This window comes from Acinetobacter psychrotolerans (assembly GCF_048552595.1).
GTDB lineage: Bacteria > Pseudomonadota > Gammaproteobacteria > Pseudomonadales > Moraxellaceae > Acinetobacter.
Map to the genome: position 1 here is coordinate 57,672 of NZ_JBIMDK010000003.1, position 57,671 is coordinate 115,342.

The window sequence follows — 57,671 nt, forward strand, 5'->3', positions numbered from 1 at the left end:
TTTCACGGCGTACATTGGGCAGTTTTGCAGTTAATGCCTGACCGTGATAAAGCGCTTGAGCACAGACTTCGCCGCTATGGTTCACACGCATTAAACCTGCAACATGGCGTGCTTCACTGACAGCTAATTTAGTTTCTGTATCTGTAGACGGATTCTCTCTTTGAGCGGTAGTCACGCCGGGAACTAAGCTTCTTAACGCTTGATCGAATGAGTTGATTAATTTATCGATGCCCGTATATTGACGCATATTAGTCCTCCAAAGACGCTTGTGTAGTGGCGATAAGTGGTTTTAAACGAAGCAATAACCATGTACTAAAAATCGCACTGAGAATAGCTGTAATACAAAATAGGATTTTAATATCTATTTTTAAAATACTGAGAATAATTATAGAGAATATTGCAGAGGAAACCATGAATATCGCATTAAAGATATTATTTGCAGCAACCACACGTGCACGATGTGACTTAGGTGCATAAGCTTGCATCATGGCATATAAAGGAACGATATAAAAACCACCACTAATTCCCAATAACGTGACTGCAATCATGACATGATAATAAGCTAAACCTGAGCTAAACATATCAGAGATGGTCATTAAGTCACCTATTCGATCTGGAACAAAAGCCAAACTTCCTGCTAGATATAATGCAAATACCGTTAGACCAATCGCACCGATTGGTACCATTTTTATATTGACTTCTGTACCACCAATTTTACGACATAGCAGTGAACCAACACCAATTCCAACGGAGAAAAAAGTTAAAAGTAGACTGACAACATTTTCATTGGCATGCAGATTTTGTTGGGTTAATTGTGGAATTTGAGTGAGGTAAGTTGCGCCGTAAAACCAGTACCAAGAATTGCCTAAAAGTATGGTAAAGACTAAGGGTAAACTTTTCGCATATCGGATCGTTTGGAAACTGGTACGGAAAAAATTCCAATCAATTTCTAAATCCGTATTGGTTGTCGGTTGTTTAAGTACGAAGCGACTGCATAAATAGCCTACGACTGCAATAGAGACAACCGTGAGGCAAATCCAAATCATATGACCTTGGGATAATGAAATTACCGTACCGCCTAAAATCATCCCGATTAAAATTGCAATAGATGTTCCAGATTGAAATAAGGCATTCCCAGACATTAGTTCATTCGGTTTTAAAATATCAGGCAAAATGGCATATTTAATGGGCCCAAAGAAAGTGCTGTGCGTTCCCATTAAAAATAGTGCGAACAGCAAAATCCATAAATTCCCCAATAAAAAGCCTGCTGAAGCAATGAGCATGATCACAATTTCTAATATTTTAATACTTCGGACTAAAAATGAGCGTTCATACTTATCTGCAATTTGTCCTGCTGTCGCAGAAAAAATAAAATAGGGCAGAATAAACAGCAAGGCAGCAAGGTTATTCAATGTACTTACACTAGCGGATTGTTGTTGAATCCATCCATAAGTGATCACAAGTAACAGTGATTGTTTAAAAACATTATCGTTCAAGGCGCCAAAAAACTGGGTAAGGAACATCGGCAGAAAGCGTCGTGTGCCTAAAATATGCTCATTTTTTTCCATTGATTATGACTTCATTGAGTTATATATAAGAAATGTGGTGAAATGGTAACAATCTCACAAAATCATGTATCATGATTTAATCTGAAATCTTGTGTAAAACCAATTGTTTTAGGTGTAGGGGATATTCATTTTTAAGTGTAAATTCCATTTAGTCAATTTAGGTCTTTCGAGCTACGTATGCCAGCAAAAATTGAATTTAAAAAATCTATGCTCGCACATTGTGTGCATCTTCATTTTGATCGTTATAGTATCAATAAACTAATATGTACAAGTGTTTTTTTAAGTGTTTTTGCTACACCTGTAAGTCATGCTGAAAAAATTTCGACAGGCACATTTAAAAATAATCCATTAACTGAAATTCGAAATACCGATATTAATAAGACGAATATCAAGCAGGTTGAGTCAAAAAAATCAGAACCTCAGTATATTGATCTTAAAAATACAGCTGTTCAAAATGCTGAATTTACGAATCAAGAGCTTATAAATCAAGAAATCAAAAATCAGAAATTTATAAATAAAGGGTTTGCAGGCGCTGAAATTAACAATCAAAATCAGCCGATTATTCCTCCTTCTGAAGCGCAATTGGAAAATGCAGCAAGACAGCAAGGTGTTGCCAACGAAAAGATTGATGAACTTGGTCAGAAACTAGAGTTATCAAAAAATATACAGCAATTTGATAGTTTACAAATGCTTGAACAGCAAGAAAAGAACATCGGTATTCAAAATGATTTTAAACCGATTGAGTTTGAAGATCTTGAAGAATTACCTGTAGCTACAGTGGATCAGTCATTAACAAATGAAATTTATCAGGTTGCGGATGCTGCCAAAACAGAAGCACATAATTTTAGAAATGGGGTTACTAAAAGCACTGAAGTTTTAGTCGCAGATGCAACTCAAAAAGAAGTTTCTGAAATTACTCAAGCACCTGTCAATGTTGACCAGTTGATGCAAAGTATTCGTGCAGATAATCAGATTGCTGTAGAAGAAAATCAAACAGCAAAAACGCTTCAAGATCAAAATTTAAGTGAAGAAAAGCCTGTAGAAGAGGACGTTGGTTTTTTCAAGGGTTTAGTTAATAGAGTGATTAAACCGCAAAATACTGTTGCTAGTATTCCAAAAATTATCGTATCTGTGGATGGCGCAACGGTTGCTTTGAGCAATAATATTAAAGCCAAATTATCGGCATTTACTCAAGAATCCTTTGCAGATTTTAATAGTTCAGTCCCCCAACTTCGAACACTTGCAGTCCAAGCTGCACAAGCAGTTGGCTATTATAATGCTGAATTTAAATTCACAAAAGTAGATGATAAACATCTCAAAGTCAGTGTTGTTCGAAATGAACCTGTCAAAGTTGAAGAGCAAAATATAGAGTTTAGTGGCGTAGGTTCAAAATTAGCTCAATTTCAAGTGATTAGTGTTTTACCTGATCTGGAAATAGGCGATATTCTTAATCATGGTTTATATGAAACGACAAAAACACGTATTTCTGATGCAGCTTTAAATAATGGATTCTTTGATAGTTTTTGGCGTTTGCATGATGTGAAGGTAGAACAGCCTCAGAATATCGCAAAAATTAATTTAAAATATGAAACAGGTGAGCGCTATAAATTAGATGAAGTTGAATTTAGAATGAGTGATCCTTCTAAGCCGTTACCCATCGATTTAAAAATACTTAAAACCATGGCACCATGGCAAGATGGCGCAGATTATACGGCGTGGCGTGTGAATGGTTTAGCCAATAATCTAACCAACTCGCGCTATTTTAATTACACATTAGTCGATGCGGTTAAACCCGATCCATTGGTGAAACCACTAGATTTACCACCAGATTTACAAGTACTTGTCGATCAAGAAAAAATTGCTGCTTCATCATTGTCAGCACAAACAGAAATCCAAAAAACAAAACTATCTGATAAAGAAGTGACACAAAATGTCGTGGATGAGAATCAATTCGCAGGTACAAAAGCGAGTGAGGAAAATCCAAATAACAGACAGTTCGCAGCACAACAACAAGAGAAAGAATCTGACGAGGATTTGTTAAAAGATAAGGCACGTGAAGAAAAGAAAATTCCTGTCATTGTGACTTTAAATGCTGACAATTTAAACAGTTTGGAGACGGGTATTGGTTATGGAACGGATTCAGGTGTGCGTTTACGTAACCAGTATCGCCGTGCCATTGTCAATCATTTAGGGCATTCATTTGATGCCAATATGGAGCTTTCTAGCATTCGTCAGGCTATCGATGCTCGTTATAATATCCCGTATAAACATCCCCTAAATGATTATATTGGTTTAGTCGGTGGTTATGAGCGTGAAGATCGTGGTGGTATTGGTAATGATCTTAGCCTAGTGATTGAGTCCGCAGTTATCGGTGCGGATCGAATTATTAAAGGTGCACGTAAGGACTGGCAGCATGTTTTTGGGGTGCGCTATCGTTTAGACCGTATTACACAATCAGGTTCTATGGAGGATGCAGATGTTCCCGATGCCTTTCTTATTCCGGGTTCAAATCCAGAGCAACAATCATTATTGTTAGGCTATGAAGTAACAAAAACTTTGAGTGATAACCGTATTAACCCTACACGTGGTTTTAAACAAAGCTATAAAGTGCAGTTGGGTAGTGAGTCGTTATTGTCAGATACAGATATGGCAATTTTCAATATCAATTGGAAGGGGCTGTATTCACTGGGTACAAATGATAATCATCAGCTTGTTGGGGCGGTTGATCTTGGCTATATTTATGCGAAAGATTTCCAACAAGTGCCTTATAATTTGAGATTCTTCGCTGGTGGTGATCAAAGCCTACGTGGTTTTGATTATAAAAGTCTTTCACCTGTTGAGTATGGTTATAAAGTCGGTGGACAAGCTTTAGCCGTCGGCACAGCAGAATATAATTACCAGTTTAAAGAAGGCTGGCGTGCTGCAATATTTAGTGACTTTGGTAATGCTTATGATAAATCGTTTAGTAATGGCACTGAATATAGTTTAGGTTTAGGTATTCGTTGGAAATCGCCGATTGGCCCTATCCGATTGGATGTTGCAACTGGTGTTTCAGATCCTGCCCATCCAATTCGATTACACTTCTTTATTGGCTCACAGCTTTAAGTGTTTAGATTTAAGTGTATAGAAATAAACAATTGATTAGAAATAAGCGAGAATTTTGGAAATAATATGACTGATGCAGAACATCAAGATGTTCAAAATGAACAGGAAAATAATCAACTAGAGCCTGAAGCAACACCAAAAAAACGTAGATTATTACGGAATATTTTTTGGTCTGTGCTTTTGGTGGTTATTTTATTGATTGCTGCATTGGCAGTGATGTTCAGTACAGACAAAGGTAGTAAGTTTTTACTGGATCGTGTTGTGGCAAGCCAGCAGATTATTTACTATGAATATGAAGGTGGAAATCTGCTGAAAGGGATTATTCTCAAAAATATTTTGGTCACCTTAAAACCAGTCGATATCAAAATTGATCGTGCAGATATTTCTTTAGGCTGGCGCGCCATTTTAAATAAAGAAATTCATTTGAGTCATGCCAATGTTAATAATTTAAGAGTGATTAGTAAATCACCGCCAAGTGATGAACCTTTTAAGTTTAATGAAATTAAACTGCCCTTTATTTTGCGTTTAGATAAAGCTGATGTAGATCATTTACAGATCCAAACAGTTTCTGCAAAAGTAGATTTTAATGATGTTCATCTAGAGAATGCACTTTGGTCTGGGACAGCACTGAGATTTGAAAATTCACGCATGGATATGGGGTATTTATCTGTAGAAAATGCGACAGGTAATATGGACTTCAAGCAGGGAGATTATCCGCTCAATGCACGTGTAATTGTTAAGCTTCCTTCCTTAAAAAGTATCAATGTTGAAGATATTTACGTGCAAGCTCGTGGTTCACTGGCTACGATTCAGGCAGGTATTGCGACTAAAACTCCAGATATGCTGACTGGCTGGGCAGTGATTCATCCAATGCGACAGAATGTTCCAGTGAGTGGGGCATTAAATTTTAAAGATTATCATTGGCCATTATTATTAGATCAACAGTTACTGTCTAAGTCTGGTGTTGCTAAATTTGAAGGTGATATTAAGGGTTTAACGATTGATGTTAATACCGATATTAGTGGAAAAAATATTCCGCAAGGTCAATACATCGCTTCCGCACATACAGATTTATTACACCAATTAAAAATTCATAATATCAATGGTCAACTCATGGGGGGAGCTGTTAATGCAGCAGGTCTTGTGAGTTGGCAAGATCATGTGCATTGGGATATTCAGGGGCGTTTAGATCGCATTAACCCAAAAGATAAAATCATTCCCCAAGTAATCCAAGACTTTTTACCACCTTCATTGGATGCCAAAATAGGCTCAGTGGGGGCATTAAAAGCGGGGATGCATTTAACTGCAAATGTCGATTTTGATCAATATGAAGCGTGGAATGTAAAGCTTGATCAAGCTGAGCAAAAGGGTAAAAAACCTGAACCAATGATGTTGAATGTCGATTGGAAAAATATCGATCGAGCAGTGCCTTATGTGGGTTGGCTCAGTAGTGAGCAAGGTCAAGTGAGTCTTGCATTGGACGAAGCTCGACAAAATATTCAAGTGGCGACAGTATTACGTCAACATGAAAAAGGTTCATTACCTGCGGGCAAATACAATGCACAATTGAATTTGAAAAATAATGATTTGCATGTGCCTTCATTTAATTATCAAGCAGATAAAGGTAATTTGTCTGGAAGTGCTGTGGTTGAATTGCCAACGGATAAGCGCCAATTAAAATGGAATGCTTTACTCAATGCAAAAGATTTTAATCCACAAAGTATTGTTACAACTGCCCCAGTTAATTTACTCAACGGGCAAATTAAAGCCAATGGTTTTGCTAAACCCAATCAGCAAATTATTCAGTTTGACGCGATTAATTTAACAGGACGTATTGCGAATCAAGCCAAGCCTGAAACGATTCAATTAACAGGTAAAAGCACTGCAGCCATTATTTTCCATGAGCCTAAAGCCGGTGGTGGATTTAAAGCTTTTGCTGTGAATTATGATGGTGCATTAAATGCAGTTCAGCTGAAACAAGGCAGTGGTTTACTTAAATTACGTGTTGCAGGAACGCCTGAACTCATCAAAATTGAACAGTTGCAACATGATGGTGTTGCAGGCAAGGTTTTGGCAAACGGTTTAGTGCATACGAGTAATGGAATCGGTTGGGATATCAATGCCTCATTGGTTCGTTTCAAACCACATTATTTTGTTTCTTCTATTCAAGGTGAAGTTTCAGGCAATGTTAAAACGCAAGGGAATTGGTCTGATAAACTGAAGAAAATTAATATTCAACAGTTGAATATTGCAGGAATTATTAATAATAAACCGATACGAGGTAAAGGTAATCTTGCTGTTGTATTAGATTCAAATTTAAAAGGATTTATGCCACAGCAATTTGAGGCTAATAATTTATTTTTATCCTATGCAAATAATCAAGTTCAAGCTACGGGCAATGCACAAAATCTTAAATTAAATGTAAATGCACCAGCATTATATGAAATTTATCCAGGTTTACGTGGTAAAGCATATGGTTATTTAAATTTAAAAGCGCAACCTCGTTTTAGTGCAACTGCAAATTTAGCTGTCGATGGATTTGCTTTTAATGACAGTATTACCATTAAAAAACTCAGCTTAAAAGGTGAGTTACCAACATCGGAAACAATATCTTCAAAAATGATTGCGCAAATGGATACTTTGCGTAGTGGTAATCGTGAAATTCAACATGCTGCGATCACATTGTCTGGTACACGTAAAGCGCATTTATTGCAATTACAAGGTTGGAATTATTATTCTAAATTCTATGTGCAATTGGCAGGTGGTTTTAGTACACAAAATGATTGGTTGGGGCAAATTCAAAAAGGTGAATTCGACTCTGTTCGTGCGCATTTAGTACAACAACAAAATGCCCCTGTTATTTTTTCTTCAGCAAAAACAGAGTTATATGTTGGACAACATTGTTGGATGAGCCAACAAAGCAAACTCTGTTTTGATCAGCCTATTCGTGTAAGTAAACAACAAGGTAATGTTTCTTTCGTCACACAAAATTTAGATTTAAATGATTTTGCATCGTTCATGCCTGAAGGTTTAGCGCTGACAGGAAAATTGAATGGCTATGCAAAAGCCTCTTGGGTGCAAGGTGGGCAACCAAAAATTGATGCAAAATTAGTGACTCGAAATGGTTTAATTGGTATAGCAGCAGAAGACCCAGATGATATATCCACATCTTTAAACTATGACGAAGCAAGTGTCATTGTCAAAAGTATGAAAGATGGATTGTTATTACGTACTGATGTAAAAGCACCCAATATTGGTACGGGTTATGCAAGTGTGATGATTAATCCATATATAGCTTCAAAACCTATGCAGGGTGAAGTTGCATTTAATGAAGTGCAGCTTAAAATTCTAAAACCATTTATTGCAGATATTCGTAAATTAGAAGGGACTTTATCATTTGCAGGTAAGATCAGTGGTACGTTGACACAACCATTATTTAATGGTGATTTACGTTTACGGAACGGTCAAGTCAGTATGATTTCACTGCCTGTCAATTTGAGCAATATTCAGCTTTACACTTCTATTCGCCAAGATGTTGCGATGATTAATGGTGCATTTAATAGTGGGCAAGGTGTTGGGAAAATTACTGGCAGTATTGACTGGAAAAATGATCCACGGATTCAATTGAAACTGAATGGTGACAAACTGTTAATTCGTCAAGCACCATTGGTGACGGCTGTAGTAGATACTGATGTTGATGTGGATATATTACCATTAAGTAAACGTGTAACCGTAAAAGGTAAGGTGGATGTCCCTCGTGCTTTGATTTCGATGCCTGAAGCGAGTCCTTCGGTGGTCAATGTCTCTCCAGATGTTCGCATTGTAAAAGAGGGTGTAAACCAACTGGCAATTCTTAAGGCAGCAAAACCTTGGGATATCCGTGCCGATGTTTCGGTGAATCTCGGAGATAAAGTTATTTTCCAAGGTTTTAACAGTCGTATTCCTTTGGTTGGGCGTTTATATCTTTCGCAGCGTGGTTTAGAAACAGCAATGCGTGCCAATGGCGCAATTGGTGTTAGCCAAAAAGTGACCATAGAAGCGTATGGTCAAAGCTTAGATTTGAATCGTGCAATTGCACGTTTTAATGGACCTTTATCAAACCCAACATTAGATGTTGATGCCAATAAAAATATTTCAGGAAGTACTGTCGGCGTTCGAGTTACAGGCACAGCTTCGAGTCCAAATATTCAAGTTTACAATGATGCAGGCTTGTCTGACCAAGAAGCGATGAATGCTTTACTCACAGGTCGTATTAATGAAGGTTCGAGTGGCTTAAGTAATGCAGAAGGCTTTAAAACGGATGTAAACAACACCATTGCAGCGGCGGGTATTAGTTTGGGCTTAGGTGGAACTCGTGCATTTACCAATCAGATTGGTCGTACCTTTGGTTTAAGTGGTTTATCACTAGATGCTCAAGGTACAGGTGATGACACGCAAGTGAGTTTGACGGGTTATATTACACCTGACCTTTATATTCGCTATGGTGTGGGCGTATTTACTCCAGTGAATAAATTAACGCTACGTTATCAAATAAATAAACGCTTATATTTAGAAGCAAGCCAGTCTTTAGAAAAAGCGATTGATGTGTTCTACCATTGGCGATTCTAAGAAGTAGTGGCTAGATCATAAGTAGAACTAGCCATATAAAAAAAGCCTTTTAATTCATCATTAAAAGGCTTTTTTTATATTTGAAAATATTTTATGGATTACTCAGTTAATAAATGATATTACGCACTGAAAAATATTAATATATTTTTTAAGTTTTTTTGACGGGTCTTAGGTCAATAGCTTTGATTTAGGGATTAGCCTTCGGCTCGAGGTACTTTTGTTTCGACAAAAGTACCCAAAACCATTGTCATCCGCAGAACTCGTCCACGTCCTTCAAATTATTTAATGTGTCGCAGAAACATCCCCTAATAGAATGACTCTTGCCTTAAACAATTGCGGATGACTTTATCGCGTATCCACATTCTTCGAGATACAAAGTGTGATTTAGATATTACTGCGTAACATCAGTTAATAACACATTTCCATATTGCTCGCGTAAATCACGCTTCAACATTTTACCAGTCCCTGTTAAAGGAATAGATTCTACAAAAATAACTTTATCTGGAATCTGCCATTTGGCAATTTTATCTGCATAAAAATCAAGAACATCTTGTTCAGTGACGTCTGAACCTTGTTGCTTAATCGCAATGACAATAGGGCGCTCATCCCATTTTGGATGAGTTGCTGCAATGACGGCTGCCATCGCGATTTGCGGATGACACATGGCAATATTTTCAAGCTCAACGGAAGAAATCCATTCGCCACCAGATTTAATTAAATCTTTGGCACGATCACTGAGTAATAAATAACCATCTTCATTAATGGTTGCAATATCACCTGTATCAAACCAACCGTCGGCACTCAATGCATTTTCAGATTTGCCATAATATGACTCAATGATCCAATGACCTTTCACTTGCAGATTACCCGTAGTATGACCATCACGAGCAACTTCATGTGTGCCATTTTCTTCATCAGTAATACGTAAATCTACACCAAACGGTGGACGACCTTGTGAAAGGCGTACATTGAAACGTTCTTCTTCAGATAAAAGTTGATGTTTGGCTTTCAGCTGATTTCCTGTGCCCAAAGGACTCATTTCAGTCATCCCCCAAGCATGGATTGTTTCGCATTGATAGGTATCTCTAAAAGCACGCATCATTGCAGGAGGGCAAGCAGAACCACCCACTACATTACGTTTTAAGCTATTTAAAGTGCTACCTGTTTGTTTTGCTGCACCTAGAAGACCTTGCCAAATGGTAGGAACGCCAAGTGCAATAGTGACTTTATTTTCATCAATCATTTGTACCAAACTTGCGCCATCTAAACCAGGTCCAGGTAATACAAAAGTACAGCCGACCATTGCGGCAGCATAAGGCGTTCCCCATGCATTAACATGGAACATTGGAACGACGGGTAGCATGATGTCATTGGCAGATAAGTTTAGAGAGTCTGGCAGTGCAATTGCGTAGGTGTGTAAAATCGTTGAACGATGGCTATATAAAGCACCTTTAGGATTGCCTGTGGTACCAGAGGTATAACAGAGCGAACTTGCCGTATTTTCATCAAGAGATGGCCATTCAAACTGTGCTGAATACTCAGCAATCAATACATCATAGAATTTTGCATCTGGAAGTGCATCCGCAACATCTTGGTCAAAAGCACCCATATAGATGAAATGTTCAACATTTGGCGTATGCGCTTTAACTGCCTTAATTAGTGGTAAAAAGGTTTTATCAAATAACACAACACGATCGTGCGCATCATTGATAATAAAAATCAATTGTTCAGGAAATAGTCTTGGATTAATCGTATGGCAAACCAAGCCACTACCAGAAATAGCATACCAAGATTCTAAATGTCGATGGTTATTCCATGCAATTGTTGCGACACGGTCACCTAAATTAAGCCCTAAACTTGCAAGTGCATTTGAAAAACGTTTTGAATTCTCAGCAATATGCGTCCAATCTGTTTTGGTGATTGTACCGTCTGTATTTTTAGAAATAATTGCTGTATCACCATGATAACGTGCCGCATGCTCAATCAGGCTACTGATTAATAGCGGTTGTTGCATCATACGTCCTTGCATAGCCAATTCCTTGTCTTGTTTATTTATCAATTTAGTTTTGTTAATTCCAAAGCTTTCTATTTGCAAATATGGGGTAAATAGAAAAGTTGTTTCTTCATCCTATCGAATTGATGAATTAAATCAAGAACTGAATGAGAAAATTTTGGAAAAATATTAAATATTAGGTATTAAAAAACAATAACTTGTCAATTATCATGATATGAAAATGTGGGGTGGTTTAAAGTAGCATACTAGACTAACGTCGATAAAGTAAATGATTGCTTATTTACTTAAACATGATAAAAGGAGATGTATATCATGAGAATGGTATAAGTATTTCAGGATGAAATATAAAGAAGCGCTTTTTAAATGAGGAGAGAGATATATGCTTCAAAAAATTAAAAAATTATTTTGTATTCATGCTTTTGAATATGAAATGGGAGCCAATCTAGTCATGGTGAAAGAGTGCCGTAAATGTGGTATTCATCATTAGTTAGATTTTCATAATTCAAATATTTACGAGAAATATCATCATATTTGAAGTGGCGTAAAGTGACTGGATGTGATGATATTGAGATTTTCCTTATTATTTAAACTATTTTAAATTTCAATATTCTTTGCAATTTTCCGTTAAAATTAAATCTATTCTCCTTTTCTTGTTGTACTTATGGCTAAAGATTTTTTCGCAGAAAACTATGTTGTAGATGATTGTTTTTCAGATACATTCGTATGGTTGTATCATCATCAAGATTGTTTTGAATCTTTTGAATTTGATGTATTAAAACAAGAGCTGAAAGTTTATCACGCCAATGGAATTGATGTGATCCGGAGTGGCATGTTTCTCACAGCTAAATATGGCATTTTAGTCACATCTCTATAAATGAATGAGTGGTATTTTCGGTTTATTTAACGCTATTTAACTTCAGCAAATAAGTTAAAAAATCGTTAGAATAGACCTTGAATTGAAATGATCTAAAATTGTAATGAATGTGAATTTGCAAGAGCATCAGCGTAGTATTTTAGCTGTAATGGGGATTGATCTGTGGATCTCTCGGACTGAGGTTGAAACACGGCCATTTGAAAATGGCTTGTATCGTGATGTCGTTGTTGCAACAGATATTTTAATTCCCCAAATTGAGTTTTCTCAAACTGCTAAAGTTTTAAACAAGACGCCAAATCAACCACATCAACCTGTTGAGCGTTCTCATTCATCTATTGATTATTCAAATAAAGCAGTTCACGCAGAAGTTGCGCTTCTAAAAATTAATCCAGAAACACAGCAAACTGAAGAAGTGACAAATTCAGCGCAAATTCAGCAACAGACTGAACTCAGTGCTCAGCCAGTTCTACAAATTGAAGCATTTGAATTACAAGCTTATTGTATTAAAAACTGTGTGATTCTAGTCGATAGTACACACATTGACGCAGAGCAATTAACGTTGTGGAGTAATATTCAGCGAGCAGTTTCGGGTCAGTATTATGAGTTGAAATGGCCATTTCCATTGCTACAATTGCAAGATGGAAAAGGTGCGAATATTTATATTCAAGGTTTTGTTGATGCGTTGAAGCAAGATCGGAAAGTGATTAGTTTAGGTGAGTTAACGTATTTAAAGAGCACTGATATCATTCAGTTAGCTAGTTTGCAAAAAATGCTTGATCAACCTGTATTAAAGCGCCGTTTATGGCAATTTATGCAAAATGTTGATTTCACACAGCACTGATTCGGTAGCATACAGATTTTAATTCAACATTAAGCGAGTTATTCAAGGACATGAATAAAAAAGTCGTGGTTTTTAGCCAAATTGATTCAGAAATTCAAGCACGTTTAGAAAAGCAATATCAAGTTGTCGTTTTGAATCCGAAAAATGGTGATATTAATCAACAGATTCGCCATGAGGTTGTAGATGCAGATGCAATGATTGGAGCGGGGCGTTTATTAAATGAAAGTAATTTAGCACCTGCAACAAAACTAAAAATCATTTCGACAGTTAGTGTTGGTTATGATAACTATGATGTAAGCTATTTAAATAATAGCAAAATTTGGTTAGCAAATACACCACATGTGCTCACAGAAACCACCGCAGATTTAGCCTTTACTTTACTCATGAGTGCCGCTCGTAAAGTTCCTTCATTGGATCAATGGACAAAAAATGGTGAGTGGAAAAGAACCGTTGCAGTTGAGCAATTTGGTCAAGAGGTTTTTGGAAAAACATTAGGAATTATTGGTTTAGGACATATTGGTGCTGCAATCGCTAGACGTGGATTTCATGGTTTTAATATGAATATTCTTTACCATAATCGCCGTGAAAAAATTGAAGTTGCTCAACAGTTTAATGCTCAATATCGAAGTCTAGAAAATTTATTAAAACAGTCAGACTTTGTTGTTGTCGCTGTCGATTTAAATAGCGAATCAAAAGCTTTGATTGGAGTAAACGAATTTGCCTTGATGCAAAAGCATGCTGTTTTTGTGAATATTGCGCGTGGCTCTGTGGTTGATGAGAATGCTTTAATTGAGGTATTGCAAAATAAACAAATTTTTGCAGCGGGTTTAGATGTTTATCAAGGTGAACCTTTGCAAGATTCTCCCTTATTTCAGTTGAATAATGTGGTGACATTACCGCATATTGGTTCTGCCACAATCGAAACACGTAAAAAAATGGCGGAACTGGCTTATCAGAATTTAGTCGATGCTTTAGAAGATAGGACTCCACGATATTTGGTCAATGAAAACTTCTAAACTACGGTTGGTTTAAGTAATAACAACACAACATTTCATTGCGAATTTGTTCTAAATTCAATGTTATATTCATAATGTTAAATTTGTAGGAACGTAATTTTGAAACATTTTGTAGTAACCGTTGGACTATGTTGCAATCTAACTCTAGCTGTTGCAGATAGTGACCAACCTTATGTTTCAAATTCAGCAATTTTTAATATTGAAAACTCAAGTTTATACAATAAAAATAATCAATTAGAAATTCCTAGTTTGGGAACAGGAAGCAGTCAAGTTGATCGAATAAGAGATCGATTAATTGGAGAGAAAGTATACCGACAGCTTCATCAGCATTTTCCACTTATTAGTGATCCATGGTTGGATAATGAGTTAATGTCGACATTTACAAATATTTTAAATCAAACTGACCTAGGTCAAACTATTGCGCTTGTAGTTGTTAATGATCCACAAATTAATGCATTTGCTGTACCTGGTGGTTTATTTGCAATTAACAGTGGATTAGTCTTTTCATCACATAATATGGATGAAGTGGCAAGTGTGATGGCTCATGAAGTAGCACATGTTTCTCAAAGACATTTTATTCGTTCTGATGAGCAATTCAAAGGTCAAGCTTTACTTGCTATGGCTGGTATTCTCATAGGGACAGCATTAGTTACAATGATGCAGAGCACTGAATTAGGAAGCATGGTGCTTTTTGGTTCGCAAGCTGCTGCGGCAAATAGCCAATTAAGTTATAGTCGAAATCAGGAGCGTGAAGCAGATAGGATAGGCATGCAGTATTTAGTTGCAGCAAAATATAATCCAGAAGCCATGCCCGATTTTTTTGAAACAATGAATAAAACAAGTGTAAAAGTTAGTTTTTTCCCTGACTTTTGGTTGACTCATCCAAAAACATCGCAACGTATGAGTGAGGCGCGATTACGGGCTAATCAATTTCCAAAAATTCCGTATCTTCAAAATAAGCAAAATAATTTCGAAATTATAAAATGGTACCTTGCTGTTCTATCTAATCAAGCTAATGATGAACAAGTATTTGCAATTGCAGGACAAAATAAAATTGAAGGTTTAATCGCATTAGCTAAATTACAACTATTAAGAGGTGATTATAGCCATGCACAAACTCAATTGAATTTAGCAAAAAAAATAAATTCAGAACATGCTTTAGTTACGTTGATTCAAACAGATATTTATTTAGGGCAAAATAAAGTTGAAGACGCTTATCAAACCATTAGCGCAAAACAACGGATTACACCTGAAAATCGTGCTTTAAGTTATAAATTAGCAGAAGTTTATATTCGTCAAAATAATGCAAAACAAGCTGAACAATTGGTGAATCGTTTTATCAAAATTAATGACCGCGATATTAGTGGTTGGCAACTATTACAACAAGCTGCAAATCTAGATAAAGAAAATCCAATGCGGACCGTAAATGTGTTACGCAATCGTGCAGAAGTTCAGTATTGGTCGGGTGATGAGGAAAATGCCATTAAATCATTATTGCATGCACAACGACTCGCTAAAGATAATAATGCGATGACTGCACGCATTGATAAGCGTTTAAAAGTTATGCAGGAAGAGTATGGATTGAAAATATAATGATGATATTTTGATGCACTGATTTTGAATATTGACCGAATATAAAATTTTACTATGTATTTTCTGATTAAATGTTAAAATTTCTTTCAGGCATTTGTTTAAAAGTAATCGATTGAAAATGAAAAAGATTTTAACGGCATTGGTATTAATTTTATCTGCAAACCAACTTATGGCAGAAGTTCCAGAGCGTTATGTACGTGATGTTGAAAAAATTTCAAATCAATACAATACAGATTTACGGACTTTTTTAAGAAGTTTAAGTCCGCAAACTGTTCAATTTGATGTACAGCAGCAAATCCAGTTTTGTAGCATTATCAAAAAATATGTAGATGATATTTATAAGACGACGGATGAACATCGCCAATATTTACCTCCATCGTCTATGTCTGTGACCAAACAAACGATTATTGATAAAGTGATGGTTTCACCTGAAATGCAAATTCTTAAAAAGTATAATATTCAGTGTGATTTGAAATAACTTTTATCTTTATCATATTGTAAGAGGGAAGCGCACTTGTGGATTTTACTCACTTCCAAATTGAAAATGATCAACTTGTTCTCAATATAATTCAAGAATCTGATGCTGAGGATTTATTCCTAGCAATAAAAAATACCTTAGCCGATCTAAGAAAGTTTCCTGCCAGTTTAGCATGGGCATTGGGAGAGCCAAATTTGCAAGCTTCAATAGTTTTTTGTCAAACACGCCTCTTGGCATTGTTAAATAAAGACAACTTTGTATTTATCATTCGTTTAAAAGAAACTAATGATTTTTTAGGGGTTGTCGATATTCATAAAATTGATTGGCTAGAAAATACGGCATCCATTGGTTTTTGGGGAAACTCAATATTTAAGCAAAAAGGCTATATGACGCAAGCATTAAGCTTGTTTGTGAATACCTTATTTTCAAAATGGAATTTTCTTGGTTTAAATGCTTATGTTGATGTCGAGAATCTATTAGCACGAAAATTATGCGAAAAAGCAGGATTTTTACTAAAAAATATTGAAGATCAATCTGTACAGAACCCAGTGGATGGTAGCTTTAGAGATATTTGCCACTATCAGATTGAAAATAAAATTTAAAGGGAATTGAATTGATGATTTTGGGCTATTTAACAATTTATTATTTCATTGCAAAATAATTGTATTCACACAATTAAATAGACCAAACCAAACAGAATGCAGATTTTATGATGTGGGGATTAGCCAAGTTTTGCTTTAATTTTTGCAGAAACTTGTGCAGGATCGGCACGTCCGGCTATGATCGGACGTAGAGAATTCATCACCTTACCCATATCTTTCATGCTAGTAGCTCCTTGCGCTTCAATTGTTTGCGCAATGAGAGAATCAAGTTCTTCCTCTGACATAGCTTCAGGTAGAAACGGAGATAAGATCTCAATTTCAGCTTGTTCTTTACTAGCTAAATCTTCACGATTAGCACCTAAAAAGGCTTTAATCGATTCTTTACGTTGTTTGATTTGCTTTTCAATGACCGCAAGAACTTGAGAATCATCAAGCTCTATGCGCTCATCGACTTCGATTTGCTTGATTGCTGCCTGTAGACCACGTATTACCGTTAACTTACTCATTTCTTTAGCACGCATTGTTGCTTTTAAAACTTCAGTTATTTGGTTTTTTAAAGTAGTCATTTATATTTTCCAGGTTAGTCAATCAATCAATCACAAATTAATCTTAGTAAAGGCGAGTAGTACGTACTGATTCACGCGCCAATTTCTTTTGGTAGCGTTTAACAGCAGCAGCTTTTTTACGTTTACGTTCTTGAGTTGGTTTTTCGTAGAATTCGCGTTTACGAACATCTGCTAATACACCAGCTTTTTCGCATGAACGTTTGAAACGACGAATAGCTACGTCTACTGGCTCGCCTTCTTTCAATTTAACTTGTGGCATGAAGAATCCTCATTAAGTTATGGATAAGATCAGGGTCGAATTACCCTAGATCACAAGTGAAGTGCAGTATTTTACTCATTTACATCTCATACCACAAGTCTATAATAGCTTTCGCAATAATTTGAAACGGATAAAAGGCAGTTTAATGATCGTTCTTGGCTTAGAAACTTCATGTGATGAAACAGGATTGGCACTCTATGACAGTGAAGTCGGCTTGAGAGGTCAAGTCTTATATAGTCAAATTAAACTTCATGCAGAGTATGGCGGAGTGGTTCCTGAGCTGGCGTCTCGCGATCATGTGCGTAAGATGATTCCACTTATAAATCAATTACTCGAAGATAGTCAGATTAAAAAATCCGAGATTGATGCTGTTGCTTACACGCGTGGTCCAGGCTTAATGGGCGCATTAATGACAGGTGCTTTATTTGGTCGTACGCTGGCATTTGCGCTGAATAAACCTGCGATTGGTGTGCATCATATGGAAGGGCACATGCTTGCACCACTTTTATCTGAAACATCACCAGAATTTCCTTTTGTTGCGCTACTTGTATCAGGAGGACACACTCAATTAATGGCAGCTCATAGTATTGGTGAGTACGAAATTTTGGGTGAGTCTATAGATGATGCCGCAGGCGAAGCTTTTGATAAAGTTGCCAAAATGCTGAAATTACCTTATCCAGGTGGTCCAAATATTTCTCGTTTGGCTGAAAAAGGTGATAAAGAAGCTTTTGCTTTTCCACGTCCAATGTTGCACCAAGGGTTAACATTTTCTTTTAGTGGGTTAAAAACGGCGGTTTCTGTTCAGCTTAAAAAGCTTGGTGAAGAACAGCGTGATGCAGATATTGCAGCATCTTTCCAAGAAGCATTGGTCGATACATTGGTTAAAAAGTCTATAAAAGCATTAAAGCAAACAGGTTTAAGACGTTTGGTGATCGCTGGTGGTGTAAGTGCCAATAAGCGTTTACGTGAACGTCTTGAAGTAGATTTAGCTAAAATTAAAGGCACTGTATATTATGCAGAACCTGCTTTATGCACAGATAATGGTGCAATGATCGCTTTTGCAGGCTACCAACGATTAAAAGCAGGGCAACATGATGGATTGTCTGTAACGACGACACCACGTTGGCCAATGACTGAATTGACTAAACCTGAATAGTTTGTAAAAAATAATTGGATCAAAGAGGCGAAAGCCTCTTTTTTTATAAAAATTAAAGCAAAGTAGGGTGATGATTTTTGAGCCCGATGAAACACTTGGCGCAGCACAATAATTCATGCTATTTATGAAGTATTATTTCGTCATATAAAAATGAAAAAGGATACACGATGTATCAAAAATTCAGCCAAGGTGTGCAGCTACCATTTGATATTTTAGATATTCACAATATTCCAGATGGAGCAAAGCAGGGTCATTTTATTGAAATCCGTTGTGGTGGCTTTGGCTCTGAAATATCTGCTCATCCAACTGAAAAGAAACAGTTTTATGCGCTAACGGATCGTGGTCCAAATACAACTTATAATGTGAATGGTGATCTTGGGAAAATATTTTTAGATCCGAGCTATACACCCAAAATTGGTTTATTTGAGCTGCAAGAAAATGGCACGATCAAAAAAATCAAAGAAATCTTACTCAAAGATCCAACAGGGCGAAATATTACAGGTTTACCGAATAAACACTTTGGTGCGACGAAAGAAATTGCCTATGATCAGTATGGAAAAGTTTTAGAACATGGTACAGATGAATATGGCTTAGATTCTGAAGGATTGGTTGCTCTAAAAGATGGTACTTTTTGGGTTAGTGATGAATATGGTCCGCATATTGTGCATTTTAATGCCGAAGGTATTGAAATAGATCGTATCAATGCTTATGAGGGCGATGAGCGCAGAAAGTCAGGCTATTTATTACCTTTAGAATTTGCAAATCGTCGCCAGAACAGAGGTATGGAAGGTTTAACCATTACACCAGATCAAAAAGTGCTAATCGGGATTATGCAATCGACCATGAGTAACCCTGATTCATCAGTGACACAATCAGATCTTGTTCGTATTGTAATGATTAACCTTGAAAATAAAGCCATTTCGCAATATTTATACAAACAAGAAGGTAAAGCTTATTCAAATACAGCAATTATTGCTTTAAGTGCTTATGAATTTTTAGTAGCTGAACGTGATGATGATTTTTATAAAGATAATCCTCAAGCATTTAAACGTGTTTATAAAATTGATATTCGTAATGCAACAGATTTAGAAAAAGTACCAGAAAATGCTCAATTCAAACAAGATCAACATTTGGGATTATTAATAGAAGGGCGAACACTGGAACAATATGTATTATCAAAGAATTGGGATGGTTTAGTTCAACATGATATTTACCCAGTTCAAAAGACTTTAGTGGTTGATTTGGTTGAACGCTTAAAGTATCCACATGATAAAGTTGAAGGTTTATGGATTATTGATGAACAGCATTTAGCCGTGTTAAATGATGATGATTATAGTTTTTCTGAAACTGACGGTATTTTAGAGCAAAAATATTTAGACAAAGATAAAAATATCATTGATGCCAACACTTTGTATATTCTCGATCAATTGGATTTAAAAGCTGATTAGGATTTTAAAAATAATAAAAAACCCGTCAAATTAATTTGACGGGTTTTTTATTAACATAGAATTTTAGTATTAATATTCCCAAAACATGCGTTGGATTTCTTTTGCATCTTTGGTTTTAGTCAGTGCTAAAGCGGCTAAAAGCTTGGCTTTCTGTGGATTTAAATCATGTGCTACAACCCAGCCATATTTATCATCAGGTTGTTCTGCATTACGCAAGACAAAGCCTTGTGGAACACGTGATGAGCGAATGATTTGTACGCCTTGTTGCTGTAATTGATTTAATGTTGGCACGATATAATTGGGTACAGAACCATTGCCTGTACCTGCATTAATAATTGCTTTAGTACCTGCTTTTGCATAAGCCAAATAAGCATCTGGAAGCATGTTGCCTGAACCATAGACAATTTGCACTAATGGTAGGGAATCTCCTTGAATTTTCTCAATATCAAATTCAGAATTATTATTGAATCGTTTAGCAACATTTCTAAACCAATATGGTTTTCCTTCCACTAAAGTTCCTAAAGCTCCCCATTGGCTTGTAAAAGCATCCGTATGAATATTAATAGTTTTAGTGACATCACGCGCTGCGAAAATATCATCATTCATAAGAACGAAAACACCTTTGCCTTTTGCATTGTCTGCTGCAGCTAGGGCAACTGCGCTATAAAGGTTCAAAGGACCATCTGCAGAGAGTGCAGAAGGTGGACGCATAGAACCGACAACAACAATCGGTTTATCTGTATGAACAGTCAAACTTAGAAAATAAGCGGTTTCTTCTAAAGTATCTGTACCATGTGTAATGACAACACCATTCACATCAGGTTTTTTCACCAATTCATTGACTTTACGAGCAATAGTGAGAAGTTCTTTATCTGTAATACTTTCAGAAGCCACTTGTAAAGCTTGAACACCTGTAACATTGGCTAAATTTTGAATTTGAGGAACTGCATTTAAAAGGTCATCTACAGGTACTTTTGCTGCAGTATACGTTGCGCTATTGGTTGAACTTGCGCCAGCACCTGCAATTGTTCCTCCTGTTGCAACGACGACAACATTATTTTTAGCAAAAGTTGTGAATGGTAATAATAAACCGATGCTCAACGTGAGTGCTGTAAGTGCTTTTTTCATGATTCTTCCTTATAAAAGTTCCGTACATTCCAAGCATTTTTTGTACCACTTTTAACTTAATATAAAGAATCGCACTTTAGCTATACCGATTTGAAAATATCTTTTTTTTATTGATCATTCAAATTTATAGTGAGTTTTATGATGAGGTTTAATGATTGAATTAGAGGCATGAAAGGATAGAAAATAATGAGAAAACTAACATTCAGGATATACGGAAATAAAAATGAATGTACGTGCTGATGAGCCTGCATGAAAATCTAAAATTAATTACTAATAATTTTACAGCTTATTTTTTAATTTCTAGAGTAATAAAATTTCTTATTCATTGTTAAAACTAAAAAAAAGGCATTCAATTTGAATGCCTTTCGATATTTTAAGGTGAATTAGCGCATTTTCGCCAAGAAACGGCTTAAACGTGTCATTGCTTCACGTAACTCATTTTCGGCAGGTAAGAACACCACACGGAAATGATCTGGTGTAGGCCAGTTAAAGCCTGTTCCTTGAACCAATAAAACTTTTTCAGCTTTTAACAAATCGAGCATGAGTTTTTCATCATCTTCAATAGGATAGATTTCAGGATCAAGTTTAGGGAAGCAATACATTGCACCTTCTGGTTTCACACAAGAAACACCGGGAATATCATTGAGCATTTCCCAAGCAATATTGCGCTGTTCGTATAAACGACCACCCGGACGAATCAAATCATTAATCGACTGATAACCGCCAAGTGCAGTTTGAATTGCATACTGTGCTTGATGGTTGGCACATAGGCGCATAGACGCGAGCATGTCTAAACCTTCAATATAATCTGCTGCGCGTGCTTTATCACCTGTGATTGCCATCCAACCTGAACGAAAACCTGCAATACGGTAGGCTTTAGACAAACCATTGAAAGAAACACACAATTGGTCGCCTGCTAAAGCGGCAACAGAAACATGCTCAATACCGTCATAAATGATTTTGTCATAAATTTCATCGGCAAATAAAATAAGGTCATGTTTCTTCGCTAGAGCAACGATTTGTTCTAATACATGGCGTGGATAGACTGAACCTGTTGGATTATTAGGGTTAATCACCACAATACCACGGGTATTTGGCGTGATTTTACTTTCCATATCCGCAATATCTGGATACCAGTAGTTTTGGTCATCACACTTATAGTGAATAGCTGTACCACCTGAAAGATTGACTGCAGCAGTCCACAATGGATAATCTGGCATTGGAACAAGCATTTCATCGCCATCATCCAATAAGCCCTGCATTGCCATCACGATCAATTCAGACACGCCATTGCCGATATACACGTCTTTAACGTTTAAATCTAAAATGCCTTTTTGTTGATAATATTGGCAAATAGCTTTGCGTGCAGGAAAAATCCCTTTGGAATCTGTATAACCAACTGCATTAGGTAAATTCAAAGCCACATCATTAATAATTTCTTGAGGCGCTTCGAAGCCAAATGGGGCGGGGTTCCCGATATTGAGCTTAATAATTTTGTGACCGGCTTCTTCCATCTCATTGGCCGCTCGTAACACTGGTCCACGAATGTCGTAGCAAACATGCTCAAGCTTTGACGATTTCTTGATTTCACGTGGGGTGGTGTTACCTAAAACGGACATAATCTTATCCAATTATTTTGAGTTAAAAATATAGATTACTGAAATATCACAATCTATGTTGAAATTTAGCTAGAAATTTTGCAAGCTCTAGCGTAAATATGGAAGTACTGAAGCATGACATTGAATGTCAAAGATTTAAAGGAGTTAATGATGGGAAAACTCAATAAAACAGACCGAGAATGGCAAAGAGAGTTATCACCAGAGGAATTTAAGATAACACGGCAAAAGGGGACGGAAGCTGCTTTTACTGGAAAATACTGGAATACCAAACAAAATGGTCGTTATGTATGTCGATGCTGTGGGGAAGAATTGTTCTCTTCAGAGGCAAAATTTGATAGTGGTTGTGGTTGGCCAAGCTTTTTTAAGCCGATCAATAATGCTGCGATTGAAGAACATGATGATCATTCGCATGGTATGCAACGCGTAGAAATCGTATGTCATCACTGTGATGCGCATTTGGGGCACGTTTTTGAAGATGGTCCACAACCCACAGGTTTACGCTATTGCGTAAATTCGGCTTCTTTAGAATTAAAAACACAAGAAAAAAGTGACGAGGAAACTTATCCATGACCAATATTTACCAGTTCGAGGCTGAACTATTAGAGGGCGAAAATAAATCTTTTTCTGATTATGAGGGAAAAGTTTTATTGATCGTAAATACTGCCAGCAAGTGTGGATTTACCCCACAATTTGCAGGATTAGAAAAGCTTTATGAGAAATATCATGACCAAGGTCTTGAAGTTTTAGGTTTTCCTTGTAACCAATTTGGTGGGCAAGATCCGGGAAGTAATGAGCAAATTGGAACGTATTGTCAGCGAAATTATGGTGTCAAATTTCCAATGTTTGCAAAAGTGGATGTGAAAGGTCCAGAAGCTCATGCTATTTTCCGCTATTTAACCAACAATAGTAAGGGAATCTTAGGCAATGGTATTAAGTGGAATTTTACTAAATTTCTCATTAATAAAAAGGGTGAAGTGATTAATCGTTATGCGCCTACCACTAAGCCTGAAGATATCGAACAAGATATTGAAAAGGCACTGGCTGAATAGTTAATGAGCTTAAATTCAACTGTTGAATTTTGGAGTCATCCGCACATGCCCTATGTTGAAACACGTAGGGCATGTCAGAGCCGTGTTTGTTATAAATCACATAGTCATCCTACTTTCTCTATAGGCGCAGTCGATGTAGGAGAAAGTCATTTTTCTAGTTTTTTTGCGTCAGAGCAGATCATACAAGCGGGTTCTTTAGTCGTTATTCCTGCACATATTGAGCATTCATGTAATCCATTAGCCAATCAGGCGTGGAGTTATCAAATGCTGCATCTCGATGCGGCATGGTTAACCGAGCTTATTGGTGAGTTGTCTCAAGATTTTGTAATAGAGCCGCATTTGATTAGCACCTCAATACCGCAAATAAAACCGCATATCGTTGATGATCCTATACAGTATCAAGCCTTTACACAGTTGAACGCTATTTTATTTGATTCCACCATTTCTATTTTAGAAAAAGAACAAACTTTAATTGAAGTTTTAACGAATGTTTTATTGCCCAAGTTTAATTGGGATATGATTGATATCTCAAAATATTATCAACAGTTTTCAACTCAATTACTCGAGTGCTTTGCTGGTGATATCGAAAATTTATCTTTAAAAGAATTGTCTGAAAACATGCAAATGAGTCGTTATGCCTTAATTCGTTTATTCAAACATTATTTTGGCTTAACGCCACATGCATATCAGCTGAATCGTAAAGTTAATCAAGCACGTAAATTGCTTAAAAATGATGGTGATATCGCCCAATTGGCACATGAATTAGAATTTTGCGATCAAAGCCATTTTCATCGTGTCTTTAAACAGCACACAGGTGTAACGCCCAAACAATATTATAAAAATCTATAACTCGCGCAATTTTATACAAGAATCAATTCATAATATTTTCTAAGCTTGTCTCTGTTTTATAGGGAATGAGTATGGAATTATTTTTGACAATCACAATTACACATTTTTTAGCATTGCTTGCGCCAGGCCCTGATTTTTTCTTGATTTTAAAAACATTAATGCAAGGGAAAAAAAGTGCAGCAAAATCTGTCTGCATCGGCATTGCACTGGGTAATGCAATCATTTTAGTCGTGATTTATTCCAGTCTGTTTTTAATGGGAAAAGTGGATGCGACCATTTTCTTGTATTTGAAATGGATAGGTGGACTTTATTTATCTTATCTTGCTTATCAGTGTTTTGCTGTAGCACGATTAAGCATGCCTAAAATCTCAACTTTAGATCAGGTAGATATTATTCAGCATAAAACTTCTTTGTGGAAAAACTTTATACAAGGTTTGTGCTCAAGTTTATTGAATCCTAAAAACCTGATGTTTTACAGTACACTAATATTGCTGATTTATTCAGAATACAATGTTTTCCAAAATGTATTGGTCAGTGTATGGATGGTTGCTTTGGTGCTTTTATGGAATTTAAGCATTGTTCAATTATTAAGTTTGAAATTTTATTTGCAGTGGTTAAATCAGCATATTCGTCATTTATATTATCTGGCTGGAATATGTTTTTTAATGTTTTCAATTTTATTGCTCGTGACCCAATAAGGGAAAGCAACTTGAATAAGGCCATTCATTATGAATGACCTTATTGATAAATTTTAGAATTAAAATCTATTAGAATTTATACGTTGCACCAACAAATACTTTTTGACGCTCGACTAAATAAGCATCCGCACCATTTGATAGTTTTTTATCTAATAAATTAATAAAGCCACCACGAACGGTCAGTTTGTCATTCACTTTATAATTACTTGCTAAATTTACAATCGTATGCGGTTTTTGCATCGTTGAAGTTGTAGTCTTTTCTGTCAAATATTGCTTACCTAAATATTGTGCAGATAAATCAATATTGAGTGGATCGATAGGTTGCCAATTTAGTGAAGAGTTGACCGTTAATTTTGAAGTTGTTAGTAGTGTGGTTCCAGTATCTTCATTCTTCGCTTTCAAGAAATAAGTAGCGTTATTGCTCCATTTTAGATTATCTAAAACTGGGAAATTCGCAACCATTTCTAGACCACGTGTTACCGCATTTTGAATATTTTCATTGCGTGTAAACCAAGTACCACCAGAGACACCTAAAGGTGAATATGCGATTTTATTTTTAAAATCTGTATGGAAGAATGTCAAACCGATGTCTGTACCAAAACCACTATAATTGACACCAATTTCGTAGTTTGTGCTTTCTTCAGGTTTAAGATTTGGATTACCTGTCATATAGCAACCACCACTGACATAAGTAAGAGGTTGTCCTGTTTGCATGTCATACCAGACTTGACCTTTTAAACCATTACAGCCATTTCCGCCAGATTGAGTTGCTGCACCTGGAGATGATTCTTTCACCGTTGGTGCACGAAAACCTTTTGCTACTCCACCTTTAATGACAAGATCATCAGTCGGGCTAAAAACTAAATAACCACGTGGGCTATGATGGGTTCCATATTTATCATCACGATCTAAACGGTCACCCACAGTAAATTTCAAATTATCTAACAGCGTAATGTTATTTTCGAGGAATAAAGCCCAATTTTTATTGTCAACTTTAGGGTCTGTGTAACTTTGACCATCCCAACTTCCACCTGGTAGCGTTCCGATAGTATCTGAATTTGTTAGTTCTTGTTTCTTCCATTGACCGCCGACAGTTAAGACCTGATCAAAAACAGCGTGAAATGGCATCGTTAAATTGCCTTCAACAATTAATTCGTTAGATTTTGTTGTAGAGCCAGCTACACTTGAATCATAATCATTGTAATAAGCAGTTAATTTAGATTTGCCAATTTCCCATTCACCGTCATGAGAAATACTATACGCATTGTGTTTTAATTCATTTGCGCCCCAACTTGTTGTTTGTTCTATACCGGTCGTTGGATTAATCCTAGAGCCTTCTTCATTTTTTTGAATACTATGACCGACTTCAAAGCTCACTGATTGTTTATCTGTCGGTTGATAATGCAACATTGCATTGTAATTTTGGTCTTGAGATCCAGTTGTACCACTCCCTGCAAGATATTTTTTGTCAGCCTCACGCTCTGTTACACCTGCGGTAAGTCGTAAACCTAATGTATCTGTTAATGGGCCAGCAGCCAGTACGCCCGTTTGTAAAGAAGTTCCTAAATCTGAAGAGGTTGTAGGTTGGGTGTAATTCAGGGTTACATTGCCACCCCATTCATTTGGAATCTTCTTCGTAATAATATTAATAACACCGCCCATTGCATCTGAGCCATATAGCGATGACATTGGTCCACGTACAACTTCAATTCTTTCAATCATATCTGGTGTGATCCAGTTTAAATCTTGACGACCTAAATCTGGACGATAGTTGGTATCTCGTGAAGATCCAATACGTTTACCATCGACTAAAATAAGGGTGTAATTGTCTGGTAAACCACGTAATTTAATTTTAGATCCTTCACCTGATGGGCTAATACCACCTGTGACCCCAGGAACTTTACTTAATAGTTCTGCAAGACTTCCTACAGGTTGTTTTTCTATATCTTCACGTGTAATAACACTGATGCTGGCAGGAGCCTCTTTAATATCTACAGCTTGACTACTTGCTGTTACGACAATCGTTTTTAATTGTGCGGTTTCATTTTGGGCTTCAACTGCATAGATTGAAAAGGGCATTGCAGTGAGAACTGAGAGAGAAAGTGTTTTCAGTATTAATTGTTTATTCATGTTAATACGCAACTTAATTTGTGAGAAATTGTGGAGAGATTGTTGTGTATTGTAGAAATGAGTGAATACAAATGCAATCACTAATGATAATTATTATCATTAGTGATTGCATTTTTGATTTTAGAAATTCATATTTTAATTATATAAATCATTTATTTATGTTTTATATTTGGTAAATTATATTTTTGATACTGATTTATTTGAGTGTTTAAAATTTATACAAATTTTCAAAATTGTCATTCAAATTATGTATTTTTACTGTTTTATTTGGTCAAAATATTAAACAACACCAAGCCATTTTATCGGATTGGTGCTATTCGTTATTTGTGTTGTAAATTTAAAATAGTTTATTCAATCAATAAATATATTTTATCATTACGTCGATTTAGAACTGAACACACTGTGGATTTTTTGATTAATATCATCAATAAAAGTATAAACCACAGGAATCACCAATAAAGATAAGAATGTACTGGTAATTAAGCCACCAATCACAGAAATCGCCATGGGTGCTCTAAAACTCGGATCGGTACCAATTCCCAAAGCAATCGGTAACATACCTGCACCCATCGCTAAAGTGGTCATAATGATCGGACGTGCTCGTTTATGACAAGCATCCAATAGGGCATTCATACGTGAATAGGACTTCTCATTCCTTGCAATAACGGCGTAATCGACCAGTAGAATTGAGTTTTTACTGGCGATGCCCATGAGCATGATTAAACCGATCAAACTTGGCATCGAAAAGCTACTTTTGGCTAACAGTAACATGACAAACGCACCGCCTAATGCCAAAGGTAGAGCGACCAGAATCGTCACAGGTTGTAAGAAGTCTTTAAATAGTAAAACCAATACTACATAAATACACAGTACACCAGTCATCATTGCCAAGCCAAAACTGGCAAAGAGTTCATGCATCACTTCCGCATCGCCAATATTGGTTGGTTTTACAGTGGGTGGTAGATTTTTCATTGTTGGAAGTTGGTCGACTGCTGCGGTAATATCACCCAATGGCTGATTGTTTAATTCAATATTAAAATTGATATTCCGTAAACGGTTAAATCGGTCAATTTGTGAAGGACCACTTTCTATTTCAACCTGTGCAATAGTGCCAAGCATCACAGGACCTTGACTGCCTTTGACCATTAAACGTTTGATTAAGTCTTGGTCTTGGCGTGCCGAAAGCGGTAGTTTGATCACCACAGGAATCTGACGTTGTGATAGATTGAGTTTTGCTAGGTTTTGATCAAAATCGCCCGCAGTCGCAATACGTAAAGTTTCTGCAATGTCGTTTGTAGTAATGCCTAAGTCCGCTGCTTTGGCAAAGTCTGGACGAATCACCAATTCAGGGCGAATTAAAGCGGCACTTGATGTAATACTACCAATATTTGGAATGGTGCGAATTTCACGTTCAAGCTGGCGTGCAGTTGCAATTAATGTATCTGGGTCATCACCAGAAAGGGCAATTTGATATTGGCTATTGTTTCCTGCGATTCCGACTTGGATTCTTGCACCTGGTAATGGCGCTAAGCGTTCCCGCAAATCATTTTCGATGTCTTGTATACTTGCAGAACGGTCTGAACGTTCAGTGGTTTGAATGGTTAATGTCGCCTTTCTCGGTTCACTCGATGCACCGCCTGCAAATGGATCACTGCCTGCAGCTCCACCACCAATAGTGGTGTAGATACTTTTAATTTCAGGATGATCTTTGATAAGACTACGCGCATATTCTGCTGTTTTTAAAGTGTCAGCAAATTGCGAGCCTGGTGTTAATTCTAAACGAACTTGAGTTTGTCCCGTATCAGGTGGTGGGACAAAACCTGTTGGTAATAACGGAATTAACATGAGTGAACCAATAAAAAATACAATAGCACTTAAAACTGTGATCCAACGATGGTTTAAACACCAAGTGACCATACGCATATAGGCTTGCATGACTCGACCATCATTAGCACGATCTTTTGCTAGGTTTACTGCACCATTTTCTTTATTTAAAGCAAGATGTGAGTCATGGTCAAGATTTTCATCAGTAGATGTTTCAACTTTACCAACCCATGGCTTGAGAATATAAGCTGACATCATTGGTGTCAGTAAGCGTGCGACTAAAAGTGACGCAAAGATTGCTAATGCGGCTGTCCAACCGAATTGCACAAAGAATTTACCTGCAATACCACTCATAAATGCAGTCGGTAGGAATACGGCAATTAAGGTGAAAGTCGTCGCAATAACGGCTAAACCAATTTCATCGGCAGCTTCCATTGCAGCTTCATAGGGCGTTTTACCCATTCGCAAATGCCGAATAATATTTTCAATTTCGACAATTGCATCATCCACCAAAATTCCGACAACTAATGACAACGCAAGTAAGGTCACCATGTTGAGGGTAAAGCCTAAATAATACATTCCAATCAAAGCGGGTAATATCGATAACGGCAATGCGGTAGCTGCAATAAATGTGGCACGCCAATCACGTAAAAATAACCAAACGACAAGAATAGCGAGAATAGCACCTTCATAAAGTAGTGACATTGAACCGTTATAATTATTTTCTACAGGTTTAACGAAGTTGAATGCTTCGGTAATTTTAATATCAGGATGATTGGCTTTTAACTTATCTAAAGCTTCGATGACACCTTTTTGTACATCAACCTCACTGGCGCCTTTACTGCGAGTAATTTCGAAACCTATAACAGATTGACCATTGAGCAAAGCAGCAGAACGACGTTCAGCTGTACCATCATAAACCGTTGCAACTTGGTCTAAACGAATATGACGACCATCACTAAGCGCAATGTCCATTGCACCAATTTCCGCAGCAGTTTTGACTGTTGCAATGGTACGAATAGATTGTTCACTACCGCCAATTTTAGTTTGACCACCAGAAGCATCTTGTTGCACTAAGCGTAACTGTCGTGTGATGTCAGTTGCGGTTGTATTTAATGCCAAAAGCTTTTCAGGATCTAACTCGACATCTATTTGGCGAGTTACGCCTCCTACACGTGAAACTGCTCCAACGCCTTTAACCTGAAGGATTGCACGAGTAATATCGTAATCAACAAACCATGAAAGTGCTTCTTCATCCATGCGAGGCGATTGAATGGTATAAGTAAGAATAGGTGAACCAGACAGATTGATTTTACTGACAATAGGATCCCGTAAATCGGCAGGAAGATCTGAACGAACTTGGGATACTGCATTTCTGACATCATCAACAGCTTCTTGTAATGGTTTTTCCAGTTGGAATTCTGCAGTGACAGTAACAACACCATCTTGAATATTGGTGTATTGATTTCTTAACCCTTGCAGTGTCGCAATTGAATTTTCAATTTTACGTGCGACTTCTGTTTCGAGCTGGGGTGGGGCCGCACCCGGCAATGCTGCGGTTACAGTTACCATCGGCAATTCAATGTCAGGGAATTGTTGCACTTTCATCCAATGGAAACACAGTAAACCTGCAAGTCCTAACATGATGAACAGTAAAATTCCAGGGATCGGGTTGCGGATTGACCAAGCGGAGAAATTCATATTATTCCCCCTGTGTATTCACAAGTTGTTTGGTCAATGGTGTATCTGGAATTGCTGGTGCAATCTTGATCAGATCACCATCGGCTAAGAAACCCGTACCAGATGCAACAAGTTTGACATTATTATTGGGTAAATCAATCACTTCAATACGATCTTTTAGTCTTCTTCCAATGGTTACTTTTTGTTGAGTGACACGATTGTCTTTATTGACAATAAATACATAAGTGAAACCATCACGTAATAGCAACGCCGTTTGCGGAATGGTGAGTGCTGCTTTTTCGCCTAAATCAAATTCACCTTTGACAAACATTCCCATGCGTACTGCATCTGTCGTTGGTAAGTCTACATAGACCAAACCATAACGTGTCTTTGGGTCGATCACAGGCGCGATCATCCGTACAATTCCTTTAATTGTCGGTTGCGCAGGATCAGGTGAAGTGATTTGTGCAGTCATGCCTTGTTTAAGCTTATATAAGTCCGTTGACGTGACTTCGGCACGCCATTCCAAACGATCATCTCGAATTAGACGAAATAATTCTTGTCCTGTTTGTGCCAAAGAACCAACGGTCGCAGTACGTGCTGAAATTACGCCGTGATCAGGTGCAATCACTTGAGATTGTGTTAAACGCAGTTGATTACTGTCAATCTGTGCTTTCGCAGCATCTAAACGTGCTTGAGCAGTACTTTGTGACGTTTGGTATTGGGTGGCTTCTCGTGCAGAAATCGCTCCTGTATTTTTAAGTTGTTGGAAGCGTTTATTGGTTGCGCTTGCATCTGTAAGTACTGCTTGCGCTTCTGCATAATTGGCTTTGGCTGTTGCTAAATCTGCACGTATGCTTTCATTGTTAATTTCTGCTAATACTTGTCCACGACTGACTTTGTCGCCAATATTGACATTCACCTTGGTAATACGTTGTCCTGAAAGTTCACTGCCAATCACAACTTCTTGCCATGCAGCTATATTGCCATTTGCCGTAAAATATTGTTGCCAGTTTTGCTGCTCAGGTTGTGTTATTGCAATGGTTAATGCTGCTTTTGGAGAGGAGCTAGAAGTCTCTTTTTGAGTAGATATAGCTTCTTTTTTATTTGAGGAATTGAACCAAAAGAGCAGGGCAATCAAGCAAGTGACAATGATTGCAATAATAATCCATGTTTTTAAATTAAAGCGCTTTCTAGGCTGTGCATCATGGGAATTCATTATTTATTTTTTGAATTAATTGAGATTGCTTAGTATAGACTAACTTATGAATATCTGGTCAAGAGAGGATAATTACTTAAGGAAAAAATAAGGCAGAAATGCTGCTTAAAAAAATTCAAACAAGCATGTTTTAGCCATTTTTTATAGCTGGATGAGTGTTTTTTGATGTCGTGATTTAAGTATTTGAAATCTTAAATATGATCAAAATGATTGAATATTCATTGGAAAATTTATTTAAAAGTACAGCTATGAACGGATGTTATTCAAAATAAAAAATAAGTAATTAAAAATAAATAAGATTTACAATAAGTATCATAAATTACAAAATTTGACATTTACACGAATGATAAGGAGAATGATTTTCATTTAATTAAAGTGTTTTTATGCCATTCCATCAGTTATCAAAAAAAATTCCTAAGCTTACAGTTCTAGCATTCTCCATTTTCATAAGTCAGTTGGCTATTGCTGAAACAGCGACGGCGACGACAGAAAAACAAGTGGTGAAAGATGATTCATCACTTCAAGCTTTGGCTACGATTGTCGTAGTTGGTTCGTCCGACAAAGCAGGTGGTGACTTCGTAAAACAACCATTATCGGCAAGCGTTATTACAGCACAACAAATTGCAGATAGTGGCGTACATAAGTTAGATGCCGCTTTAGCGTATGAGGCCGGTGTTTTAGCACAACCTTTTGGTTCTGATAATAAATCGCAATGGTTTAAAATACGTGGTTTTGATGCCAGTCAAACATTGGATGGTACCGCTTTAGCGCCAAATGGTTTTTTTGTTTGGGAACCTGAAATTTATGGTTTAGAACGATTAGAGATTGTAAAAGGTGCAAACTCATTTAACTATGGTGCATCACAGTCTGGCGGTAATGTTAATTTAGTTTCAAAACGCCCAAAATTAGAACCTCAAGGTGAAATCAACTATTCAGTAGGTAACTTAGATAAGCGTGAAATTGGTGCAGATTATAGTGGTGTGTTGACAGATGATGCTCGTTATCGTTTAGTCGGTTTATTCCGTCAAGGAGATGGTCAGCAAAATGGTACAAACATGGATCATTATTATGTTGCACCAAGTTTTGCATGGGATCTAACAGATCGTACTCATTTCACATTATTAACCAGTTTTCTAAAAAAAGATGGGGTTCCAACTACAGGCTTTCTTCCATTGTATGGAACAGTTTTAGATACACCTTACGGTAAAATTAACCCTAAAACCAATTTAGGTGAACCCAGTCGAGACTATTCCAAGCTTGAGCAAACTTCGGTTGGCTATGAGTTTTCTCATGAATTTGAAAATGGTTTGATTGCCAGTCAAAACTTTCGCTGGGGTCGTTTAGATTTAGACCAGCTGACTACATTTGCATGGGGTTCTGATAATGACCGTTTAGCAAATCGTGGTTATTCATATAGTAACGGAACTTCTGACACATATTCAGTCGATAATCGTTTGGTTAAGAATTTTATTTTTAAAGATATTTCAAACAAAGTCATGATTGGTCTCGACTATCGCAACAATAAAACTGACGCTGTTAATAATGGTTTCGGTTTTGTTCCTCAAATTGATATGTTTAATCCTGTATATACTCCAGATTTTGCAGTAACAGCATCACCTTATAATCTTAAAAGCAAACAACTCGGTATATATCTAGCAAATCAATCTAACTTTAATGATCTTATTGATTTGAATCTTGGTATACGCAGAGATACGGCAGAATCAACAGTCGAAAATATTAAGGCTTATGATGTTGATCATACTAGTTACAATGCAGGCCTGATGTACCACGCACCTTTTGGTATTTCACCTTATGTAAATTATTCGACCTCATTTTTGCCTTCTACAGGTAAAGATGGAAATAATAATTTTTATAAACCTTATGAGGGTAAGCAATACGAAGTTGGTGTAAAATATTTGCCTGAATGGATTAAAGGTGAAATTACACTCGCATATTTTGATTTGAATGAAAAAAATGCTTTAGTCACAGATGCTTCGAATGTGCAATCACAGGCAGGAAAAAGAACCAATAAAGGTGTAGAATTTCAGGCAGATTTAAAACTGTCCGATAATTTATCAACCCTACTTGCCTATACGCACAATGATTCTAAGCAAGATCTGAATGGTGGAAAAAACATTCGTACACCAATGATTCCAAATGATCAGATTGCTGCTAAGTTTAGTTATTTATTGACAAATTCTTCATTACTCAATGGACTCCGATTTGGGGCAGGGGTCCGTTATGTCGGAAGCACCAATGACGAACAATATTATCCGGGATATAAAGTCGGTTCTTATACACTTGTAGATGCAATGTTAAGTTATCCATTAAATAAACAATTAGATGTTCAATTGAATGCAATTAATTTAACGGATAAAAAATATGTCAGTGCTTGTTCATTCTATTGCTATTATGGCGCAGGACGATCAGTAGATATGCGTGTAAATTATAAGTGGTAATTTATTGATTTAATATAAAAATGGGCTTTATGAAGCCCATTTTTATTGAATTTATAAGATCGATTTTAAACGTTGAATTGCCTGTTCACATTGTACAATATCTGCAACCAATGCCATACGCACATGACCTTCACCCGGATTACCTTGTTCGGTGTCACGAGATAAATAACGCCCTGGAAGCACTTTAATATGTGCTTTTTCCATGAGCATTTTTGCAAATTTTTCATCATTATCGACTTTAAGCCAGTAGTAAAAACCTGCATCGGGTTTTCGCAACGGTAATAAATGACCTAATTCATTTTGAAATAAATCAAATTTTGCACGATAAAGTTTACGATTTTCTTCAACATGCACTTCATCATTCCAAGCCACAATAGAGGCTAACTGATGCTGAACAGGCATTGCTGCGCCGTGATACGTACGGAATTTTAAATACGGTTTAAGTAACGAAGCATCGCCTGCAACAAAACCTGAGCGCATGCCTGGTAAATTTGAACGCTTAGAAAGCGAATGGAATACGATGCAATTTTTATAATCGTCACGACCAATTTCAGCACACACTTCGAGTAATCCGGTCGGTGCTTGGTCAAACCATAATTCTGAATAGCATTCATCAGATGCAATGACGAAATTATATTGGTCAGAAAGCGCAATCAGTTTTTTAAATTGTTCATTGGATAATACCGCACCCGTTGGATTACCCGGCGTACATACAAAAAGTAACGCAGTTTTTTCCCAGACTTCAACAGGAACTGCATCAAAATCACCTAGATAATGATTTTCTTCGGTGCAATTAATGAAATACGGTTTTGCACCGGCTAGAAGTGTTGCACCTTCATAGATTTGATAAAACGGATTCGGCATCACCACATAAGGCGCATCGTCACGGTTAATCAACGCTTGAACAAAAGAAAAAATTCCTTCACGCGTACCTGTTACAGGAATGACGTGGTCTTCAGCACTGATCGAATTTAATTTGAAGCGATTGTTTAACCAATTGGCAATACTTTGGCGCAACTCAGGCAAACCTTTACTGTTTGGATAAGTCGAAAGATGCTGAAAATTATCAATAATCGCTTGTTTCACAAACTCAGGTGCAGGATGCTTTGGCTCACCAATGGATAATGGAATGAGAGGTAAATCTGCTGGCTGCACATCCTTAAAAAGTTGCGTTAGCTTTTCAAATGGGTAAGGATGTAATAAAGACAAACTAGAGTTCATGAAACAATTACCATGATATTTAAATAAAAAATATGAGAATGTTTAATTTTGGTTAGAAACCAAATTAGAGGCTTCATCTAAAGCCGCTTTGAGTTGTGCGACGAAAACTTCTGATTCTTCATCACTCAATGGTTGCCCATCTTTTTTGGTGACAAAGAAAATATCTTCAGCTTTTTCACCCAATGTGGCAATTCTAGCAGAGTGAATGTCTAAACCCTGCATCATAAATAAACCGCCGACACGTGCTAATAAACCAGGTTGGTCAAGTGTTGAAATTTCGACCATATTTTGCTGTAAAGCCTCATTCAAGGTGATATCGACAGTATTTTCAATATCAAAATGACGCAATTGACGAGGAATACGACGTTGCATTAAGCCCGGATATTTATCAGATTCACTCAACGCTTTAACCAGTGCCTCTTTGACGGTTGCTTCACGATCTGGATCGGTCAATAAAGTACCAAAACGGTCTAAGACAACATACGTATCTAAACTGAAAGCTTTAGTTGCTGTAATAATTCGAGCATCTTGAACATCAAGATTCATACGATCTAAAATTGCCACCGTGGTTGCAAACAAGTTTGGCTGATCTTGTGTATAAATAAAGATCTGCACTGCATCTTGCGCTGCCTTTCGGTGCGCTCGCATGAGCACTAATGGTGCGGGATTGTCGCCATGCTGCAAAATGGCGCGGGTATGCCATGCAATTTCATCGGCAGATTCTTTTAAGAAATATTCATCGCCCAATTCTTGCCAAACTTTTTCAACTCGATCTAATGGAAATTCATCCACCAAGACTTCACTGGCTGCAAATTTGGTGTCTTCAATTAACATTTGATAATCAACAGGACGTCCAAAACCAGAACGAATCGTATCACGTGCATGCGTATATAATTGGCGCATAAGCGATGCACGCCAAGTGTTCCAAAGCTTAGGGTTGGTTGCATTGATATCTGCTACAGTCAATGTATAGAGATAATCTAAATGCTCCATGTCACCTAATTTTTCGGCAAATTCACGCACAACATCAGGGTCAGAAATATCTTTTTTCTGCGCTGTAATCGACATCAATAAATGATTCTGAATCATCCATGCGACAAGGTTACATTCACGTTCAGTAAAACCGTGTGAACGACAAAATGCTATCGCATCCTCTGCTCCCAATTCACTGTGGTCGCCACCACGACCTTTGGCAATGTCATGAAATAATGCTGCAAGGAACACGATATCACGACGAACAAGACGTTGGAATACAGAACTGACTACAGGATAATCTTTAGCAAATTCAGGTTCTTTAAAGCGATTTAAATTGCGAATGAGCAATAATGTATGTGCATCAACGGTGTAAATATGGAACAAGTCATATTGCATGAGTCCCATGATTTGTCCGAAAGCAGGGATGTAATTGCCCAAAACGCCATAACGCTTCATCGCCACCATCGTTTCATACAAACGATGTGGTGAACGAATAATTGCCATAAATAATGCTTGATGGTTTGGATTATTACGGTAATTTTGATCGATTCGTTTTGCAGCTAAAGTTAAAAGACGTAGGGTGCGTGCGCGAATCCCTTCAATCTCTGGACGATTTGCCAATAAATAGAAAATTTCTAAAATTGCACTCGGATTTTCAGAAAAAATCTTATGGTGTTGTACGGCAAGTTTGCCATCCACTAATTTAAAGTGTTCATTAATGTTTTCAATCTGACGTTCATATTCAGGCAAACGTGGCGTGATCACTGATTCATTAAAATACGATAGGAGCATCTCATTCAATGTACTGACTTGTTGCGCCGTACGATAATAACGCTTCATAAACTGTTCAATTGGAAAATTGATATGTTTATTTTCTTCTTTTACATAACCAAATTTTGTAGCAATATCACGTTGATAATCAAATAATAAACGGTTTTCATCGCGTTTGGTTAAACGGTGTAAATGATGGCGAATTTCCCAAAGAAAATTTTCTGCTTCCTCTAAAACGCCCAATTCAAATTCAGAAATAAAACCTAAATGTACAAGATCATAGATACGATTGACACGGAAGTGACGTTTTGCAATCCAACCAATTTGGTTAATATCTCGAATACCGCCAGGGGCATTTTTAATATCAGGTTCTAAGTTACTTTCAGTATGATTATGTTGTGCATAACGACGAGCTTGTTCATCCATTTTTGCATCGAAAAATGTTTTATCTGTCCATGTTTGTGACACGACACGACGTGGCCACTTCGCAAGGTGCGGATTTCCTGTCATTAAACGCGCTTCTATGAGCGCTGTTGCAACAGTTAAATCATTGGTGGCCTGTTCAAAACAACAGCGAATAGTGCGAACACTAATCCCAGGTTTAAAATTTCCCACATCCCATAAAGATGAAATAAAATCCGTTACGCCTTTTTCTTGGGCTTCAGTCAAATCATGTTCAGAAAGAATCATGATATCGACATCTGAATACGGTAGCATTTCACGTCGACCATAGCCGCCAACAGCAAATAAGCCTAAATTTTCAGTTGCAAGCCCCGCATGATTCCATAAGAAAATCAGTGCTTCATCGACAAGATTTGAGCGAGTTCGAACAATCTCACGGATAGATGATCCATGATCAAATGCCTCATTTAGCTGCTGCTCGACAACGGTACGCCATTGGTTAATACCTTGAATGTCGTGATTATCGCTTACATATTCCAACAGAGGAGAGGTGTTGATCATGAATGTTTGTCCGCAAATTTATGGGTTAATTATTTAAATTAACTGTAACTTTTGATGCTGTGTCAAAGGCAAGTTCACGTGCTTTTTCTGTGCTTTCAGCACGTGCTATTGCTACGCCCATACGTCGACGTTCAAAACCTTCAGGTTTTCCAAATAGACGTAAATCCGTAGCAGGGTTTTGTAAAGCAAGATTTAAGCCAGAATAAGAAAGATTACTGGCATCTACACCTGCATAAACCACGGCACTCGCTGCAATACTATGCCGCTGGGTATTTACAGGTAAACCTAAAATAGCACGTGCATGTAATTCAAATTCACTTTGGAATTGTGAAGCAAGCGTGACCAAACCTGTATCGTGTGGGCGTGGTGACACCTCACTAAACCATACTTTGTCACCTTTGACAAACAGTTCTACACCGAAAATACCGCAACCACCTAAGGCAACAGTGACCTTATGTGCAATGCGTTTAGATTCTGTTAACGCAGCTTCTGTCATCTGTTGAGGCTGCCAACTTTCTACATAATCCCCAGAATCTTGACGATGCCCAATAGGATCGCAATATGAAGTTTCAATTGCACCTGTTTCAGGGTTTTTTGAGCGCACTGTTAATAAAGTAATTTCAAAATCGAAATCAATTTGGGATTCAACAATTACAGTGCCTTGATTAACACGACCGCCTGTTTGTGCATATTCCCAAGCGGCGTCAACCTCTGCATATTCTTTAACACGTGATTGTCCTTTACCAGAAGAAGACATCACAGGCTTAACAAAGTTTGGATAACCAATATCGTCACAAGCAGCGCGGAAACTTTCTAATGAATTTGCAAAACGGTACGCAGATGTTGGTAAACCCAGTTCTTCCGCAGCAAGACGGCGAATACCTTCACGGTTCATGGTCAGGTTAACGGCTCTTGCAGATGGAATGACGGTTGCAATATTTTGTTGTTCAATTTCGACAAGAACTTGTGTTGCAATGGCTTCAATTTCAGGAACGATTAAATTAGGTTTTATTTTTTCAATTAAAGTTTTTAATTCGGTCGCATCTGCCATATTTAAAGTATAAGAAAAATGGGCAACTTGCATAGCAGGTGCATTTTCATAGCGATCTGCTGCATGAACTTCTACACCAAGTCGTTGTAATGAAATCACCACTTCTTTACCTAGTTCTCCTGAACCTAACAGTAAAACTTTAAATGCTGAAGATTGAAGTGGGGTGCCAATTGTAACGCTCATGCTATTCATCCATGCCGAGTTTAATGGACTTTAAGCATAGCAGAACTCAGACGTGTGTTAAGGGCTGATTGACATAAAATAATGATATTGTCTAACAGATTTTTTTATAAATTTTTTAGCTTATAGGTGGTTTGCCACTACAAATGAAGTGGCTTTGAATTTGCGCAAGAAAACTGATCAAGAATTTTTAATTAATTCTTTTTACGAACTAACAGAATCAACGCAATTAGGCAGATCAGTAATTCTACAAAAAACGACCAATGCAGAATAAAGTTTAACCACCACGGCTGATAACGTGAGCTGACTTCAAAAAACACATAGGGTTGATCAATAAACGGTGCAAAAAGCCAAACATCACCTACAAAAGTATCCAAGCCGATATGTAGCAGGGCAGCACCCGAAAAAAGACTAATCATCAGGGCAGGTTTAGCCGTATATTTTGAATGGATGAAATAACATAAAGCGATTAGAAAAATTGGAATCCAAAATGAAAACCAATGTAAAAAATATTTATGGTGATGTACCGACCTATGATCGAATAAATAGAAATAGAATAGATCAATATCAGGAAAAACTGCACCAAGCATAATCAGCGTAAAAAAAGCTTTGTTGGTGATTTTTGTCTGTTTAAATTTCTTGAGTAAAAGTTTAGCCAAGATATAGCCAGAAGGTAAGTGTGCGATAAACATATCGAGTTGCGTATTTTAAATATTATATTGGAAAGAAATCATACACAACTAATTAATTCACATGGTTTTTTATTGTAAATTGATTAAATGAAAGCATTTTAAATCCTAGATACTTTAAATTTAAACGCTGATCTGCTGATGCATTAAAAAATGCTTCAATCAACAAAACTACAGATAGGTATAGACCAAGCCATAGGCCAATGCTGCTGTGAGTGTCGCCAAAACAATTCTTTTAAATTTAAAATACAATCCTGTGAGTACAATAAAGCCCACCAACATCGCAAAACTTTTATTTGGGGTTTCGATCAATGGCGGGAGTGTGGCAACAATTAACATTGAACTGATTGCAGAAATTCCAATGCTGCCTAAAGCAATTTTGAGCCAAGTCGCTCCACGGTTTTGACCACTTTTTTGATTTTTCTGAATAAAATAAAAAGGTCCGAAGCGTGATACAAAATTAGCAATACCAACAAGAATACCGACCAATATAATTTCTAGGTTCATATTATATACTCACATCATCTTGTTGCTTTAGAATGTAATATTTAAATAATCCTGCTAAAATTCCAGATGTAATACCAATAAAAATAGCTGCGGACATGCTGATAAAATAGCATGATAAAACAGAGACAATTAAAGACACAGCCACCACTAATGTATGTTTTTTCTCAAATGCTGCCAGTAAAAAACTAAGAAAAAGAGCAGGGAGTAAGAAGTCTAAAGCGGCTTGTAAAAATTGCGGCAAGTCGCTGACTTGATCTGCAAATAATCCACCCAAAAAAGATCCTAACGCCCAAGACAGCCAACTACACAGGCTTAGACCCAACATCCAAGACTCTGACCATTCCTGACGACGTTGGGAAAGTTTAATCATGCCCGCTGCAAAAACTTCGTCAGTTAAACCCCAAGACCAAATGGCTGTTTTTTTTAGATTTAAACGATCTTGGATTAAATTTTGTAAAGCAGGGCCATATAAAACATGACGTATATCCAGTGCGATAACAGTCAGCGCAGTCATCCAAATAGAAGTACCACTCCCGAGTAAGGCTACAACTAAAAATTGACTTGCCCCCGCATACATGGAGCACGATAAAAATAAAGCCTCCCAAGCGCTAAAACCGAACTGGGTAGCTGAAACGCCAAAAGCAAACGAGACAGGAAGATACGTAAAAATAATGGCTTGACTATCTTTAGCGCCTTGCCAAAAGCCAGCAGTTTGGACTGGATGATTTTTGTGCGCAGACACGATACACCTTGCAAGAATGGAGTAAACAATAAATTGAAGTTGTGTATTGTACTCGAATTCACTAGCATGGTAGCGAAATGTTTGTTTAGGTCTGTTGAATGCTTACTTTTAAACCTCGATCGGTTTTGATCTTTTCCGTACTTGCAAGTGTGTGCGTATTGCAAGCTTGTGGTAATTCATCCTCTGAATCGAAAGAAAAAGTTGAAATTCAAGCAGCACCTAAATTAACCAATGATGCAACAACTTATGCACATGCTGCATGGGATTTAATGAACGAAGTTGAATCCTTTGTCTATAATAAACAGCGTAATTTACTTGAAGATAAAGTGCGTAAACCGATTCGTAAACTTAGCACAGATTGGCGTATTAATGTCAAAATGACAGATTCTGTGACTGAAGGAAAATATGCACTTTGCCGCAAAGCATTAACCTCATTAGATGTTTGGGCAAGGGCAACACTGGACCAAGATCCCCAACTATTACAAAAGCAATTGGATTATCAGCGTGATAAAGCACAGTGCAAAGATGCAATTGATAACCCAAATTTAGGCAATACCAAATCCTATAGTAATCTTTTTTAAAATTTTCTATTAAAAAAATGGCGAGTATTGAACTCGCCATTTTTTTAATCACCTATATTTAATATTAAGGTTTTAAAGGGTTGGTCGATGTAGTTTTAACAGCTTTATCTTTTACAGCCTGCGTTTTTGTTGCAACATCTGCTTTTGTTTTGGTCGTCATATCCATTTTTGCTTTTGCTGCGGTGTCAACTTTAGCTTTAGCTGTGGTATCGGCTTTAGATTTTGCTAAAGTTGCATCCGTTTTTGCTTTATCTGCAACTGCCTGAGTTGAAGCTTGAGCTTTTGTCGTACTAACCTTGGTTTTAGCTGCATCAGCTTTGGCTTTTTGTGCAGCTTGAGCGGCAGGATTGACTGCTACACATGAACCCCCTTTGTGATTTGGTCCAGTTCCACCCACCAATGTCGTGCCTTTAGGGCATGCAATCGCAGAAGCGCTGATCACTGTGAGAAGTCCAGCAGTAAGTAACGTTGTAATTTTTTTCATATTTTTCGTCTTTTATGAGATGGCAGTAGTACCTAAATTGCAATATAAATCTATTTTATGCAAAGTAGAATATACATTTTGTATGTTTTATTTATAAAAATGATTCTATATTCCAGTCATTTAAGCTTATTTTAAGATTAGAAAAATAATGCCTTACTCATTAAGTAAAAAACTATAAAAATGTGATGGGATGTTTTACAACAGAATTACTTTGTAGAATGAGCCATTTGGTGAAGCTGATCTGCATCAATGATTTCAATTTTCCGAAAAGCAACTTTTAATATGCCCATCTGTTCAAGTTGGTGTAATTCTTGGTTAATGGTTTGTCTTGAACACATTAACATTTGCGCCAATTGTTCTTGGGATAATTGTATGGTGTTATTTTCTACTTTTAAATGATTGCCATAACGATTCAAAATAAATAGCAGTCGCTGAGCAAGTCGTTGGCTAATATTCAAAGTGTGAATCGAAATAAGCTCGATAAATGCTAATCGTAATTTTTGACTGGTCAATTGAGCAATATGAAACCAAAATTGTGGGTGAGTGTGTAATAAGTCTTCAATAGACGTATTTGAAATTTTTAAAAGCGTACTTTTTTCAGTTGCAATGGCGTGATGGGAGCGTGGTTGTTGATCCACCAATGAAATTTCACCAAACCACATGATTGGTTCTGCAATTGCAGCAATAGACTCATTTCCTTCAATATCTATATAACCTAAGCGGATTTTGCCTTGAACCACGGCATAAATTCCATCAAAAGTATCACCACTCCGAAATACGGCTTGGTCACGTTCTACATGCAAGTGCGTTGTATGACGTAGGATAAAGGCTTTAAATAAATCGGGGAGTTGGGAGTACCACACATTATTTTTTAAGATAGAAAGTTCATTTTCTTTCAGCACATCTATTCCTTTTGATGAAACTTAAAAATTAATTGAGTTATTCATGATTTACTTTCAATTGTCACTTAGCCGACAATTGAGCAATCACTTTTTTTATATAGTGAATAAAAGTATTTTACAAGGATGAATGATATGACAAAACTTGAACAACTTCTCAGTCAATACGCTGCTTATCATCTAGATCACAAAAATGTAGTGACTCATTTCATTGGTATTCCAATGATTGTTTTTTCAATCATTTGTTTAACTGCACGTGCAGGTGTACAGGTTTCGGGTTTTGAACTGACTTTAGCATTACTCTTGATTGTTGCAAGTGTGATTTATTATTTGAGCTTAGATCGTATTTTTGGTTTGATGATGCTCGTTATTTTTGCAATTGCTTATCCATTTGCTTATAAAATTGCACAATGGGATATGACTGCATGGCTTGCAACCAGTATTGGGGTTTTTGTCGTTGGTTGGGTATTTCAATTCATTGGACATTTTTATGAAAAGAAAAAACCTGCTTTTGTCGATGATCTGGTTGGTTTGGCAATAGGCCCATTGTTTGTACTGGCAGAATTTGTATTTTTGCTTGGTTTTCGTAAAGACCTACAAGCCAAGATGTTGGAGATAGCAAGAAAGCAACGTGCAGAAATGGATGTGAAAGCAGCGCATGTTTAATGCAGATATTTTGCTAAAAAATGATGGATATATTAAAAATGCCCTGAAAAATCAAGGCATTTTTGAATAAGAATTTAATGGTTTAAATATTAAATTACTTAAACATTAAAACGGAAATGTAGTACATCGCCATCTTGAACGATATAAGTTTTGCCTTCTAGACGCCATTTACCTGCTTCTTTCGCACCGTTTTCACCGTTGAACTGAACGAAGTCTTCATATGCAATACATTCTGCACGGATAAAGCCTTTTTCAAAGTCGGTATGAATAACACCAGCAGCTTGTGGAGCAGTTGCGCCAACTTTTACAGTCCAAGCACGAACTTCTTGTACGCCTGCGGTAAAGTAAGTTTGAAGACCTAGAAGTGAATAACCTGCACGAATAACCACATTTAGGCCTGGTTCTGTCATGCCCATTGCTTCTAAGAATTCAGCACGGTCTTCATCTTCAAGCAAAGAAATTTCAGCTTCAATTTGGTTGCAAAGTGGTACAACAATTGCGTTTTCTTCAGCAGCTAACTTTTTTACAGCTTCAAGATGTGGGTTGTTCTCAAAACCATCTTCAGCAACGTTTGCAATATACATCGTTGGTTTTAAAGTCATTAAACCAAAACCACGAATAAGTTTGCGTTCGTCATCATCTAGCTCAGCAGCGCGAGCAGGTTTACCTTCATCCAATAACGGTTGGATTTTTTCTAGAACTGCTTTGGTCGCAACAGCTTCTTTATCGCCACTTTTTGCAGATTTTGTTAAACGAAGTAGTGCTTTAGCTACAGTGTCTAAATCAGCTAAAGCCAATTCTGTGTTAATGGTTGCAATATCATCTAACGGGTCAATTTTACCATTAACGTGAATTACATTTTCATCCTCAAAACAACGTACTACGTGTGCAATAGCGTCAGTTTCACGGATGTTGGCAAGGAATTGGTTACCCAAACCTTCACCTTTAGACGCGCCTGCAACTAAGCCTGCAATATCCACAAATTCCATCGTTGTTGGAATTACGCGTTGCGGTTTTACAATAGCAGTTAATTTGTCTAAACGTGGATCTGGCACAGGTACGATACCTGTGTTTGGTTCGATAGTACAAAATGGGAAGTTTTCCGCAGCAATAGCAGCTTTTGTCAATGCATTGAAAAGTGTAGATTTACCAACGTTCGGCAAGCCGACAATACCGCAATTAAAACCCATGAATGAACTCACAACGTGTTATTTAAAAATTGCCGCTGATTTTACATGAAAGCCATGGCAAAGTCAGGTTTGCGATCTATTAAGTTTTAAAATCAGATTTTAGTGTATGTGATAAGTACTAACGATTTGTCTTTGATTGGTACTTTTATTAAATAAAATAAGTATTCTAGAGCTGACTATAGATATATTCATATTTTAGATTCAAATATTTTTTCAGAAAACGTATGAGAGTCCTTTCTCCCTTTGAGAGAAGGTTCGGATGAAGGGACTTTTAATAGAAAACCTCTCCCGAACCCTCTCCTAGTAGGAGAGGGAACACTCAAGACAGATCAGAATCAAGTTCGAAATTACTTTCGCAAAAGGTCTATTTAGCTCAGTCAGTAGCTTTGCTAAGATTATTCAGAATGATTAAGTATGATTTTTATTACTGCACTAAATTAAGCAAATTACAGTACCTCTATCCAATGACGATACCCATGTCACCATACAGATAGAGGATTTTATATAATTAAATATGGCAAACCGAAATCTATTTCAATTATATTGATGTTAGATATGTTGATTGAAAAACTTAAATTTTCCTCTTATCCAATTGACTTGCCAAACTGTCACCAAATGCTTGAATGATCATCACCAAAGCGACTAAAACAATAATGACAGCAAACATCATTTGCATATCAAAACGTTGATAACCATAACGGTAGGCAATATCACCCAAACCACCCGCACCAATTGCACCTGCAATTGCAGAGGAGTTAATCATGGTGACAATTGTGACTGTAAAACCTGCCACAATGCCGGGTAACGCTTCAGGTAAAAGTACATGCCAAACGATTTGCTTACGGTTACAGCCCATCGCTTGTGCAGCTTCAATTAGACCTTGATCAACTTCACGCAAGCTAACTTCTGCAATACGGGCAAAGAAAGGTGTCGCGGCTAACGTTAATGGAACAACAGCTGCCCAGACTCCGTAACTGGTTCCGACAATCCAACGAGTTAAAGGAATCAGTGCCACCATTAAAATCAAAAAGGGAACAGATCGGGTAATGTTGATCACAGTGCCTAATGCATGATTAATCTTTTTAGATGGATAAATCCCTTGTTCAGATGTATTGACCAAAATTACCGCCAAAGGTAAGCCTATCAAAAAGGCAACAATGGCAGATACGCCAACCATCAGTAAGGTATCTATGGTTCCTGTCAGCAATAAATCAATGAGTTGGTCTTGCATAGCCAAGTACCTCTATTTGCGCAATTTGATGTTTTAACCTTTCTTGTAAATTATGCAGGTCTAAATGGGTTTGTTCAGTACCGACAATCAGCGTTCCAATCAAATGGTTTTGGATATTGTCGATATGACTTTGATATAAATGTACCGATTTATCAAAAACCTGAAAAAGTTCAACTAAATCAGGTGAGTTTTTCGGATCGGTTTCATAACGTAGTTTTAAAATGCTATGGGTTGAATCTTGTTGCAACGCTGTATGCACTGGAAAGGGCAAATCGAGTTGTTCTAGGTTTAACAATTCTTGTGTGATTTTCTGCTGAGGCTGTGAAAACACGGACCAGACTTGTCCTGACTCAACGATTTCACCATGTTCAATCACCACCACTTGATCGCAAATTTCACGAATCACTTGCATTTCATGAGTAATTAAAACAATGGTAATTCCCAATTCTCGATTGATTTTTTTCAGCAAGGATAAAACTACTGAAGTACTTTCAGGATCAAGTGCAGACGTTGCTTCATCACACAATAAAATTTCAGGATGATGCACTAGTGCACGAGCAATGCCAACACGTTGCTTTTGACCACCAGACAGTTGTGAAGGATAGTTATGTGCTTTATTTCCCAATCCGACTAGGTCTAAAACATCGTTGACACGTGTTTCAATTTCAGCTTTATCGACATGGGCAATTTTTAAAGGCAATGCCACATTATCCCAAACTGTTTTGGCAGACATTAAATTAAAATGCTGAAAAATCATCCCGATTCTTTGACGTGTTTGAATCAACTCAGCATGACTGAGTTCAGCCAAATTCTGTTGATGAATATGAATACTACCTTCAGAAATACCTTCTAAACCATTTAAGGTTCGAATTAAGGAAGATTTACCTGCACCACTTTTACCGATGATGCCGAAAATCTTGCCTTGAGGAATATCTAAGTTGATATTTTTTAACGCATGGATCTGTTGATCTTGCCCATCATAGTATTTATTCAGATCACGAATTTTGATATGAGGGACTGAAAAATCAACATGCGAACCGAAACTCACCATTTCTATTCTCCTTATTTCCAGCCTGCAAACCACATATCTTTGCCGAAATCTTTATCTAAAATATCTCGAACTTGCTGTGAGTTTTGGAAAGCTTGAATAAATTTCTCTAACTTTTGATTTTTGTCTTGATAATCGGTACGTGTCACAAAAAGAATGGCGTACTTTTTATCAACGGGATCTAAAAACAGGGCACTATGCGGATCGGCTTTTTTTGCCATATTTAAGTAATGTGGAAAACCAAAAATCAGATCTGCATCATCATAGGCTAAAGCAGTTTGTGGACCTTCAACTTCTAAAAACTTCAACTGTTTAGGGTTTGAAACAATATCCTGAAGTGTGGAAAGTTCATTGTTGATGTCTTTGATTTGAATTAACCCAGCACGATGTAGCAGGATCAAAGCACGTGCAGAATTAACTGGGTCACTAGGGATGACAACACGAGCATTTTGAGGTAAGGCTGCTAGGGATTTATATTGTTTTGAATATAAACCGACATGGCTGCCGCTACCTGTACCAAAAGCATGCAAATCGTAATTAGTTTGCTTAATGGCATTCTTTAAAAATACACTTTGTTGGAAAAAGTTAGCGTCAATGTCACGGTTTTGTACCGCAACATTGGGTGCTTGCCAATCTGAAAATTCGACCAGTTTGACATGGATACCATCTTTCTCTACCTCTTTGGCAACCGTTTGTAGTAATTCGGCATAAGGTGGGCTAATGCCAATCGTGAGTACATTATCCTTTTGTTGATTTTGTACATAACGATAGGCAAAGAGTGCTAATAATACGATGACAACAGCAAGACCAATCAGCAGGTTCTTGTTTTTGAGTTTGGAAGCTTGGGACATGAGTTATTCCTTATTTCCAACCTGGGAACCATAAATTTTCACCAATATCATCATTTAAAGCCTGTTTGACCTTGTCCGAAGTTTGGTAAATTTTTACAAATTCTTTTAACTGTTTGGCTTTTTCTGGATGCTTTTGCTCATAGTCATCTTTTACAACAAACAAGATGGCATAACGTGTATTGGTATTATCATCGAGTAATAATGCTTTGTTTGGATCAATGGTTTTAGCAAGTCGTAAATAAAGTGGGTAGCTAAATACTAAATCAGCATCATCTACAGCACGCGCAGTTTGAGGTCCTTCAACTTCAATAAATTTAAAGTTTTTAGGATTTGAGGTAATGTCTTGTAAGTTTGATAAATGGTTATTCGGATCTTTCAAGGTGATAAGTTTTGCCTGTTGTAAAAGCAACAGTGCGCGACCTTGGTTGACTGGGTCATTTGGAATCACCACACGTGCATTTTCAGGTACAGCCGCTAAAGAATCATATTTTTTAGAATATAAACCGACATGTGTTGCAACACCTGTGGCAATCGGTTTCAGTTTAAAATCAGTTTCTTTTAACGCATTGGTTAAAAATGGTTGGTGTTGGAAATAGTTTGCATCAATATCACCATGATTTAGTGTGATATTCGGTGTGTTCCAATCTGAAAATTCCACCAGTTTAATATGAATTCCTTGTTTCTTGGCTTCCTCTGCTGCAACTTGTAAAGGCTTGGCAAAGGGTGGGCTAATACCAATGGTGATTTCTTCTGTACCCGCTTTTTTATGTTGGTTCCAATAAAAAAGTCCTGCAATAACTGCAATAATGATCACGGCAAGCAAAATAAATTTATTCTTGGAGCCTGATTTTTTGGATGGATTACCATTTGCAGGTGAGTTTATTTGAGTCATGTGACACCCCTTAAAGTGAAATTATTCAATTCATCATGTTTGCTGATTAGGTTATTTAGGCAGTTTGCTTTTGCCGATCTGCCGTTTCGATGCTGTTGTTATGATTTGAGTTTTGACATCGAAAATCAGCAGCAGGGTGTTGTTGGGTTAAATGATCACCCTGTTTAAAGATTTTGTTGCGTAAAGAACCATTTTCATATTTGGTTTTAAATCTGCCACGTTGTTGCAGTTCAGGAATCACAAAACGAATAAAGTCATGATGTGATTCAGGCGCAACAGTACGAGTTAGGTTAAAGCCATCAATACCTGTTTCATCAATCAACTGAATTAATTTTTCAGCAATTGTTTCACCGCTTCCAACGATCAGAGGATAACGACCACCGAGTTGATGCTGTGCTTTAAGATCGTTAGGCGTGATCTGGTTTTCCTTAAATTTATTATTGACTGAAGCAATACTATTGGTTTGTTGATATGGGATGGCCTCATCATCAGCATATTTGGATAGGTCTATACCGACTGAACTTGAGAAATGTGCTAAACCTGCTTCTGGACTTGCATAGCGGGCATATTCAGCTAATTTCTCTTGAGCTAATTCATCTGTTTCTGCTGTAACCACTGTGATTCCCACAAAGATTTTAATATCTTCTGGATTACGACCTTGCTGTACAGCCAATTCTCGAATCTTATCCACTTGTTGTTTGATTTTTGCAGGTTGATCACCTCCAATAAAGACACATTCTGCATGACGTGTGGAGAATGCTAAACCGCGTGGTGAAGCGCCTGCTTGAAAGAGCACAGGGGTACGCTGTGGTGAAGGTGAGACTTGGAAAACACCTTGGCTTTGATAAAAGCGCCCTTGATGGTTAATTTGATGAACTTTTTTAGGATCAGTAAAAATACGCTTTTGCTTATCTTTTTGTACTGCATCATTTTCCCAAGAACCTTCCCAAAACTTATAGCAAAGCTCTAAAAATTCTTCAGCTTGTTCATAACGTAAGTCATGATCTTTTAAACCTTTTTGCCCAATTAAGCGTTCAGCACTGTCCAAATACCCCGTCACAATATTCCAGCCAATCCGACCTTGTGTCAGATGATCTAAACTCGCGAAGCGCCGTGCGAATTGGTACGGTGTGTCATAACTTAAGTTTACGGTCACGCCAAAACCTAGATTTTTGGTTACCGCTGCCATTGCGGAAATCAGGGTAGATGGGTCATGACTCGGCAGTTGGATGGACTCTTTTAAGGTTAAATCTATACCATTCTGGTAGACATCATAAACACCGGTAATGTCTGCGATAAACAACCCATCAAATAAACCTTGCTCCAAAGTCTTAGCGAGATCAGTCCAGTAATTGAGCTCATTAAAACGATGAGATTCATCACGCGGATGGGTCCATAAACCGTGATTGATATGGCCGACACTGTTCATGTCAAAAGCATTGAGTAAGATTTGTTTTTTAGGTGCTGTATGTTGAGATGTATTTGTCATTACAATGTCCCTCTGCGTGGTGGAAGGATGTTGTTTAATACATAGTTTCCAATAAAATAATATTTCCAGCGTGATGCATCATGCAGTGTATGTACCCGTACATTGCGCCAATGTCGATCTAAGCCATCGGCACGTTGACTACCGCGACTTCCCGCAAGCTCAATCAATTTTGAAGACGCTTTTAATGCTGTTTCTGTGCTGTGTGCGCGGACTTTAGCTACATCTAGTGAGGCTTTGGCAATATTTTCAACTGTAGGTAGTGGTTTTGCCGCATCAATAGATTGAGCAGCTTGTTTTAATAAAACCTCAGTTGCTCTTACATCAGCAGCAACACGGCCTAATTCATAAATGGTCAGTGGATCTTGGTCTGCACGTTCTACATTGGCATCAATCCATGCGCGTGCTTTTTTAACCCGTTCTATTGTTTCTTCAAATGCTGCACGCGCAATGCCTGTTTCAATCGCAGCGTGCATAATTTGTGCAAATGGGCCAACGAGGGTGGGTTCAGAAAATGCAGTGTCAAAACGGATGACATATTCAGATTCAACAAAAACTTGATTGAATTTAACGGTGCCACTGCCTGTGGTTTTTTGTCCAAAGCCTGACCAATCATTGATACGTTGTAAGCCATGTGCATCGGCAGAAATAAAAGCTAAATATTCACGTTCTTCAGCATCACGGACTAATGTTGGAATGCGATGGGCAAATAGACTGCCCGTGCAATAGAACTTTTCCCCATTGACCACATAACCATTTCTATTTTGATCTTGGGTTTGACTAATTTGGGTATGCTTTTGTGCAGCAGTCTTGGTCTTAAATTCAGCGAGGGCATTGCCAAAACGAGCGCCTTGAAGTACTTCGCTATAGAGTTTTTCCTTTTGCTGCTCTGTACCCGTATTACGTAATACTTCCAGTGCATAAAAATGGTTTTGTGGGATTTGACCAATAGAGCCATCTACGCCACTGAATAATGCAATTATTTTAGCAACAGTATGACTAGATACCTCTGCACCACCATATTGCCGCGGTACTGTGATCGCCCATAATCCTGATTGACTAAAAACTTCAACCTCTTCAAAAGGTAAAATTCTTTCAGCATCACGGAGTACTGCATTTTGTTTAAATTGCTGACTTAATTGTTGCGCGATTTCTAAAGCCTCTTGATCATTTTTAATAATATGTGCTTGCGTAAAGGGATGATTGTGTACATCCAATGTTTTATTGATATCTTGATAAGTTGTCATATATATTTCCCTGATGAGTAACAAAGTCGTTTAACTTTAAATCCACGCATGGCGCTGATTTTGCGTACCATTTAAGTAATAATTTCCAATGGCATGAAGTTTCCAACGCACAGGGTCATGTAAGGTATGCACACGAGCATTACGCCAGTGTTGATCGAGATTATGTGTTGCTAGACTTGAACGACTACCGCCTAATTCAAGGAGTTTTTCAGAAATAAGTAGTGCTGCATCGTTGGCATATACTTTTGCCTCAGCAACAATAATGGAGGCTTTACTGGCTTGTTCAGGACTAACGATGTCTTGTGAATCCAACTCATCTAAATATTCTGCGGCTTCATCGAGCAATAAAATGGATGCATCGAGTAAGATATTGAGCTTACCGACTTCTTGTAGGGTATACGCTTCAAAACTGGCTTTATCCACATTGGCATCAATGATTGGACGCGCTTTATGGATTGCAGATAAAGTATCTGCAAATGCAGCTTCTGCAATGCCCACATCAATCGCAACCTGAATAAGTTGTGAGTACGCACCACGATATTTTGAAGCATCGGCAAGTGGTTTTTCATCCATAATAAGATCTGGGTGAACCACAACATTTTTTAAACGTACTGTGCCACTTGCCGTTGTACGTTGTCCAAAGCCATCCCAATCATCAACAATTTCAACACCTTCTGCTTTTGCATCAATAATCGTTAAAACAATATGACCATCTGGGTGAATTGCACGTATCGCCAACCAGTCGGCAAAATATGAACCCGTTGAATAAAACTTTTCACCATTTAAAAGGTATTGACCATTGATTTGTTCTAAACGTGTTTCAATGGTGCGGGTATCTTTGGTATTGCGTTCTGGGCCACCATTAGAAAGCCGTTTACCATTTAAAATTTCAGTATAAATAAACTGTTTTTGCTGTTCATTGGCGATATGCTCAATGGCATTTAACAAGCCAAATTGATTTTGAGGAATCTGACCAACACTGGCATCTGCCTTGGATAGAATACGGAAAACATGCGCAAGGGTTTTATTTGAAACTTGAGCACCACCATATTTTTTGGCAATACGAATTCCACCTAACCCTTTGAGGCTAAATTGCTGAATCACGTCAACAGGTAAAATTCGTTGTTGATCACGTATATTTCGTTCTACCAAAGCAAAATCAGCAACTTGGTAAGCTGCATTGATCGCCTGTCGATCGTTTTCGATCACAAAGGTTTGGGTAGAAGATTTGAAACTGGACATATTGTCACCTTTCGATAGATATCAAAAAGTTAAGCAATATTGCTGTAAAAATTAAATGATGTATTTTGATTTGATTATGAATTATTAATTATTAATTATTTTTAACTAAGCTTATTCATTGCGTTGCTAAGTTAGAGTGATGAAAAATATAAATTTATTTCAATATTGACTATACATGTATTAGTCATAAAAGCTTACTTAACCTTTTTTTGAATAAGGAAAGGAGAAACTGATATATCTATTCACAGTTTTTATGGTGTTAATGACGAATTTTTGCCAAAAAAGTACATTGTAATTTAGTGCTTGAATGAATAAAGTAGCAGCGATACTTTAGCTGTTATTAACAACTTGATTAAAAATATAATTTGGAGATTTTATGCGCATCCTTTACCAATTTCCTTTATCGCATTACTGTGAAAAAGCACGTTGGTTACTCGATCATAAAGAATTGGATTTTGTTGCTCAAAATTTAATTCCTGGTGTGCATAGAGCATTTTCTCAGCTCAAAACGGGGCAAAATAATTTACCCATACTTAAAGATGGTGAGTCGTTTATTGCAGGATCGACACAAATTGCGTTGTATTTAGACAATGTCTACCCTGAACATGCGCTGTTACGCTCAGATAAAGATCTAAGGGAGAATGCTTTAAATATCGACCAATTGGCAAATGAATTAGGTTTGCACGTCCGTCGTTGGGGGCTGGCTTTAACTTTATCGATTAGTGATGAACCAATTGAAATCATGATTGGTGAAAAAGGCTACTTACGTCGCTTTGAAAAGTTTTCTAGACCTATACTCAAAACTTTAGTGTCTAAAAACTATCAATTAAATACTGAAAAAGTTGCTGAGTCTAAAATGACAATGGATGCCATTATTAGCGAACTTAATCAGCGATTAATTGAAAACCATGGGCGGTATATGGTTGGATCACGTCTAGGTTTGGCAGATATATCGGTTTGTTCGATGCTTTCACCACTATTAGAGTTCAATGCAACGCCGTGGGAAAATGAACAGAATGAAACGCAATCAGATGAATTTTTAGAATATAAAAATTATTTATTAAGCTTACCGTTAGGGCAATATGTGCAACGTATTTACGCCACAGAAAGAAACGCACGAGTCGATTGGCGTGGAATTTAACCGTTCTATTCTAAATGTTATAGATCTTATTAATGTTTATCCATAATTAGACACTTAGGAATATGAGATGAATATCAGTAAGTATTTCTTTTAGAATGTTAAATTTTAATTTACTGAAGTAAACCCTTAGGGTTAAGACCAAGAAAATCTTCAAACTCGCACAAAATTAAGTATGATAGAGTGGATTTGGAGATTTTTTAATGCAGAAGTTCGTAATTTTAGGTGCATTAAGCACTGTGTTTTTCATGGCAGGTTGTGCTGAAAAAAAACCTGCAACTCCTGAAGAAATTTGGCAAGGGTATTGTACTAGTATCGGCAATGCAGCCCGTACCATTGTTTTAGATCGTCAGAATGGTATTACTCATAAAGAAGCTGTCGATTATGCGAATCGAGTAACAGATCCCACGACGAAGCAGTTTGTGACTGAATATTTGGAAAAAATTTATGCATTGTCAGATGCAGAATTAAAAACAGATAAAGATGCTGTGCAAGCAAAATTCAAAAAACAAGCTTATGAGCAGTGTTTAAATACACCACATGATCCGAAAAAAATGCCAGATTACAAACCGTTCTAATGAACGGTTTTTTTATATTCATAAAAGCGTGAAGAATGGTTAGTAACGTCACAAAAAATGATTAGCATAAAAAGTGAAAAGCATATATAAAATATAGAAATAGAAAATAAAAAGTAGCCAAGGAGCGATAAAATGGAAGTTGTAGCGTATTTACACAATGCTGACGTGCTCTTAGAAGATGAACAAGGCGTCGCAGTGATTAGCGGAAGTCATTATGTATTGAGCTTAGGCGATCAAGTCTTTCTTCATGAAATCATTGATCAACATACAAAGCTCTATCAAGTCAAAATATCCTTTGCCTGCACTGAGCATGCCATGATGCATGAAGATGAAGTGCAAATGAAATTTGAAGGCTGTCGTAGTGAATATCAACAGTATATAAACAATACAACAGTACACTAAGGTTGAATGTTTTTATCTGTTAGAATCAGGCAACATTTATGTTGCCATTTTTTATGTCTGAAAATGTCGTTAAAAGTAATGCAAATGTATCGTTACATCATAAAATGTGTTGGGACTGAATTTCTGGTAAATGATCTGCGAAGTTGATAGACATTTATTTATGAAATAATGGTCATCACGAATTAATACGTTCTTTGCATTAACTTTTAACTCGATTTTTAGTAAAATTTGATAGTCCATATTGCCCGTGAAGCTTTTGACAAGCTGGAATTCATAGGCAATTTTTTAAAAAAGAGGAATAAACCGTGCTAGAAGCTTACCGCCAACACGTTGCAGAACGTGCCGCACTCGGAGTCCCACCGAAGCCACTTGACGATGCTCAAACTGCTGACTTGGTTGAATTATTAAAAAACCCACCAGCTGGCGAAGAAGCATTTTTAGTTGATTTACTAGAAAACCGTATTCCTGCAGGTGTTGACCAAGCTGCTTATGTAAAAGCTGCTTTTTTAGCAGCTGTTGCAAAAGGCGAAGCGACTTCTCCTTTAGTTTCTAAAGAACGTGCTGTTTACTTACTAGGTACTATGCTTGGTGGTTATAACGTTGCTCCTTTAGTTGCTCTTCTTGATGATGCAGAGCTTTCAGAACTTGCTGCTGAAGCTTTGAAAAAAACATTACTTGTATTTGATGCGTTCCATGACGTTGCTGATAAAGCAAAAGCGGGCAATGCAAATGCACAAGCTGTTATGCAGTCTTGGGCTGAAGCTGAATGGTTTACAAGTCGTAAAGACGTTCCGACTGAAATCAAACTTACAGTTTTCAAAGTAACTGGCGAAACCAATACAGACGACTTGTCACCTGCGCAAGACGCTTGGAGCCGTCCAGATATTCCATTACATGCAAATGCAATGTTGAAAAACGAACGTGATGGTATTAACCCAGAAGTTCCTGGTGAAGTTGGTCCACTTAAGCAAATTAAAGCACTTGTAGCGAAAGGCAACCAAGTTGCATACGTTGGTGACGTTGTTGGTACAGGTTCATCACGTAAATCTGCAACGAACTCAGTTCTTTGGTTCTTTGGTGATGACATTGCTCACATCCCGAACAAGAAAGACGGTGGTTATTGCTTGGGTTCTAAAATCGCTCCGATTTTCTTCAACACAATGGAAGATGCTGGCGCATTGCCAATCGAAATTGATGTTGCAAACATGAATATGGGCGATGAAATCGTTCTTAACATCGATCACGCTGCTGCAAAAGTAACAGCGACTAAAGATGGTGTTCAAATTGCTGAAGCTGAACTTAAAACTCCTGTTCTTCTAGACGAAGTTCGTGCGGGTGGTCGTATCAACTTAATCGTTGGTCGTGGTTTGACAACTAAAGCACGTGAAGAGCTAGGTCTTCCAGTTTCTACATTGTTCCGTACACCGGTTCAACCTGTTGCAACGGGTAAAGGTTTTACTCAAGCACAGAAAATGGTTGGTCGCGCTTGTGGTCTTCCAGAAGGTCAAGGCGTACTTCCAGGTACTTACTGTGAACCTAAGATGACGACTGTTGGCTCGCAAGATACGACTGGTCCAATGACTCGTGACGAATTAAAAGACTTGGCTTGCCTAGGTTTCTCTGCTGACCTTGTGATGCAATCTTTCTGTCATACAGCTGCATATCCAAAACCAGTTGACGTTCAAATGCAACACTCACTTCCTGATTTCATCATGAATCGTGGTGGTGTTTCATTACGTCCAGGTGACGGTATTATTCACTCGTGGTTAAACCGTATGTTAATGCCGGATACTGTTGGTACTGGTGGTGACTCACATACTCGTTTCCCAATTGGTATTTCGTTCCCTGCGGGTT

47 protein-coding genes (2 of these 47 cut by a window edge) are annotated in these 57,671 nt (G+C 37.3%); 21 read left to right on the plus strand and 26 right to left on the minus strand.

Annotated features, from left to right (window positions below; genetic code table 11):
* Positions 1 to 247 carry the 5' end (the start) of a 2-polyprenyl-3-methyl-6-methoxy-1,4-benzoquinone monooxygenase gene (coq7, locus tag ACG94X_RS03595; RefSeq protein ID WP_419382369.1) on the minus strand. Its footprint begins 389 nt before the window's first position, so 247 of the gene's 636 nt are visible here — the first part of the coding sequence; the start codon lies at positions 245 to 247; its stop codon lies beyond the left edge, outside the window.
* A gap of 1 nt (position 248) precedes the next feature.
* Positions 249 to 1,568, minus strand: coding sequence for an MFS transporter (locus ACG94X_RS03600; protein WP_419382370.1), 1,320 nt, complete (start codon positions 1,566 to 1,568; stop codon positions 249 to 251).
* Positions 1,569 to 1,745: 177 nt separating this feature from the next.
* Between ACG94X_RS03600 and ACG94X_RS03605 the strand changes: the two genes are divergently transcribed.
* Positions 1,746 to 4,673 (plus strand): autotransporter assembly complex protein TamA, encoded by a 2,928-nt coding sequence (locus ACG94X_RS03605; RefSeq protein ID WP_419382371.1) that lies wholly within the window; start codon positions 1,746 to 1,748, stop codon positions 4,671 to 4,673.
* 66 nt (positions 4,674 to 4,739) lie between these two features.
* The gene (locus tag ACG94X_RS03610; protein WP_419382372.1) at positions 4,740 to 9,281 is read left to right on the plus strand and encodes a translocation/assembly module TamB domain-containing protein; all 4,542 of its coding nucleotides are present in this window, start codon (positions 4,740 to 4,742) and stop codon (positions 9,279 to 9,281) included.
* Positions 9,282 to 9,672: 391 nt separating this feature from the next.
* On the opposite strand, the gene ACG94X_RS03615 is transcribed toward ACG94X_RS03610, so the two are convergent.
* Positions 9,673 to 11,310 (minus strand): long-chain-fatty-acid--CoA ligase, encoded by a 1,638-nt coding sequence (locus ACG94X_RS03615; protein ID WP_419382373.1) that lies wholly within the window; start codon positions 11,308 to 11,310, stop codon positions 9,673 to 9,675.
* Positions 11,311 to 11,956: 646 nt separating this feature from the next.
* Here ACG94X_RS03615 and ACG94X_RS03620 point away from each other — a divergent pair.
* The 6 genes from ACG94X_RS03620 (at position 11,957) to ACG94X_RS03645 (ending at position 16,699) form a co-directional block, all read left to right on the plus strand.
* On the plus strand, positions 11,957 to 12,169 hold the full coding sequence (locus tag ACG94X_RS03620; RefSeq protein WP_419382374.1) for a hypothetical protein: 213 nt from the start codon (positions 11,957 to 11,959) through the stop codon (positions 12,167 to 12,169).
* A gap of 103 nt (positions 12,170 to 12,272) precedes the next feature.
* Positions 12,273 to 13,010, plus strand: a complete 738-nt coding sequence (locus tag ACG94X_RS03625; RefSeq protein WP_419382375.1) for a hypothetical protein — start codon at positions 12,273 to 12,275, stop codon at positions 13,008 to 13,010.
* A gap of 50 nt (positions 13,011 to 13,060) precedes the next feature.
* On the plus strand, positions 13,061 to 14,026 hold the full coding sequence (locus ACG94X_RS03630; protein WP_419382376.1) for a 2-hydroxyacid dehydrogenase: 966 nt from the start codon (positions 13,061 to 13,063) through the stop codon (positions 14,024 to 14,026).
* A gap of 189 nt (positions 14,027 to 14,215) precedes the next feature.
* On the plus strand, positions 14,216 to 15,619 hold the full coding sequence (locus ACG94X_RS03635; protein ID WP_514131867.1) for a M48 family metalloprotease: 1,404 nt from the start codon (positions 14,216 to 14,218) through the stop codon (positions 15,617 to 15,619).
* A 118-nt stretch (positions 15,620 to 15,737) separates the two neighbouring features.
* Positions 15,738 to 16,097, plus strand: a complete 360-nt coding sequence (locus ACG94X_RS03640) for a hypothetical protein (protein WP_419382377.1) — start codon at positions 15,738 to 15,740, stop codon at positions 16,095 to 16,097.
* A gap of 38 nt (positions 16,098 to 16,135) precedes the next feature.
* Positions 16,136 to 16,699 (plus strand): GNAT family N-acetyltransferase, encoded by a 564-nt coding sequence (locus ACG94X_RS03645; protein ID WP_419382378.1) that lies wholly within the window; start codon positions 16,136 to 16,138, stop codon positions 16,697 to 16,699.
* 119 nt (positions 16,700 to 16,818) lie between these two features.
* On the opposite strand, the gene ACG94X_RS03650 is transcribed toward ACG94X_RS03645, so the two are convergent.
* Both ACG94X_RS03650 and rpsU read right to left on the minus strand, forming a co-directional pair.
* Positions 16,819 to 17,265 carry a GatB/YqeY domain-containing protein gene (locus ACG94X_RS03650; RefSeq protein WP_419382379.1) on the minus strand — a complete coding sequence of 149 codons (447 nt, stop codon included), beginning with the start codon at positions 17,263 to 17,265 and terminating at the stop codon, positions 16,819 to 16,821.
* A gap of 43 nt (positions 17,266 to 17,308) precedes the next feature.
* Complete coding sequence (gene rpsU / locus ACG94X_RS03655) at positions 17,309 to 17,524, minus strand: 30S ribosomal protein S21 (protein ID WP_001136722.1); 216 nt, start codon at positions 17,522 to 17,524, stop codon at positions 17,309 to 17,311.
* A gap of 145 nt (positions 17,525 to 17,669) precedes the next feature.
* Here rpsU and tsaD point away from each other — a divergent pair, with 145 nt between their 5' ends.
* Both tsaD and ACG94X_RS03665 read left to right on the plus strand, forming a co-directional pair.
* The gene (gene tsaD, locus ACG94X_RS03660) at positions 17,670 to 18,680 is read left to right on the plus strand and encodes a tRNA (adenosine(37)-N6)-threonylcarbamoyltransferase complex transferase subunit TsaD (RefSeq protein WP_419382380.1); all 1,011 of its coding nucleotides are present in this window, start codon (positions 17,670 to 17,672) and stop codon (positions 18,678 to 18,680) included.
* A gap of 167 nt (positions 18,681 to 18,847) precedes the next feature.
* Complete coding sequence (locus ACG94X_RS03665; protein ID WP_419382381.1) at positions 18,848 to 20,128, plus strand: esterase-like activity of phytase family protein; 1,281 nt, start codon at positions 18,848 to 18,850, stop codon at positions 20,126 to 20,128.
* A gap of 69 nt (positions 20,129 to 20,197) precedes the next feature.
* Here the strand turns inward: ACG94X_RS03665 and ACG94X_RS03670 are convergent, their stop codons facing one another.
* Together ACG94X_RS03670 and ACG94X_RS03675 are read right to left on the minus strand one after the other, a co-directional pair.
* The gene (locus ACG94X_RS03670; protein WP_419382382.1) at positions 20,198 to 21,256 is read right to left on the minus strand and encodes a type II asparaginase; all 1,059 of its coding nucleotides are present in this window, start codon (positions 21,254 to 21,256) and stop codon (positions 20,198 to 20,200) included.
* A 383-nt stretch (positions 21,257 to 21,639) separates the two neighbouring features.
* On the minus strand, positions 21,640 to 22,875 hold the full coding sequence (locus tag ACG94X_RS03675; RefSeq protein ID WP_419382383.1) for a pyridoxal phosphate-dependent aminotransferase: 1,236 nt from the start codon (positions 22,873 to 22,875) through the stop codon (positions 21,640 to 21,642).
* A gap of 150 nt (positions 22,876 to 23,025) precedes the next feature.
* Between ACG94X_RS03675 and msrB the strand changes: the two genes are divergently transcribed.
* The 4 genes from msrB (at position 23,026) to ACG94X_RS03695 (ending at position 25,471) form a co-directional block, all read left to right on the plus strand.
* Positions 23,026 to 23,445 carry a peptide-methionine (R)-S-oxide reductase MsrB gene (gene msrB / locus ACG94X_RS03680; RefSeq protein ID WP_419382574.1) on the plus strand — a complete coding sequence of 140 codons (420 nt, stop codon included), beginning with the start codon at positions 23,026 to 23,028 and terminating at the stop codon, positions 23,443 to 23,445.
* Positions 23,442 to 23,924, plus strand: a complete 483-nt coding sequence (locus ACG94X_RS03685) for a glutathione peroxidase (protein ID WP_419382384.1) — start codon at positions 23,442 to 23,444, stop codon at positions 23,922 to 23,924. The genes msrB and ACG94X_RS03685 overlap by 4 nt, the downstream gene beginning before the upstream one ends.
* A gap of 3 nt (positions 23,925 to 23,927) precedes the next feature.
* Entirely contained in the window at positions 23,928 to 24,773 is an 846-nt protein-coding gene (locus tag ACG94X_RS03690) for a helix-turn-helix transcriptional regulator (protein ID WP_419382385.1), read from the plus strand.
* A gap of 71 nt (positions 24,774 to 24,844) precedes the next feature.
* The gene (locus ACG94X_RS03695; RefSeq protein WP_419382386.1) at positions 24,845 to 25,471 is read left to right on the plus strand and encodes a LysE family translocator; all 627 of its coding nucleotides are present in this window, start codon (positions 24,845 to 24,847) and stop codon (positions 25,469 to 25,471) included.
* Positions 25,472 to 25,540: 69 nt separating this feature from the next.
* On the opposite strand, the gene ACG94X_RS03700 is transcribed toward ACG94X_RS03695, so the two are convergent.
* The 3 genes from ACG94X_RS03700 to ACG94X_RS03710 form a co-directional block, all read right to left on the minus strand.
* Entirely contained in the window at positions 25,541 to 27,601 is a 2,061-nt protein-coding gene (locus tag ACG94X_RS03700) for a TonB-dependent receptor domain-containing protein (RefSeq protein WP_419382387.1), read from the minus strand.
* 375 nt (positions 27,602 to 27,976) lie between these two features.
* Positions 27,977 to 31,126: an efflux RND transporter permease subunit gene (locus ACG94X_RS03705; RefSeq protein ID WP_419382388.1), complete on the minus strand. Its 3,150-nt coding sequence runs from the start codon at positions 31,124 to 31,126 to the stop codon at positions 27,977 to 27,979.
* 1 nt (position 31,127) lies between these two features.
* Entirely contained in the window at positions 31,128 to 32,324 is a 1,197-nt protein-coding gene (locus tag ACG94X_RS03710; RefSeq protein WP_419382389.1) for an efflux RND transporter periplasmic adaptor subunit, read from the minus strand.
* 383 nt (positions 32,325 to 32,707) lie between these two features.
* Here ACG94X_RS03710 and ACG94X_RS03715 point away from each other — a divergent pair, with 383 nt between their 5' ends.
* On the plus strand, positions 32,708 to 34,783 hold the full coding sequence (locus ACG94X_RS03715; RefSeq protein ID WP_419382390.1) for a TonB-dependent siderophore receptor: 2,076 nt from the start codon (positions 32,708 to 32,710) through the stop codon (positions 34,781 to 34,783).
* A 51-nt stretch (positions 34,784 to 34,834) separates the two neighbouring features.
* Here the strand turns inward: ACG94X_RS03715 and dapC are convergent, their stop codons facing one another.
* The 6 genes from dapC to ACG94X_RS03745 form a co-directional block, all read right to left on the minus strand.
* Positions 34,835 to 36,004 carry a succinyldiaminopimelate transaminase gene (gene dapC / locus ACG94X_RS03720; RefSeq protein WP_419382391.1) on the minus strand — a complete coding sequence of 390 codons (1,170 nt, stop codon included), beginning with the start codon at positions 36,002 to 36,004 and terminating at the stop codon, positions 34,835 to 34,837.
* 42 nt (positions 36,005 to 36,046) lie between these two features.
* Positions 36,047 to 38,713 (minus strand): [protein-PII] uridylyltransferase, encoded by a 2,667-nt coding sequence (gene glnD, locus ACG94X_RS03725; protein WP_419382392.1) that lies wholly within the window; start codon positions 38,711 to 38,713, stop codon positions 36,047 to 36,049.
* A gap of 25 nt (positions 38,714 to 38,738) precedes the next feature.
* Positions 38,739 to 39,956, minus strand: a complete 1,218-nt coding sequence (gene purT / locus ACG94X_RS03730; RefSeq protein WP_419382393.1) for a formate-dependent phosphoribosylglycinamide formyltransferase — start codon at positions 39,954 to 39,956, stop codon at positions 38,739 to 38,741.
* 182 nt (positions 39,957 to 40,138) lie between these two features.
* Positions 40,139 to 40,636: a metal-dependent hydrolase gene (locus ACG94X_RS03735; RefSeq protein WP_004821144.1), complete on the minus strand. Its 498-nt coding sequence runs from the start codon at positions 40,634 to 40,636 to the stop codon at positions 40,139 to 40,141.
* A 168-nt stretch (positions 40,637 to 40,804) separates the two neighbouring features.
* Entirely contained in the window at positions 40,805 to 41,140 is a 336-nt protein-coding gene (gene ygaH / locus ACG94X_RS03740; RefSeq protein ID WP_419382394.1) for an L-valine transporter subunit YgaH, read from the minus strand.
* Position 41,141: 1 nt separating this feature from the next.
* Positions 41,142 to 41,882, minus strand: coding sequence for an AzlC family ABC transporter permease (locus ACG94X_RS03745; protein WP_419382395.1), 741 nt, complete (start codon positions 41,880 to 41,882; stop codon positions 41,142 to 41,144).
* A gap of 98 nt (positions 41,883 to 41,980) precedes the next feature.
* Here ACG94X_RS03745 and ACG94X_RS03750 point away from each other — a divergent pair, with 98 nt between their 5' ends.
* Entirely contained in the window at positions 41,981 to 42,463 is a 483-nt protein-coding gene (locus tag ACG94X_RS03750) for a hypothetical protein (RefSeq protein WP_419382396.1), read from the plus strand.
* A 64-nt stretch (positions 42,464 to 42,527) separates the two neighbouring features.
* Here ACG94X_RS03750 and ACG94X_RS03755 read toward each other — a convergent pair whose 3' ends face one another.
* Together ACG94X_RS03755 and ACG94X_RS03760 are read right to left on the minus strand one after the other, a co-directional pair.
* Positions 42,528 to 42,947, minus strand: a complete 420-nt coding sequence (locus ACG94X_RS03755; protein ID WP_419382397.1) for a hypothetical protein — start codon at positions 42,945 to 42,947, stop codon at positions 42,528 to 42,530.
* Between the two features lie 206 nt (positions 42,948 to 43,153).
* Positions 43,154 to 43,849 (minus strand): Crp/Fnr family transcriptional regulator, encoded by a 696-nt coding sequence (locus ACG94X_RS03760; protein ID WP_419382398.1) that lies wholly within the window; start codon positions 43,847 to 43,849, stop codon positions 43,154 to 43,156.
* A gap of 132 nt (positions 43,850 to 43,981) precedes the next feature.
* Here ACG94X_RS03760 and ACG94X_RS03765 point away from each other — a divergent pair, with 132 nt between their 5' ends.
* The gene (locus tag ACG94X_RS03765) at positions 43,982 to 44,512 is read left to right on the plus strand and encodes an Mpo1 family 2-hydroxy fatty acid dioxygenase (RefSeq protein ID WP_419382399.1); all 531 of its coding nucleotides are present in this window, start codon (positions 43,982 to 43,984) and stop codon (positions 44,510 to 44,512) included.
* Between the two features lie 98 nt (positions 44,513 to 44,610).
* Here ACG94X_RS03765 and ychF read toward each other — a convergent pair whose 3' ends face one another.
* The 8 genes from ychF to ACG94X_RS03805 all read right to left on the minus strand — a co-directional run bounded on the left by ychF (position 44,611) and on the right by ACG94X_RS03805 (position 53,699).
* Positions 44,611 to 45,702 carry a redox-regulated ATPase YchF gene (gene ychF, locus ACG94X_RS03770; RefSeq protein WP_419382400.1) on the minus strand — a complete coding sequence of 364 codons (1,092 nt, stop codon included), beginning with the start codon at positions 45,700 to 45,702 and terminating at the stop codon, positions 44,611 to 44,613.
* Between the two features lie 571 nt (positions 45,703 to 46,273).
* Positions 46,274 to 46,933, minus strand: coding sequence for a methionine ABC transporter permease (locus ACG94X_RS03775; RefSeq protein WP_419382401.1), 660 nt, complete (start codon positions 46,931 to 46,933; stop codon positions 46,274 to 46,276).
* Positions 46,914 to 47,984 carry a methionine ABC transporter ATP-binding protein gene (locus tag ACG94X_RS03780; RefSeq protein WP_419382402.1) on the minus strand — a complete coding sequence of 357 codons (1,071 nt, stop codon included), beginning with the start codon at positions 47,982 to 47,984 and terminating at the stop codon, positions 46,914 to 46,916. The genes ACG94X_RS03775 and ACG94X_RS03780 overlap by 20 nt, the downstream gene beginning before the upstream one ends.
* Positions 47,985 to 47,995: 11 nt before the next feature.
* The gene (locus tag ACG94X_RS03785) at positions 47,996 to 48,832 is read right to left on the minus strand and encodes a MetQ/NlpA family ABC transporter substrate-binding protein (RefSeq protein ID WP_419382403.1); all 837 of its coding nucleotides are present in this window, start codon (positions 48,830 to 48,832) and stop codon (positions 47,996 to 47,998) included.
* A 10-nt stretch (positions 48,833 to 48,842) separates the two neighbouring features.
* Entirely contained in the window at positions 48,843 to 49,724 is an 882-nt protein-coding gene (locus ACG94X_RS03790; protein ID WP_419382404.1) for a MetQ/NlpA family ABC transporter substrate-binding protein, read from the minus strand.
* Positions 49,725 to 49,779: 55 nt separating this feature from the next.
* Positions 49,780 to 51,213, minus strand: a complete 1,434-nt coding sequence (locus ACG94X_RS03795; protein WP_419382405.1) for an LLM class flavin-dependent oxidoreductase — start codon at positions 51,211 to 51,213, stop codon at positions 49,780 to 49,782.
* Positions 51,213 to 52,457 carry an SfnB family sulfur acquisition oxidoreductase gene (locus ACG94X_RS03800; protein WP_419382406.1) on the minus strand — a complete coding sequence of 415 codons (1,245 nt, stop codon included), beginning with the start codon at positions 52,455 to 52,457 and terminating at the stop codon, positions 51,213 to 51,215. Before ACG94X_RS03800 ends, ACG94X_RS03795 begins: the two co-directional genes overlap by 1 nt.
* Before the next feature lie 36 nt (positions 52,458 to 52,493).
* Positions 52,494 to 53,699, minus strand: a complete 1,206-nt coding sequence (locus ACG94X_RS03805; protein ID WP_419382407.1) for an SfnB family sulfur acquisition oxidoreductase — start codon at positions 53,697 to 53,699, stop codon at positions 52,494 to 52,496.
* 376 nt (positions 53,700 to 54,075) lie between these two features.
* Between ACG94X_RS03805 and ACG94X_RS03810 the strand changes: the two genes are divergently transcribed.
* From ACG94X_RS03810 to ACG94X_RS03825, 4 genes are all read left to right on the plus strand, one after another.
* Positions 54,076 to 54,840, plus strand: a complete 765-nt coding sequence (locus ACG94X_RS03810) for a glutathione S-transferase family protein (protein ID WP_419382408.1) — start codon at positions 54,076 to 54,078, stop codon at positions 54,838 to 54,840.
* Between the two features lie 200 nt (positions 54,841 to 55,040).
* Complete coding sequence (locus tag ACG94X_RS03815) at positions 55,041 to 55,415, plus strand: hypothetical protein (RefSeq protein WP_419382409.1); 375 nt, start codon at positions 55,041 to 55,043, stop codon at positions 55,413 to 55,415.
* Between the two features lie 132 nt (positions 55,416 to 55,547).
* Positions 55,548 to 55,817 (plus strand): hypothetical protein, encoded by a 270-nt coding sequence (locus ACG94X_RS03820; protein WP_419382410.1) that lies wholly within the window; start codon positions 55,548 to 55,550, stop codon positions 55,815 to 55,817.
* A 305-nt stretch (positions 55,818 to 56,122) separates the two neighbouring features.
* Positions 56,123 to 57,671, plus strand: the 5' portion of a protein-coding gene (locus tag ACG94X_RS03825) for a bifunctional aconitate hydratase 2/2-methylisocitrate dehydratase (RefSeq protein ID WP_419382411.1). Its footprint extends 1,091 nt past the window's final position; 1,549 of the gene's 2,640 nt are visible here — the first part of the coding sequence; it begins with the start codon at positions 56,123 to 56,125; its stop codon lies beyond the right edge, outside the window.

What these genes read in the sequence shown, in the direction of transcription:
- ACG94X_RS03785 (WP_419382403.1), bottom strand. Translation starts at nt 48,832, where the DNA reads ATGTCCCAAGCTTCCAAACTCAAAAACAAGAACCTGCTGATTGGTCTT.
- ACG94X_RS03705 (WP_419382388.1), bottom strand. Translation starts at nt 31,126, where the DNA reads ATGAATTTCTCCGCTTGGTCAATCCGCAACCCGATCCCTGGAATTTTA.
- ACG94X_RS03605 (WP_419382371.1), top strand. Translation starts at nt 1,746, where the DNA reads ATGCCAGCAAAAATTGAATTTAAAAAATCTATGCTCGCACATTGTGTG.
- ACG94X_RS03755 (WP_419382397.1), bottom strand. Translation starts at nt 42,947, where the DNA reads ATGAAAAAAATTACAACGTTACTTACTGCTGGACTTCTCACAGTGATC.
- ACG94X_RS03695 (WP_419382386.1), top strand. Translation starts at nt 24,845, where the DNA reads ATGGAATTATTTTTGACAATCACAATTACACATTTTTTAGCATTGCTT.
- ACG94X_RS03670 (WP_419382382.1), bottom strand. Translation starts at nt 21,256, where the DNA reads ATGAAAAAAGCACTTACAGCACTCACGTTGAGCATCGGTTTATTATTA.
- ACG94X_RS03765 (WP_419382399.1), top strand. Translation starts at nt 43,982, where the DNA reads ATGACAAAACTTGAACAACTTCTCAGTCAATACGCTGCTTATCATCTA.
- ACG94X_RS03640 (WP_419382377.1), top strand. Translation starts at nt 15,738, where the DNA reads ATGAAAAAGATTTTAACGGCATTGGTATTAATTTTATCTGCAAACCAA.
- ACG94X_RS03675 (WP_419382383.1), bottom strand. Translation starts at nt 22,875, where the DNA reads ATGTCCGTTTTAGGTAACACCACCCCACGTGAAATCAAGAAATCGTCA.
- tsaD (WP_419382380.1), top strand. Translation starts at nt 17,670, where the DNA reads ATGATCGTTCTTGGCTTAGAAACTTCATGTGATGAAACAGGATTGGCA.
- ychF (WP_419382400.1), bottom strand. Translation starts at nt 45,702, where the DNA reads ATGGGTTTTAATTGCGGTATTGTCGGCTTGCCGAACGTTGGTAAATCT.
- ACG94X_RS03630 (WP_419382376.1), top strand. Translation starts at nt 13,061, where the DNA reads ATGAATAAAAAAGTCGTGGTTTTTAGCCAAATTGATTCAGAAATTCAA.
- ACG94X_RS03795 (WP_419382405.1), bottom strand. Translation starts at nt 51,213, where the DNA reads ATGACAAATACATCTCAACATACAGCACCTAAAAAACAAATCTTACTC.
- ACG94X_RS03600 (WP_419382370.1), bottom strand. Translation starts at nt 1,568, where the DNA reads ATGGAAAAAAATGAGCATATTTTAGGCACACGACGCTTTCTGCCGATG.
- msrB (WP_419382574.1), top strand. Translation starts at nt 23,026, where the DNA reads ATGGGAAAACTCAATAAAACAGACCGAGAATGGCAAAGAGAGTTATCA.
- rpsU (WP_001136722.1), bottom strand. Translation starts at nt 17,524, where the DNA reads ATGCCACAAGTTAAATTGAAAGAAGGCGAGCCAGTAGACGTAGCTATT.
- ACG94X_RS03805 (WP_419382407.1), bottom strand. Translation starts at nt 53,699, where the DNA reads ATGTCCAGTTTCAAATCTTCTACCCAAACCTTTGTGATCGAAAACGAT.
- ACG94X_RS03710 (WP_419382389.1), bottom strand. Translation starts at nt 32,324, where the DNA reads ATGAATTCCCATGATGCACAGCCTAGAAAGCGCTTTAATTTAAAAACA.
- glnD (WP_419382392.1), bottom strand. Translation starts at nt 38,713, where the DNA reads ATGATCAACACCTCTCCTCTGTTGGAATATGTAAGCGATAATCACGAC.
- ACG94X_RS03620 (WP_419382374.1), top strand. Translation starts at nt 11,957, where the DNA reads ATGGCTAAAGATTTTTTCGCAGAAAACTATGTTGTAGATGATTGTTTT.
- ACG94X_RS03625 (WP_419382375.1), top strand. Translation starts at nt 12,273, where the DNA reads ATGAATGTGAATTTGCAAGAGCATCAGCGTAGTATTTTAGCTGTAATG.
- ACG94X_RS03820 (WP_419382410.1), top strand. Translation starts at nt 55,548, where the DNA reads ATGGAAGTTGTAGCGTATTTACACAATGCTGACGTGCTCTTAGAAGAT.
- ACG94X_RS03790 (WP_419382404.1), bottom strand. Translation starts at nt 49,724, where the DNA reads ATGACTCAAATAAACTCACCTGCAAATGGTAATCCATCCAAAAAATCA.
- ACG94X_RS03700 (WP_419382387.1), bottom strand. Translation starts at nt 27,601, where the DNA reads ATGAATAAACAATTAATACTGAAAACACTTTCTCTCTCAGTTCTCACT.
- ACG94X_RS03685 (WP_419382384.1), top strand. Translation starts at nt 23,442, where the DNA reads ATGACCAATATTTACCAGTTCGAGGCTGAACTATTAGAGGGCGAAAAT.
- ACG94X_RS03665 (WP_419382381.1), top strand. Translation starts at nt 18,848, where the DNA reads ATGTATCAAAAATTCAGCCAAGGTGTGCAGCTACCATTTGATATTTTA.
- ACG94X_RS03780 (WP_419382402.1), bottom strand. Translation starts at nt 47,984, where the DNA reads ATGGTGAGTTTCGGTTCGCATGTTGATTTTTCAGTCCCTCATATCAAA.
- purT (WP_419382393.1), bottom strand. Translation starts at nt 39,956, where the DNA reads ATGAATAGCATGAGCGTTACAATTGGCACCCCACTTCAATCTTCAGCA.
- ACG94X_RS03800 (WP_419382406.1), bottom strand. Translation starts at nt 52,457, where the DNA reads ATGACAACTTATCAAGATATCAATAAAACATTGGATGTACACAATCAT.
- ACG94X_RS03810 (WP_419382408.1), top strand. Translation starts at nt 54,076, where the DNA reads ATGCGCATCCTTTACCAATTTCCTTTATCGCATTACTGTGAAAAAGCA.
- ACG94X_RS03815 (WP_419382409.1), top strand. Translation starts at nt 55,041, where the DNA reads ATGCAGAAGTTCGTAATTTTAGGTGCATTAAGCACTGTGTTTTTCATG.
- ACG94X_RS03750 (WP_419382396.1), top strand. Translation starts at nt 41,981, where the DNA reads ATGCTTACTTTTAAACCTCGATCGGTTTTGATCTTTTCCGTACTTGCA.
- ACG94X_RS03650 (WP_419382379.1), bottom strand. Translation starts at nt 17,265, where the DNA reads ATGACTACTTTAAAAAACCAAATAACTGAAGTTTTAAAAGCAACAATG.
- dapC (WP_419382391.1), bottom strand. Translation starts at nt 36,004, where the DNA reads ATGAACTCTAGTTTGTCTTTATTACATCCTTACCCATTTGAAAAGCTA.
- ACG94X_RS03715 (WP_419382390.1), top strand. Translation starts at nt 32,708, where the DNA reads ATGCCATTCCATCAGTTATCAAAAAAAATTCCTAAGCTTACAGTTCTA.
- ACG94X_RS03610 (WP_419382372.1), top strand. Translation starts at nt 4,740, where the DNA reads ATGACTGATGCAGAACATCAAGATGTTCAAAATGAACAGGAAAATAAT.
- ygaH (WP_419382394.1), bottom strand. Translation starts at nt 41,140, where the DNA reads ATGAACCTAGAAATTATATTGGTCGGTATTCTTGTTGGTATTGCTAAT.
- ACG94X_RS03735 (WP_004821144.1), bottom strand. Translation starts at nt 40,636, where the DNA reads ATGTTTATCGCACACTTACCTTCTGGCTATATCTTGGCTAAACTTTTA.
- ACG94X_RS03690 (WP_419382385.1), top strand. Translation starts at nt 23,928, where the DNA reads ATGAGCTTAAATTCAACTGTTGAATTTTGGAGTCATCCGCACATGCCC.
- ACG94X_RS03615 (WP_419382373.1), bottom strand. Translation starts at nt 11,310, where the DNA reads ATGCAAGGACGTATGATGCAACAACCGCTATTAATCAGTAGCCTGATT.
- ACG94X_RS03775 (WP_419382401.1), bottom strand. Translation starts at nt 46,933, where the DNA reads ATGCAAGACCAACTCATTGATTTATTGCTGACAGGAACCATAGATACC.